The sequence below is a fragment of the Hyphomonas sp. BRH_c22 genome (assembly GCF_000961795.1).
Lineage (GTDB): Bacteria > Pseudomonadota > Alphaproteobacteria > Caulobacterales > Hyphomonadaceae > Hyphomonas.
In genome coordinates this window covers 1-57,515 of the sequence record NZ_LADU01000069.1, presented here as the reverse complement: position 1 = coordinate 57,515, position 57,515 = coordinate 1, and the positions used below count along the sequence as shown (strand labels likewise).

The window sequence follows — 57,515 nt, the reverse complement described above, 5'->3', positions numbered from 1 at the left end:
CCAACGGGCTCTACAATCTCTCGAAACTCTCTGTCTGGTGGCTCAGACTCGGCATCGCCATCGAACGCATCAAGCCAGGCCATCCGCAGCAGAATGGCCGGCATGAGCGCATGCACCTGACCCTGAAGCAGGAAACCACCCGGCCGGCCTGCGAAAATCACCTGCAACAGCAGGTGCGGTTCGATGACTTCGTCAGGGAATATAACACAGAACGTCCGCATGAAGGCCTCGCCATGGCGACCCCTGCAGAGATCTACACGCCGTCATCGCGCATCTATGACGGCCTGCCAGACATCGATTATCCCTTCCATGATCGCGAGGTCCTGATAACCGCCTGCGGCCGGATCTGCATGCATCGGAAAAAAATCAACATCTCCACCGTGCTCGCGGGTCAGCGTGTCGGCGTAAAGGAGGTCGACGACGGCATATGGCTCGTCTCCTTCATGCACTATGACCTCGGATACGTTGACCTCGAGCAGAGAACCCTGCAGACAATCGACAACCCGTTCGGAGCAAAAGTGTAACCCATCTCTCCGGTACATACTGTTACCTATGTGTCCGGGCCGGACAACCGGAAAGGTGGCTGGGGTGCCAGGATTCGAACCTGGGAATGCCGGTACCAAAAACCGGTGCCTTACCGCTTGGCGACACCCCAACGCGAAGCAGGCGAGATAGCCACTCTTGCTGACGCTGGCAACACCCGATCACATTGTTTCACGCGGTCGAGCACATCTATTGCCCGACAAGTCCCAAGTTTGCCCGCCGTGTGTAGCTCGCCCTTTACATTTTTATCGATAATCGGCAAAGTCAACATTCGGCGTTTTTAGCTGCACTGCACGGAGTTTGCGCAAATATGAAAACCTTCTTCTTGTCCATGGCAGGCGCATTCGCCGCGATGTTCGTTTTTATCCTGCTGGTCGTCTCGTTTTTCGTGATCCTGATCGTTGGTGCGACAAACTCTGCTCCACCCGCGCCGGACCGTATTGTCCTTAGTCTCGACCTGAACATGGAACTTCCCGATCAGAGCCCTGTTGGTGGTCTGGCGGCGTTTTCGCAGACCCCTGGCTTTATTGACCTCCTGACCAAATTAAAGGCAGCGGAAGCAGACGATGCCGTAAAAGGTCTCTACTTGCGGGGCGCAATGATTGGTGTTGGGAGCGCACGCGCGGAAGAACTGCGCCAGGCCTTTCACAGTTTTCGCGATTCCGGGAAGTTCATCATTGCCCACACGCAGGGCACGTATGGAATGAGTGGTCCTTCCGCGCTTCGGTCGCTGACGGCCGCCGATGAAATCTGGATTCAGCCAGGTACAGACCTTTTCGCCACCGGAGTCACGTTTGAAACCGAATTCCTTGCTGGCCTATTCGAGAAAATCGACGTCCGGTCCGAGATCTACCCATTCTATGAATACAAGAACGCTCCCAATTCCTACAATGAAACGGCGTACACTGAGCCGCACCGGGAAGCGATGACCGCACTGGCTGATTCAATCTGGGATGTCTCTCTCAGCGATATTGCCGATGACCGTGGCCTTTCCGTCGAATCGGTAAGAAGCGCACTGGAAAGCGGCCCCAAGTCCGCCCAGGAAGTCATTGACCTGAAGATAATGGACAAGCTGGGCTGGCCAGAGGAAGCTGAGGACGCAGCCAAGGAGCGCGCGGGAGAAGACGCAGAACTCGTCGAACTCGCAACCTACATGCCACCAACCATAAGTCTCAAAGCACCTCTCATCGCCGTTGTGGGAGGCGAAGGCCCAATTGTAACGGGTGGCGCCGAAGGCGGTTCGCCATTCTCCAGCCCCCCGGCATTCGCTTCTGACGCAATCGCGCGCGCCATCCTCGATGCCGGCGACAATGACAAGGTCAAAGCGATTGTCTTCCGCGTTGACAGTCCCGGTGGCTCGCCAACGGCTTCGGATCAAATCTGGCGCGCCATCAAGCGGGTCCAGGAAAAGGGCAAGCCTGTTGTCGTGTCGATGGGTTCGGTCGCAGCATCCGGCGGCTACTATGTATCGGCAGGGGCTGACTACATTATGGCTGACCGTTCGACGATCACCGGATCAATCGGTATCTTCGGCGGCAAATTCGCTCTGGAAGGCGCCTTCAACAAGATTGGGGTTACGTTCGACACCGTCAGCGTCGGCGGCGAATTTGCCGACGCCTACGGAACCGGAACCTTCACACAGGCCCAGGAAGCAGAAGTGAAGGCATGGCTGAAACGAGGCTATGATCGCTTCCTCGGTATCGTGGGCGAGGGTCGCGGCATGACGTATGACGAGGTGCACGAAGTTGCGCGCGGACGGGTCTGGAGCGGCGAAGACGCGATTGAGAAGGGTCTTGTCGACGAGATCGGTGGCTTCATGGACGCCATCGACAAGGCCAAGGAGCTCGGCGGAATCGACGCCGACGTTACGCCACGTCTCACATTCTACCCTCGCCGGAAATCCGGATTTGAAGCCCTTGAAAGTCTGTTCGGAGTTTCGGAAGAAACGGCCCGCGTCGCCTACATGCTTGGCACCGTGGCGAACGATGATCGCATGCAGGTCCTGATCGAAGACCTGGCAAGAGCTGACGCCGTCAATTCGGGACAGATGCTGGCCGTTGGGCCTCGCTTGCGCGAGCACTAAGGCTCTTTCGGATATCATACCAGAGCCCGCCAAGAAACTGGCGGGCTCTGATTATCCGGAAGCTGGCACGATTGATTGGATCAATCGCCGCATGGAAATTATTGAGATACCACCTCGCTCAGACAGGCTTCAAACCCAAGCCCATTGGCAATTTCGGCAAAGTCGGTCGGGATATCTGCGATCAACTCAAGCACGTCTCCGGAGGGCTTCATGATCTTCAGCGACAAGGCGTGCAGCATCAGGCGCGAGGCATCTTCCTTGCCGTTGCCATAGATGGGATCGCCAATAATGGGACAGCCGGCATTCGCCAAATGGATGCGGATTTGGTGCATCCGTCCTGTTTCGGGATAAAGCCGCAACATCCCGTATCCCTCATGTTTTTCCAGCAGCTCCCATCCCGTGCGCGACGCCAGGGCTCCCTTGCGATCCGCGCGAGCCGCGATCATGCGAACTCTTCCCGCTTCCTGAACCTTTATCAAAGGCACATCCATCATACCCGAATTTTCAGAGGGGATCCTGCCGCCAACAATCGCGATATAGGTTTTGCGTGTTCGCCGTTCAGCAAACTCCGCTGACAGGAATGCCGCGGCCGGCTGGGTCTTTGCAACGATAACCATTCCGGATGTGCCCGCATCCAGCCTGTGAACGAGTCGTGGGCGTTTGCCGTTCGATCGCGCGAACGCGCCTAAAAGCGAGTCCAGCGAGCGATCAATCCCCCGGCCATCCTGCACCGGCAATCCAGATGGCTTGTTAAAGGCGATAAGGTCTTCGTCTTCATAGACGATCAGTGACTGGATGAACTGCCTGTCTTCGAGTGAAACCTCTGGCACGGGTCTGTTGCGAGTCATGACTTACCCTGCCGATTGGCTCTGATCTCCGCAATTTCCTTCAGCCGTTCAGCGATCTGGCGCTCGCGACCCTGCCCTTTCGGCGTGTAGTAGGTCTGGCCAACCATGCCATCAGGAAAGTAATTTTGTCCTGACACACCACCTTCGAGATCGTGATCGTATTCGTATCCCTCACCATACCCCTCTTCTTTCATCATGGCCGTAGGTGAATTGAGGATGTGTTTTGGTGGCATTCGGCTGCCGGTCTCCGCAGCGGCGCGTCGCGCAGCCTTGTACGCCAGGTAGGCAGCGTTCGACTTGGGCGCAGTTGCCAAGTGGATCACCGCATGAGCAAGCGCCAGTTCTCCTTCCGGGCTGCCTAGTCGCTCATAGGTTCTTGCTGCCTCGCCACAGATCATCAGGGCCGTCGGGTCAGCGAGGCCAATATCCTCACTGGCCATCCGAACCAGTCGGCGCGCCAGGAAAAGTGGGTCTTCGCCTCCCTCGATCATCCGGGAGAACCAGTAGAGGGCCGCATCCGGATCTGATCCCCTGATCGATTTATGCAATGCTGAAATCAGATTATAGTGTTCTTCGCGGTCCTTGTCATACGCAGGCGCGCGTCTTTGTACTGCAGCGCTCAACTCCTCCAGAGACAGCGAAACCGAGTCATCCGCCAGTGTGAAGACTTGCTCGGCGAGATTGAGCAAATAGCGGCCGTCACCATCGGCCATATCGATCATGGCCTGACGCGCGCGGCTCTCGACCGGCAGCCGCCGCTCTTCGTGAGCTTCGGCGCGCGCCAACAGAGTTTCCATATCATGCGGCTCAAGTCGCTTCAGCGTCAGAACCGCGCAGCGTGACAGCAAGGCACCATTGAGTTCGAAGCTCGGATTTTCCGTCGTAGCCCCTACCAAAGTAACTGCGCCGCTTTCAACATAGGGAAGAAATCCGTCTTGTTGAGCTCTGTTGAACCGATGGATCTCGTCCACAAATAGCAGGGTTCCATTGCCGATAGCCCGTCGCGCTTCCGCCTTTTCGAACACGGCCCGCAGGTCCTTCACGCCCGCGAAAATGGCGCTGATCGCTTCAAACTCCAGTTTGGACTCGGCGGCGAGTAAGCGCGCGATTGTCGTCTTGCCCACACCAGGCGCGCCCCACAGTATGATGGAGGAAAGGCGACCCGTTTCGAGCATCCGGCTGAGCGGCGCACCTTTTCCAATCAAATGGTCCTGCCCGACCACGTCAGCCAGCTTCGCAGGACGAAGACGGTCCGCAAGGGGACGCGGCGCAGAATCGGCGAGACCGGAGGCGGCAAACAGGTCAGACATAAAGCACTCCTATGCGGGAACGGTCTTCGTGATAAGATCAACCGGGAGGAAAAAAACATGTCGCTTGAGATTAGCCCATCAGGGCAGCCATTCGGCGCATCTGTCACGGGTGTGGACTTGTCCAGGCCGGTTTCAGCTGATGTCGCGTCTGAAATACGCAGTGCCTGGCTGCAGCACCATGTGCTCGCGTTTCCGGATCAACGAATGAACGATGACGATCTGGAACGTTTCACACTATTGTTCGGTCCCTTCGGAGACGATCCCTTTATCGCCCCGATTCCGGGCCGCAAACATATTATCGCTGTGAAGCGAGCTGCTGACGAGACCGCTCCCATATTTGCGGAAAGCTGGCATACGGACTGGAGTTTTCAGGAAAAGCCGCCAGCCGGAACGTGCCTGTATGGCATTACAATTCCGCCCCAGGGTGGCGACACCTTGTTCGCGAACCAGCATCTCGCGCTCGAGCAAATGCCCGGCAGTCTCCGCCAGCGGATCGAAGGCAAGTACGCCGTTCATTCAGCCCGCAACGCTTATGCTCCAGCAGGCTTTTATGGTGAGCAGGATCGCGCGTCGGGACGCTCGATGGATATTCGCCCGTCCGACGATGCTGAGGCGACCCAGCTGCACCCAATCATATCATACCACCCCGAAACAGGGCGTGAAGCCCTGTTCGGCTGCGCCGGATACATCATTGGAATTGATGGTATGGAACAGACGGAAGCATGGGAGTTGATAACGGAAATCTTTCGCTGGCAGACCCAACCGCAATTCCAGTACCGCCAAGAATGGCAGCCCAACATGCTGGTCATGTGGGACAATAGAAGCCTGCTCCATATGGCGACCGGAGGCTACAAAGGCTTCGATCGCCTGCTGCACCGCACAACAATCGGTTCTGCCTGACATCTTCCCGTGTGAAACAATCAAGCGTAGCGTGTTCCCCATAAAAACAAACTGGGGAGGATACCTTGGCGGACACGATTCAAAGCCTGGAACCGGACATTCCGGATCCATGGGATCTTCCCCTGGAAACACTGGATGTTTCGCGTGCGGAGCTGTTTCTGCATAATCGCCATGGCGAATACTTTCGACGGCTAAGACAAGAGAGCCCGGTCCATTATTGCGAGAAAAGCCAATTTGGCCCCTTCTGGTCGATAACCAGGTATGACGACATTATCGCCGTCGATTCCAATCACCACATATTCTCGTCGAAACGGGACATCGTCATTGGTGACGCGCCTGATGATTTCGACACGCCTATGTTCATTGCAGCGGACCCGCCCGTCCACGATGTGCAGCGCAAGGCTGTCCAGCCGGCTGTCGCCCCCTCGCAGTTGAGCGACATTGAGTCTTTGATCCGACAACGAGTGAATAACATTCTCGATGACGTACCCGTAGGCGAAGAGATCAACTGGGTTGATCACGTGTCCAAGGAACTGACGACCCAGATGCTGGCGACCTTGTTCGACTTCCCGTTCGAAGACCGCCATCTGCTGCCCTATTGGTCTGATGTTACAACGACATCGGAAACGGTTGGTATCGCCGTGGACATGAAGCATCGTGAGGCCGAGCTCCACAAATGTCTCGCTTACTTCACCGAACTTTGGAAAGAGCGAGCAGCACAGCCTCGAAAGTTCGACTTCATCTCCCTGTTTGCCCATGACCCCGAAACGAAGGACATGATCAACAATCCAATGGAGTTGCTCGGCAATCTCATGCTGCTCATCGTCGGCGGAAATGATACGACACGGAACTCGATTTCAGGCGGTGTCGTCGCGTTAAACGAATTTCCGGAGCAGTACGCGAAACTTAAGGCAAACCCTTCACTGGTTCCCAACATGGTGTCAGAAGTCATTCGCTGGCAGACGCCCCTTGGGCACATGCGGCGTACTGTGAAAGAAGACTTCGAGTTCCGCGGTAAGCAGATGCGCAAAGGCGACAAGGTCGTGATGTGGTATGCATCCGGTAATCGCGACGAAACAGCCATCGAAAACCCTGACCAGTTCCTGATCGACAGGAAAAATGCCCGGCGCCACCTTTCCTTTGGATTCGGCATTCACCGTTGCATGGGAAACCGTGTCGCTGAAATGCAGCTGCGTATCCTGTGGGAAGAAATTCTGTCACGTTTTGAACGCATAGAAGTTGTTGGACAACCGCAGAGGGTCCTGTCCAATTTTGTACTCGGATTTGAAAATGTGCCGGTGGTTGTTCACGCGAAATAGCGATATCTAAAGCGTCACTGTGCCTTTGATCATGCGGCCGTTACGTTCGAGTTCGATATTCCAGCTGCGCGTGTCCCGCTTCAATACCGACTTCAAATCCGTAACGGATTTGGTGGATATGCCGTTCACGGACCGAATGATGTCGCCAGGCCGGAAAAAACTGCGTGCTACCGATCTGCTAAGTACCGAATGCACATAAATGCCTGACCCTTTCTGGAATGGGTCCAGGCCGTTCTCCTCTGCAAGCCGAGGAGACAATTCGACCACGCGCGCACCCGAGAAGACACTCTGCCCGTCAAGCAAGACGATATCGGCCTCGGTCGCGCCCGGCGGCGGTGCAAGCTTCACGCTTTTGGTTTCAATTTTGCCGCCCCGGATCAACTTCAGCTCGGCTGTTTCACCTGGACTTTTGATCGCAGCAAGGAACTTCAGCCCTTTCTCATCGAAGACTTCACGACCGTCTATGTCGGTCACAAGGTCCCCCCGCCGCAAACCCGCACGATCTGCTGGCCCGTCTTCGTAAACTTCAGTCACCATCACACCGATCGGCCGGTCGAGCCCTTGCGCTTTGGCGATATCGTAGCTGACTGCCTGCCCGGCCAGCCCGAGCCAGGGCCGGACGAATGTGCCCTCATTGATGGCGGCATTGACAACGCGTTTGACCATCTCCGCCGGAATGGCGAAGCCAATTCCGTTGGAGCCACCGGAACGTGAGAAGATGGCAGTATTGACGCCCACGAGCTCGCCCTTTGTGTTGACGAGTGCCCCGCCAGAGTTGCCGGGGTTCACGGCCGCATCCGTCTGCAAGAAGAAAGCATAGTCAGAAATGCCGACATCGGTGCGCGCCGTGGCCGACAGGATGCCACTCGTCACCGTCTGACCGATACCGAACGGGTTTCCGATAGCCAGAACGAGGTCACCAACCTGCGCCGCGCGCGTATCCGCAAATGGAAGTGTGGGCAGTATTGCGCCGTCCGGGTCAATTTTGAGCACCGCAAGATCGGTTCGCTCATCAGCGAGAACAAGTTCTGCGGCATACTCCCGGCGGTCGCTCAAAACGACCCGGAAGGATTCTGCACCTTCCACAACGTGATTATTGGTGACGATCACACCGTCAGCGCCCACAATAACACCAGATCCGAGGGAGTTTTGAACGCGCTCTCGCGGCGCTACCCCACCGGAGAAAAACTGCTCCATCGGCGAGACCCGAGACGTGACCCGCTTCTGTGTATAGACGTTTACGACAGAAGGAGAGGTGAGTTTCACCAGCGGTGCGAACGACAACTCCATCTCGGTCCGATTTTGCGGCACTTCCTGCGCATCTGCGAATAGCGGCGTCACGGCCACGATCAGGAGCGTCAACACTGCAAAACCGATAGCGGCCAGCAGCTTCGAGATGTGTTTTGTCATGGGCAATGTATTCATCATGACTATGGCTCTATTGCGGCATCGCGGCGGAGGCAATTCGTCCGTTTATGACATTTCAGTCAGAATTTAATCGCCGGCCAACCGCTGCTCGCGCTCTGAAAGCGCCCGCAGGTTCGCCTCATGCCCTTCGCGGCTGATCCGATAAAAGGACACGCAAAAAATCATGAGCATCCAGATCGTCAGCAGCGATGCAGCGTACCCGAGACCAAGCACCTTCAATTGAGCTTCCGGCACCATTCCGGGCCGCATTCCAGGCGCGATGGACGCAACCGAAAGCACAATGGCGGCCAGCATGACTCCAGACCCCTGAGCCAGCTTGCGAATGAAGCTGATGCCGGCAAAGAAAATGCCCTCGGACCTGCGCCCGGTCTCCAACTCGCTATCCTCAACAATGTCGGCAATCATCGAGCCCATCAGCATCTGCGTCGCGATGATCAGCGCGAGGTCAAAAATCGTGACAGAAATAACGATGTTGAAAAGGGCATCCGTTCCGTTGGGAGGCATCAATCCGAGGACTCTCGCCAGCACCGGAGCCGGCGCAATCGTAAAGGCCAGGACTCCAATAATGATAGCTCCCCGCTTCTTGCCCAGTGTCTTTCCGACAATCGGTGCGACGATCAGGGCAATGACCGCCGATATATAAACGGCAACTGTCAGCAGGGCTGTCTGGTCCGTCGTGAATTCCCAGAACAGCCCATTGATGTACTGGTTAAGTGAGGCGGAAATGCCGGTCGCGAGCAGACCAAAGAGCGTAGCCAGAAAGAGCGCCCTGAACGAGGGATTGGATACCGTCTCAAGAATCTCGCGGAAAATGGTGCCAAGGGTCAGCTTGCGCTGAGGCGGAGGCGGTTTCAGGTGCGGAATATGGCTATGGGTGCCCGCAGTCGTTGCGAACACTGCAAGAAAGATCACAATGGAGGCCCACAGGCCGTAAGTTTGCCAGCCGTCCTTGTTGAAGAACCCTGAAGGGTCGGCCTCAGTCGGACGCAAAAGCAGTGCGAGAAGCGCGATCTGGATACTCAAGCCACCCACCCACGCGAAGAAATAGCGAAAGGACATCAAGGATGTTCGCGCGTCATAATCGCTGGTCAGTTCCGCCGCGAGCGCATTTTGCGGCACCTCATACATCGTAAACAGGATGCGCACACAGATTGTAAGGACAACCAGCCACAGGAACAGATCATTGCCGGTGAGCCCGGCTGGCGGGTTCCAGGCGAAATAGTAGGCGATCGCCACCGGAACCATGGACGCATACATGAAGGGGTGTCTTCGTCCGAGGCGGGTCCGGAAATTATCTGACCAATACCCCACAACGGGATCCGAAACGGCATCGACAACGAGCGCAATGAAGAGTGCTGCGGCCACCAGCGAGGCAGACACGCCGAGCACCTGACTGTAATAGAACAGGAGAAAATAGTCGAAACCGTTGTTCTTGACGCCATCGGCCACGCCGCCCACGCCGAACGCAATACGCGTCAGGTAGCTGGGTTTGCCGTGTGAGCCGATGGCCATCCGCTGCGCTCTCTTCAGGCGTTCAACTACAGGCCAAGCACCATCTTCGCCATGATATTCCGCTGAATCTCGTTTGATCCGGCGTAAATCGAGGTTTTTCGATAGTTGAAGTAGCTTGGAGCGACAGGCACCGCATATTCCGGCATGGGCAAGTCCGCGTTTGCCCCTTGCCGGGCGATCGCCAGGCTGTCCTGCACGAACGGCGCTCCGTAGCCTCCTACAGCCTCAACAAGCAGTTCCGTGATTTCCTGCTGCGTTTCTGATCCTTGGCATTTCAGCATCGAACTTTCGGGCCCAACAGCCTGTCCGGCTGAAAGCGATGAAAATATCCTCTGCTCTGTCGCATCAAGGCTGTCGATCTTCATCTCCAGTCCGGCCACCTTGCGGGCAAAATCGGCGTCCCGGATCAGTGCATCGCCATTCGCCTGTTCCACACTCGCAATCTTCTTTGCCTTCTTCAGCATGTTGCGCAGTCCAGGGGCGTAGGAGTTACCCCTTTCAAATTGCAGCAGGTATTTGGCGTAGGTCCAGCCCTCGTTCTCCTGGCCCACCAGAGAGCCTTCGATGGGCACGCGCACGTTTTCGAAGAAGACCTGATTGACTTCCTGCTGGCCCTCCACCGGCATGTCGAGCGTCGGCAACGCCGAAACCGAAATGCCCGGCAGTGTCATCGGGAAGATAATGAAGCTGATGCCTTCCTGCGGCTTGACGCCCTTCTTTGTCCTAACAAGGCAAAAAATCCAGTCGGCCCATTGGGCGTGCGTCGTCCAGATCTTCGACCCGTTCAGGACGTAATCGTCACCGTCACGTTCAGCGCTCATTTGTAGCGATGCGAGATCAGAGCCGGAACCTGGCTCGGAATACCCCTGACACCACCAGACTTCCGAAGCGAGAATGGGCGGCAGGTGGCGTTTCTTCTGCTCTTCTGAGCCGAATGCCATGATAACGGGTGCAACCATGGAAAGCCCCATGGGACTGACCGTCGGCGTGCCGGCAGCCGACAGCTCCATGTTCAGGATATATCGCTGAGAGGGAGACAGTCCCGGGCCGCCATGCTCTTCCGGCCAGTTAGGCGCGACCCATCCCCTTTCATTCAGCTTTCTCTGCCAGGCGACCTGCCCTTCCTTGTCGAGGTATCCGTTCTTCGACATGGCCATTTTCGCCCGAAGGTCTGGTGTATAGGCGCCGGCTATCCAGCTGCGCACCTCTTGCTGGAAAGCGGTGTCTTCCGGCGTAAATGACAGGTCCATGGACGCGCTCCGATTATTCTACGATATCGAAATACTGAACGACCGGCGCACCCGCCAGGCAACCACCGAGTTTGGGGCCGGCCGCCTTGAAGTACTCGGTCTGGCCATGGGCCTTGAGATCGTCCGATGACGCATACTGCTCCATGAATATGTAGTCCGTTTCGGATCCCTTTTCCTTGTACAACTGGTACGTCAGGCAACCCGGCTCGTTTGCTTTCACCTTGGCCATCAGGTCTTTGCCGACCTGCTCGAATTCAGCCTGTTTCCCGTCCTGGATTTTCAGTTTGGCGATGACACCGATCATGAATGCTCTCCCTTATTCACTTGCATGTTTTCAGTCACACTATGACCTTCCGGATTCCGGGCAAGGTTGACCCAAGGGAGAGTCGCAAAAAAATCGATAGGCGCACCCTCGTAGCGACGTGGCATAGCACTTTGACACTCACTGGCTGACCATTTCGCGTACTTGGCGTAAAACGGAACAGGAATTGCTGTACCAGAGCCACTTGGACACGCGACGCGGAAAATCATGGTGAATACGGCCCCTCTAACCATTAAAAAGTCGATTGAAACCCTCGATTCGACGTGGGTTATCGCCGTGATACCTGCCTTGAACGAGGCGCAGCATATCGAACAATGTGTTCGCTCGTTAATGGCCGGCGACCCGTGGCTCCGGGAGGTTCCCTTGATTGTGGCCGACGGAGGCAGCACAGACGACACAATAGCAATCGTCAAGCGCCTGATGTCGGAGTTTGCGAACTTGCGCCTGATACACAACAGCAAACGTTTCCAGTCCGCAGCGATGAACTTGGCCGTTGCCCAATGCACCGGCAATGACACGCGGTATGTTGTACGCTGCGACGCCCACTCGATTTTTCCCGCAGGATTCATCCGCTCGGTCGCCACCTCGCTCGCCAGAACACGGGCAGCATCGGTTGTTATTCCCATGGATGCGCGCGGTGAAACATGCTTCCAGAAAGCGAATGCCTGGATCGTTGATACGCCGCTGGGCTCAGGCGGGTCGGCCCATCGCGGCGGCAAGCAGTCGGGTTATGTCGACCATGGGCACCATGCCGGCTTCGATCTCTCCGTTTTCAGGGCAATCGGCGGCTACGACGAGTCCTTCTCCCATAACGAGGATGCCGAATATGATGAGCGCGTCGTTCGGGCGGGCGAGCGGATTTTCCTCGATGCAACTATTCGCAAGGTCTATTTCCCGCGCCAATCCGTCACCGCACTGGCGCGGCAATATTACAGCTATGGCAGAGGGCGCGCGCGAACGATACGAAAGCACGGCAAACGGCCAAAGATACGTCAGATGCTGCCGGTTCTTGCCCTGCTTGGCTCGCTCGGAGGCCTGCTCGTCGCCCCCCTCGCCCCAATCGGCCTGCTGCTCCCGACTGGCTATCTTCTCATTCTAGCCATTGCCTCTGTGTTTATGTGCCTGACCAAAAGGTCGCTGTGCGGGCTTCTGTCTGGTGTGGCCTCTGGCATCATGCACATGAGTTGGGCTGCAGGATTCATAAGACAATCCCTTATGGGACCAAGATAAATTCAGTATACCGGAAATTGGTTTTTATCCTGAAACGACTATAAGGAGTCTCCTTAGAAAGCCGCCATGTCTCGATTGCCTCAACTCTTGCAAAGGTCTTTTCTCGACCAGTTCGGGCGCCTGACCCGGTCGGCGACCTCCCTGCGCGCGAGAATTCGAGACAGGGTCGGACAGTCGCTTGATACAGCGCCGGAAGCTGAATCTACCGCGGCTGCGAACATCACGAGGGTGACAGCAGCGCCGGAAGGCGAATGCATCTATGCTATCGGCGATATTCACGGCCGCTGCGATCTGCTGGAACGCCTGATTGTCGAGATCGAGCAGGATGCAGCCAAATTGCCCAACGGTACGCGCGCGACAATCGTGTTCCTGGGAGACTATATTGACCGCGGATTGCAGTCTCGCGATGTGATCGAACTGTTATTGAGCGACCGCCTTGGCAAGTTCGAGACAGTGTTCCTGATGGGTAACCATGAAGAGGCCCTCCTCAAATTCCTCGATGATGAGTCATTCGGAAGCCAATGGGTTCGCTATGGCGGCGGCGAAACACTCTATTCCTACGGCTTCCAGCCACCGAACACGCGCGGCAGCCTGGGATCACATGAGGCGATGGCTGACGCTCGGGCGGCCTGGAGCAAGCTATGGGCAGCCTTCCGCGAGCGCTTGCCACCGGACCACTTGGCGTTTTACCAGGCGCTCCAGCCTTACCATTCCGCTGGCGACTATTTTTTCGTTCATGCGGGCCTCAGACCGGACAGACCCATGCACGAGCAAAGCACACGCGATATGCTTTGGATCCGCGACGAATTTCTTGACGACCCTCGGCAATTTTCGCATCTGATTGTCCATGGACACACGCCCGCCGAGGGAATCTACCGGGACAATCGCCGAATTGGTCTGGACACTGGTGCGTTCCTGAGCGGAAAATTATCTGCCGTAAAACTCATGGGTGAGGAGGTAACTTTCCTGACCACGTGAGTGTGTCAGACTGAAACACTTTGGCCTAAAATCGTCGCCACAGATTGGAGATTACAAATATGTTGCTGCTTCGTTCTATTTCGCTCATGGTAACCGCCGCCATGTTCATGTTTGCCACGGCTTGCCAATCTACGGGGTCCGTGAGTCGCCAAGTCGCCGATCCTGCGATATCGGCGGCCGCTCAGACGAATACTGCCTATACTTTAGGCACGGGCGACAAGTTGCGTATCAATGTGTTCGGCCAACCTGAATTGTCGGGCGAGTTCGTCGTGGATGGTACGGGTGCCATTTCATTGCCACTCATCGGGCAGGTGGAAGCTGTCGGCATCAGTACGCAGGAACTGGAAACCAAGATTGCGACCAATCTGTCGAGCGGCTTTCTGCTCGATCCAAAGGTCAGCGCCGAAGTGATCAATTATCGTCCGTTTTACATTCTTGGCGAGGTAGGTCGCCCCGGGGAATATCCATTCAATTCCGGGCTAACCGTGCTGAATGCTGTAGCAGCAGCAGGAGGTTTCACCTATCGCGCCAATAAAAAGGTCGTATTTATCAAAAGCGCTGACGGAAATGAGGAAGCGGCTCTCAAGCTTGACACAAACACGGTCGTGAGGCCTGGCGACACACTTCGGATTGGCGAGCGCATTTTCTAGGGCTCGACTGAACAAACCTGAAAGATAATCGAGAAGTCTGCGCTCGCAATGATCAATCGATCATTGCGGGCGTGTTTCATTTCAGGTCAGCGATTTGAGCCTTGCGTATCACAACGATACGCAAAAATCCGTTAAAAGCCTAATGTGAATGAATATTTATCCAATACTTCGCCTGAGAGGAGAAAGTGCAAACGGAGAGTTAATAAATCGCAAAAATAGAGCTATAAAGATTGCATTGGTTGGGGCGAACGCAATAAGCGTGGATCTCAAAAGCGGTAAGATAATTGCAAACATGTCGAGTGGACGCGGCATCGTGAGCAAACCGCTAGTTGATTGCAGGGGACCAGAATGGGCTTGAGACTAAGTAAATCGTCGAGGCAGGCAGAAGCCACCGCTTACAAAGCGACCCGCCTGCGAACCTCCGTCGCCGACGACCATGCCCTCTTTTTCAAACGCCTTTTTGATATCCTTGTCGCGGGATCGGCCCTCCTCATGGTTGCGCCGCTTATACTCACCATCGCCGTCGCCATTCGCGTGCAGGATGGTGGCAAGGCTTTTTATTCCCAGCGGCGTTTCGGATTGAACGGCGAAACATTCAACTGTTTCAAACTCCGTTCAATGGTTCCTGATGCGCAAGAACGGCTCGAATACATTCTTGAGAATGATCCGACTGCTCGGCGCGAATGGGAAGAGTCGCAAAAGCTGACCCATGATCCTCGCATAACGTCACTCGGTCATTTCATACGAAAGACGTCGATTGACGAATTGCCACAACTTTACAACGTCCTGCGCGGTGACATGTCGCTGGTTGGTCCCCGCCCAATCGTCGAAAGTGAAATACCGAAATACGGCGAGAACTTCCGGCAGTACTGCGCTGTGCGCCCCGGAATCACGGGTCTGTGGCAGGTGACGGGTCGCAGCGACACGTCTTATCCACAGCGAGTCGCGACCGACATGGAATATGTTCGTAGCCGGTCTTTTTGGGGCGACGTCAAGATCGTTCTCCTGACGGTGCCAGCCGTGTTCAAATCCCAAGGCGCGCGATAGAATCGCGCTTCAGCTTCAAAACCCCCGTTGCTTGCAGGATTGAACGAATGGCCGAGACTCGCTTCAGGAACATCTTCACAAAGAGCATTGCGATTGTGCTTGCGCTCCTGGTTGCGATGATCATTGTGGCCCACTTCTGGTTTCGCGCATCCAGCACAATGGTCGTTGACCGCGGTGACGGCAAATCTTTCAACCTTTCCTTTGCCGACAGCTTTGACGAAGAAGACTGGTTTATTTCGGATTTCACCTTTCCGTCCACTTTCTACAGGGCCGGCTGGGTGAAGGACAATGTTCAATACCATGCGTCAAGTATTTCACTGGAAATCAATCGCAAACCCATTGCTCACCAACCTTTCTCAGGTGCTGAAGTCCAGAAAACCGGCTTCTATGGTTATGGGCGCTTTGAAGTCATCATGCAGGCTGCGCCAGGGTCTGGTGTCGTCTCTTCCTTTTTTACCCATACCGACGCGAATTTTGACGATCCGCACGACGAAATCGATATCGAGTTTCTTGGCAATGATACGCGCCGGTTTCAAGCGAACCTGTTCGTCAACGGAAAGACAAAAGGGCCGATTCTTATCGATTTACCTTTCGACGCCGCAGACGAACCTCATGTCTATGCGTTCGACTGGCGACCCGACTCCGTCACGTGGTTTGTAGATGGCAAGCTGGTCAAGATGATCTCTGCCGCCGACCGGCCCATTCCCCAATCGCCTGGCCGGCTCATGATGAATATCTGGACGGGCAGCGAAGATCAGTACGCATGGCATGGCCCACCGGAATTCGCCGATGGGGCTCGGGCAATCTACTACTGCGTCAGTTTTCAGGCGCTGGGAGACACTTCTTCCCAATGTTCCGATTCTGAAGCGGGCATGGCCATCAGGAAAGCTCCCAGGACCTGAACCCGGTCAAGATGGTTTTCTCCCAGATCAAGGCTCATCTGCGAGCTGTCAGTGCCGGAACGATCGAGGAATTCTCCACAGCTATCGGCGACATGTGCGCCCTCTTCAAACCCAAAGAACGCCTGGACGCCGTCAAGGCCGCATACATGTTTCACACCGAGCGCACGGCGCTCGATTCTGAACCTGGAGTATCCGTCTTGATCAAGCCCGATACGCTAGCCAAACAGCGCCATTACTCCGGAAATAATAACGCTCCAGAGAAGCGCGCTCAGTCCAACGATAATAAGCAGTCTGGCCCATATGGGCCACAGCCGTGTCGTCGCACCTGACAAATGCCCTGTTTCAGGACGTCTCTGCGTCTCGAGTGAATACTCGACGGAAGTCCTGGGGAACCGGAGAAGTCGGGAGGGTGTCATCGACATGAGTTTTGACCATCCAACTTTAACGACAGCTTAAAGCGTCATCATTTGTTTCGCGAGCACACGACAATGCTTGAGGGTGGAATCGGGCAAGAATGGGACTGAAACGCGTCATACTCCGACCTTTCCAAGCGTTAACAGTACCCCGAAAGCGAACAGTCGGGCATCAGGCCGCTTTCTGGCGGATAACGGGAGCACACTTTCGAACTTTCGCTCGCTGGCTCCCAAGGTCCTGACTGACGCAAAGCAGAACAGGTTCACCAGCGTATTGAACCTGCCCGAGAGACAAGATTCGGCGAAAGACGTCGTCAGAATAATCGCGCCGGTAATCAACAATGAGGTGGTCCTGTTTTCCTGCACTGTTTTCCGGCCTTGCGAAGGTATAACGGGGTTGTTGATCAGGGCGCTTTCTTGAGTTCGTTTCGAGTTCCATATGCTTCGTCGGGCGTGGCTTCACCAGGACCGAAAGCTTGGACAGGACAGTAACGAGACCAGCGGTCAGGCCCTTCTTGGGTCACAGGCATCGGCTCACCGCAGGGTGTTCCCGGGCAGCTGACAGGTCCTGGGAAAGACACGTGAACCGGTCGATCAGAGTGTGGGTCAAACCACACCGGAGCGCCCTGGCGGCACCAGACTACCAGACGGTCGATCGGTGTTAGAGTCACGCTGCGCGGGAACAGGTCCTATCTATTTACCGTCCCATGTTGGATATCCCTTGCGCGTTCGGGATATACCTTGGCTCACTGTCCAGGTTTCTGGGATCAGCTCAAACCTGAAAATGTCAAATCCTTGCCCAGAATTCCCAGGAAATCCTGCATCGCGGCATTTTCAGGCATGTTGAGTACGAAGATCGTTCTGGTCAGAGCCCTGACCGTTACAGCCATCAACATCGACAAGCGAAAACAGAGCCAGTCTGTCTTCGGCCACTGTGTTAGGTTCCTCGTGATTGGTGTCAGCAACAACAGCTTCCGACGGATCCGCGTAAGATGACCTCCCTCAGGTCAAATTTACACCCCGTCTCAGGACGCGATCCCGACGAAGAACATCACGCGCAGATAGCGGACGGGCGCGAGAGGCCATCGAGCGGCAGACACGTGACAACAGGCCATATCGTAACGAGCGCCTTGCGACCCCGTGCTATAAGGGTCGACGACCTCCAACAATTTTTCATGGTTGACCGGTATGGTCTGCACCATTTTCATTGTGAACGCGCCTTTATAAGTACGCGCTCCAACACCTCCGCGAAAAACCCGTTGGGTTCGACAAACACCTCGTTTGGCATCTCAAGCAACCGTTGCCGACAAGCGGCTAATCTGCTCCGATCGCTCAGTAGGGAAGCAAACAGTTCAGGCAAGGTTTCATCCAGAGGTTCTTCGACGGATATTCCGCAATCATTTCGGTTGATCCATGCGGCCGTCTCCGTGCCAGCCGGCGCGATCGCCGGGGTGGCATAGTAGCCGCCTTCGTAAATGCGGTTGGGCAGCAGCCAGCTGGAGTTGAAGCCCGCTTCCATGAAGTCCCCTGCCCACACGACGTCCAACCCGCCATATATGGCGGCAAGGTCTTCCGGCGACCGGTAACGTCCGCCGAACGCCATGTTCGCGCGCGCATAGATTTCAGACTCAAAGACTGGGATTTCTGTTCGGGCCGGTTGGCCATGCAGCCTGACTTCGAGCTGGTCAGGATAGCGATCAGCCAACGCGCACAACAAGTCAAATGACCTTTGGCATCGCAAATTGCCGACCCAGCCCAACCTGAGTGGCGCATCTGGCTTTGACGCTTGCCGGTCAATGTCGATCGGATCCGGACGCGGCCCGAAATCGCTCGCTGCCGTCAGGCGGTTCTCGACGAGGTAAGGCTCATATAGACCCCGATAGTGCTTCTCGAAATGATTGCGGAGGAAGCCCGGTGAACTCACAACCAGGCCGATCGTGCGACACAGCAAACGCCGCTCAATTCCCCGAAAAATCATGCCTATCCAATCCTTGCGCGTCAGCAGACGGTGGACATCAAGGCTTTCATAGATCACCGGCGTATCCAGCTTCGCGTATCGCTTGGCCAGGAATGCGCAAGCAAGCATGTCCAGATTGCGCGCATAAATCACGTCAGCGGCCGCAAGACCGCTTCTCGAATCAACGGCGATACGCGCTCCCGAAAACACCCGCATTATCCGCTGCAGGAACGCGCCGTCGCGGGTTTGGCCAAGATCGACATTATCCCATTCTGGCGCAACGTCACCTTGTCGGCGCATCATGAAGCCGACGACCGACACACCGCCGTCCTGCATTGCACGCACGCGCCGCAACACTGCTGCATCACCCGCATCATGACCAAAAAATGCCACCTTGATCATTGCATTTCCCTACGCATGACCGGGCACGATTTTGACATCCCCTGGCTATGAGGCTTCGCCCCGCCCACAGGAGTCTGCTTCAGGATCTTGACGTTTCTTTTTGTGATTTCGCACGAGACGTCACTTTTTCGCTGTTCACCGACGGCGAAATGGAGTTCGCAGTTGACTTCATGAAGTTATCCTTTGGCGTCTTGTTCCATCCAAAAATGGACTTCTTTGGCTCCATCGAATAATACTTGCTGTAGGCCTTGTACGCCGCTCCCGGATCATTGTGATGACGACGGCGGTTGAGATCCACCATATTGAGCGTCGTGCCAAGAAGATCAGCATTGAATGACTTCAGCAGGTGTAGCGACTGCTTCACCGCAGATCGAAGCGAACGACGCCACCGAATGACAAGGATCGTCTTGTCGGCCTTGCCCGCAACCACACGGGCTTCTGCCATCAACAGGAGAGGTCCGGTATCGATCAGGATGAGATCATACATAGAACGCAGGCGTGCCAGCAGGTCATCGAATGCCCGCGTACCGAAGACGTCATGTGGAACATGACCTGATTTCGAGAGTGGAAGTATGTCCAGCATGCTCCTGTGATCCTTGCAGATCGCATCCGACAGCTGTCCGGCACCGAACAGATGTTCGATAAAGCCGATTTCCGGAGACAACGCAGCTGCCTCGGTCAACTGGCGACGACGGAAGTCGCCGTCGATCACAAGCGTCCGGGAACCAGACATTGCAGACATGCGTCCGAGGCTCAAGGTCAGGCTGGTCTTGCCTTCGTCCGGCAGAGACGATGTGACAGCCACTGTTTTCGTCTCGCTGTCGATATCAGAGAATGCAATCGCTGCACGAAGATAGCGAATACTTTCTGCGAACGCGGAGAGCGGATTGTCCACGAGGAAGTCTGCGGGGTTCACCTGGGAGAAAGGCAACAAGCTTGTGCTGCGGATCAGTGGCACCGAACCGATCGAATTCACACCAAGCTTGCGCTCAACTTCTTCGGCCGAACTGATCTTCATGTCGAATAATTCGGCGAGCAAAGCCAGCCCACCACCGATGATGCCGCCAAGCAGGCAACCGATAATCAGGTTCAAGAATATCCGTGGCGAACTGGGAGCGCTGGGCACGGACGCTGTCGAAAGGATGTTCGCATCGGCCTGAACCAAGTCGTCCTGCTCGCGTGTCTCCTTCGATCGGCTGATGAACTCCTCGTAGAGCACGCGGCTGGTCTCTGCATCCCGCTCGAGTTCACGCAGGCGCACAAGATTGATATTGTTACCCCGCAGCTGCGCGGTCGACTGGCTGATATTGGAATTGATGCTGCTGATCTGGTCCTGAGCAACCTTGAGTTCGCTCTCAAGATTTGACGCTATCCGGTTTACTTCCGCCGTTATCTGACGTTCGATGTCAGCTGCCTCATTACGTGCGCCGACGAGCTCAGGGTGCGCGGGCCCCAACGTCGTTTCAAGTTCAGCTACGCGCCGCAATATTTGTGCGCGCTGGGTCTTGAGACTCGAGATAACGGGAGAATCCAACACTTCAGCGATGGCATCAATACCTGCGCCGCTGTCGATCTGCCGTTTCATGCTCTGATAACGGGCACGGGCACGGTTCAGCTGGGCTTCCAGCACGCTTTTCTGGTTGGTATTATAGGCAATCTGTTGCTCGGTGAGTGTCGCGCCCTGGGCAGACAACAGCCCGGTCGCTGCCCGGAATTCCTCCACGCGTTGCTCTTTCGCTTCCACTTCATCGCGCAAACCAGCCACGCGATCGGATAGCCAGGCTGTCGCGCGCCGGGTCGCTTCGAGTTTGGAATCGAGCTGCTGCACACGGTACTGGTCCGCGACGGCATTCGCAATCCGCGCAGCCGTTTCGGGGGAGCTGCTCGTCACTTCGACATCGATCAGATAGGTCGTCCCGACGCGGCTGATATTTACCTTGCCCATCAGGGTTCGGACAACTGTCTCAAGAATGGCCGACTCGCGTTCCTCAGGGCTGAGGTTTGCATAGGGCGTCACGTCCTTCTTGGCTTGACCCGTCCAAGACCTGACCTGATCAAACATGCTCGGCTTGCGCTCGACGAGGGTCCAGTTGAATTCCGGATCTTCCACGAGCTTGAGCTTGGTCGCGACCTTGGTAAGAATCGACTTCGAGCCCATCACCCGAACTTCCGTGTCGATCACGGCCGTGCTGGCAGCCAGTCCACCGAGTACACTGCCCAGATCAATGACGTTTTCCTTGTTCGTATCGAGCTGCAAGATCGCATTTGCTTTGTACATCGGTGTCTGCGTGAAGGTCACGTACGCAACGAGCAGAACCGTCACGAGAAAGCCGGTCGCGATGATCCAGAAGCGGCGGTAGACGGTGCCTACCAGCGCCTTGAAGTCAATCGGCATGTTATCGCGCGCATCACCAACGTGTGATACAGCCTGCGAGGGAATTTCCAGACTATAAGTCTTGGTCAAGGTACTACACCATCTCATTTCGGCCGCAGCCCGAAGAACGGGTTACGGATATATTGGGGCTATCAGGGATAAAGTTTCAGGCCGACGCCAATCTGGTTGACGTCATATGAGGGGTCGCCAAAAACGCCAGCGCCGCTCGAATCGCGAGCTATGTGCCGGGCGAAAGCTTCGACATGAACCCGCTTGCTCAGCTTGTACGCCGCCGTCAGCGACAGGTCGTTGATATCGTCCGTCCGGTCAATTTCCTGATAGTCATAGCTCGAAACACTGGCCTCTGCACTCAGGATGACGTTGCGGCGCAGCTCGTGGTCAACGCGCGCGCCGAAATTGGTTTGAAGTGCGCTCGGTGAATCGATCACGCCGATATCGACGACCCGGCGCCCTGCAGTAAAGCCAACCGTTGTCAGCCGGCTCGGGAACCATTGCATACGCCCATCCACGGACACGCCATCGACGTCATTGAAGTAGTCGTCATCCTTGTCTTCGTTCAGGTAGCCGATCGCGATATCACCTCGGACAAGCGAGTTGAGTTCAAAATCGGCACCGGCGGCCACTGTGTAACCGCTTGAATCGCGCGAGCGGAACGCACCGCCCAGGAATTGGGGTTCATCATACGAACGATCGATGATCGAGCCCTGGGTATACACGGCCAGATTTGGTGACACTGCGTAGGACAGTCGGGTTTGAGCGACCGTGGTACTGCTGTCGCGATAGTCCTGGTCGACCAGTATTCCGGTACCGGCCTCGCGGCCGTCTTCGTAGTTTTCCTGCGACGCTTCAACGAAATTGGTCCAGCGGAAACGGTCACTTTGGTAATTCGCATTCACCGACGCACCGACGCGTGTGATTCCGATCGGGCGATCGAGGCCGGAAGCATTCGCCAGGTCCGTTCGAGCTTCGACCCGATCTTCAACGAATACAGCGCCGCCGACCGACACATCACGACTAACGTTCAGCCGGCCACGCAACCGTCCGCGCAGATCATTCGAAGACTCTTCGTCGCCTTCAATGTATTCGTTGCGAAACGCTGACACATCCAGGCCTATTTCATGCACATTCCAGTTTGTGCGAGCGGCCACTTCCATGCCTAGCCGGGCGACAGTACCGGATTCCTCATTCGAGTTTGTCGCACGAATGTTGTCGACATAGGTCAGAGAGGCACTGGCATTGGAATTAACCAGGAATGCACCAAGGCGAATGGGCTCGGGATCGTAGGCGGGTTGACGGCGGTCCAGGACCGACTCGTACTTGTCGCGGCTATAGTAATTCTCGCCCTGAGCGGCTGCGCTCGCAGCCATCACACTGCTGGCAGCAACGCTCAGCAGGCAAAAACGCTTGAATTTCGACATGAATGCAATCCCCTTGGTAAATTATGGTTTGTGTCAGTTCATAACAGCCTGCCGCGCGCTGCAAGCTTTAGACCATGTTTGCCGTTAACGTGCGGTTGTTGCGCCCCGGCTGCCAGCCTACTCACCGCACGCACCAGATTGTCGCAAACGCGGTGAATTCGAACAGTCTCTTTGCACGACACGGATGAAAATGCGCTGAATACGATAGCTGAAATTTCGAGTATTGGCGCACGGCTCCCTGTCAATCGCATCAGCCCCCCAGACGGCAAGCAGATCGTCGCTGCGCCGTCCCGAAATCAGGAAACGATTACCTGGAGTTGAAAGTTTCTCTATCATCCCCACCCATATTCTATGTGTGTCGCCAAATCGCCTGCACTTATCCCGACCAGTTCATATGCGCGGAGCATTCCAGCCTTCGCACATTACGGCTTAAGGTCCAGTCCAACGAGAAACGTCCGAAATTGCAACATGCTCACCAGAAGTTAATGCTACACGTTTGATAATTTATTGTCACCCTGCGTCCCCTGCTGATACAGGGATAATGTGACATGAACGCGCGTTCTTTTCATATTATCAAGGTAGCGCCCCATCAGATGGTGTAATTCGTGAACGCCGTCCTTGCTGCGGTGATGGGTTCAGTTGTCCACGCAGGGCAGGCTGAGAACAGGGTTATAGAGAGGTGGCTCGGTTCATCTGAACAGGCCATGCGTACAGATTCGTACTTCAAATATCCCTTTTAACGCGAAAGGCGCCTGCGAAGCGCAGCCTTGTCATACACAGAAACAACGCCAATGCTTTCAACATATGCCCGCCGCGCAATTCACTCCAAACACGCCATCTCAATCCCAAGGCCAGAGACGAAGCTATTTGCGAACCAGGACGCGAACCATCGGCCAACCTCTCAAGCGCAAGCATGAGAGAGCGATCCGTGATGATCTCATCACAGCCGTACTTTCCAGCGAGTGAGCGCCATATAATGCTTGATTCCGCCTCGCTCAGTGGATCCTTCGTAAGGTCTCTGGCAGCACTAAAGTCTTCAATTGCAAGATCCCACAGCTTCTTGCGGGCCATTATCGCGCCGCGGCTCAGAAGCGCGTACCGAAGCGCCGCTGGACCGACCAGTTCCTTGTGAGGTGGGATGTACTCTTCAAGATCAAAACTCGCATATATATTTCTGAATATGGATTGGTCGTTCTCGACCCATTTGGAATCACGCTGATCACTGGAGATCGCCCTGGCGCCCGCCCCCCGTTCGCCGTCATGAACGCGCTGAAGAAACACAACGTCTTCGGTCGAGGCTACCTTTGCGGCCCGCGCCAAACGAATAAGCATTTCGTAATCCTGCGAACGCGCCCGGTTAATATCGAACGGACCCACACGATCATACAGAGACTTGCGGACAAGCATTCCGGGCTGGTGGACAAACATATCTTCCATCGTCGCGATCAGGAACTCGTCCGGCAAGCATTCGCACCAGTAACCAGTATCGAACCGCCTGATCTCGCCTGATGGTTTAGCTGAAAATCGCTCATGCCTTCCGTATGCGAACTCCGCGTCGGGGTCGCGGTCGAACAAATCAATCAGGGTCTGCAGCGCATCTGGATTCATCAGATCGTCATCGTCGACGATCCAGATCAGCCCGTCTCGCGCATGGCGAAGACCCAGGTTAAGCGCAGCGGATTTACCCTGGTTCTCCTGGGTCAGGATGCGGACCCTGTCGCCCAGTGTTGAAAGCCTCTTCAACGTATCATCAGTGGATCCGTCGTTTATGACAACGATCTCATCCGGCAAACGGGATTGCGCAAAAACTGAGGCTAACGTGGCAAGCAGCAATTCAGAACGATTGTAAGTCGGGATCAGAACTGTAACGAATTGGCACGACATGTAGCTTGTTCCAAATCTTTGAAGACCTAAAGGCGTCCCGGCCTTCCTTGTGGGCGTCAACTCGGAACTTTGCGCTAATGTACCATGCAATGGGCAGGCCAACAGCTTGGATAAAATACGATGCCGAATCAAGCTTAGCCCGCAACGCCGGAGTATCCGTCTTGGTCAAGCCAGTCTTGGTTCCCATTTCCGGTCAGCCCTGATGAGGGCATTTGCGAGGATGATGAGTTTTCGCATGATTGCGGTGAGCGCGACTTTTGGTGGTTTACCGCGTGCCGTCATGGCCTGGCACATGGCAGCGAAGTCCGGATTGAACCGGGCAGCGACCAGAGCTGGCATGTAAAGGGCCTGACGGACATTTACCCTGCCTCCGGTAACGAAGGCCTTGCCCGTCCGCTTGCCGGACTGGCGGGTCATGAGCGCAGTTCCCGAGAGGGCGGCTATGGCCTGACTGTCGAGAGTTCCGAGCTCTGGCATGTCGGCGATCAGGGTAAAGGCTGAACGTGTGGCGAGGCCGGGGATAGACGTCAGGACGCCAAACCTTCTGGCAAGGTCCTGGTCGCTTTCAATAATGGCCAGCATCCTGTCTTCGATGGCCTCCAGATGGCGCGCTACCTGGGCGAGGCGTTCGCGTGACTGGCGTTTCAGCAACGGGCTTTGTAGCGATTTCTCCCGGTTCCTGGCTGCGGTAATGGGTTCAGTTGCCCACGTCGGACAGACTGGGAACAGGGTTATCGGGACTGTCCCGAATATTGTGCTAGTGGCCCGTTTCCATTATCAGACCACGAACCTGTCACGCAAGATGACAGCGAACTGGGTCTTTGCCTCGAACCATTCACGTGGGGGGCCGTGACCATTCCTGGGCAGCGTGGTTGAGGACTAAGTATCGCAGCTTCATAGCGGCCTCGTCACTCGGGAAGTGACCGCGCCGACTGTCCACTGGATGGTCGGGAAGCAGGATCACTTGCGCAGCTTCGGGATATCGAGATCGATCCGGCCAGCCCGGTTCCGCGGGAAATCGCCATGCGATTTCTATTCCGCTTCACCCCAAGCCCGTTCGCGGTATCCGTTCCTGCAAACGTTGCGATCCGCAGAGCGGTTAACGGAAGCCGTGCCCGTGCGCGCCTCCGTTTCCATCTCCATGATCGGTCCGGCCGCAAAGGCCAGCATGCCGTGCACCAGATCATCGTTGGTGCTCTGGTCAATCAGCTCGAATAGAGCCAGTCTGTCTTCGGTCATGGTGTGTGGTCCTTCTGCTTGTAATATCGAAACCACAATCTCGACGGATTTGCGCACGATGACCTTCGTCGGGTCGAATTTACACCCTGTTCCGGAATGCGACCATTATTAACAAGCTTTTGCATAATTCATGATTTCCTCTCTCACCCTCCTCACTGAAGCCCATCGTAGCGCGTGGGACAGTGTGTAGTGACAGACGTCGATATGATCGTCATCGGCGCTGGCGCCATCGGGCTTGCTTGCGCCGCCGAATTGGCTCGCCGCGGGCACGAAACGTATGTCCTTGAGTCTGCGCGGGCGATCGGCACAGGAACGTCCTCGCGCAACAGCGAAGTTATCCACGCAGGCCTCTATTATCGGACGGGCAGCTTGCGCCATCGCTTGTGCGTTTCTGGCCGGCGCAAGCTCTACGCCTACCTTGCCCAGCATACCATCCCACACAAACGCACGGGCAAGCTGATTGTCTCCACAGATCCCAGTCAGCAAGAAACGCTGGAATCCCTGTTCGCTCAAGGTCGGCATAATGACGTAGAAGGCTTGAGGATGCTCAGCGCATCCGAGGCAAGAAAACTTGAACCCCGTCTTCGTTGCGATACCGCGCTTCTGTCCGAAGAAACCGGTCTGATCGACAGCCACACCTTCATGGCCACCCTCCGAAACGAGCTCGAGGATCACGGCGGCAATGTGCTGTTTGACGCGACGGTTCTGGAAATGCGGATCCTGCCCGATGGCCGGTTCGAACTCAGTGTAGGTGGACGGGAGCCTTACACGATCACCACCCGGCACCTGATCAACAGTGCCGGCCTGCATGCGCATGGTCTGGCCGCTCGGATGGAGGGATATGACACGTCCCTGTTGCCCGGCTTTAAACTTGCCAAGGGCAATTACTTCAGCTGTCAGTCGCGGCCCTCGTTTTCGAGGCTGATCTATCCTGTACCCGTTGTCGGCGGATTGGGCATTCACGTTACGCTGGATCTGGCCGGACAAATGCGCTTCGGGCCCGACGTCGAATGGCTCGATCACAATGACCCTGACCGGGTCGATTACCATGTGGACCCCGAGCGTTCTGAATCATTCTATGAAGCCGTTCGGGCCTATTGGCCGGGCCTTCCGGACGGCGCGATCGTGCCGGACTATTCGGGATGTCGTCCTAAGCTGGCAGGACCCAACGAACCCGCTGCTGATTTCAGGATCGACGGCCCAGCGCTGCACGGCTATGAAGGTCTGGTTCACCTGTTTGGCATCGAATCCCCCGGGCTTACGAGTTCGCTTGCGATTGCAGACCACGTCGCAGATGCGTTGAGAACTTACCCCGTTTGAATAGCTTTTATGGGCCCAATCGTCGCTGGAACAAGACTTGCACCGAGTGGAGCAGCCCGATGCAGAGCCATTTCCAACCCGACCGAGCAGACTCTGAGGAAAAAATACCTTGTTGATCGAGATCTGTGTCTGCACGTTCCGCCGCGCGTCCCTGGCAGACACGCTTCGCTCGCTCGGACGTCAGGTCCTGCCTGAAGGCTCTGACCTTCGCATCATCGTCGCCGACAATGACGAAGTGCCGTCGGCGCAGGAACAGGTCACCCGTATTGCGCAGGATTTGCCGGTTCCGGTCCACTATGTCCATGCACCCAGCCGGAACATCTCAATAGCCCGAAACGCCTGTCTGGACGCGGCGACCGGCGATTTCCTGGCTTTCATAGATGATGACGAGGTGGCTCCGCCGACCTGGATCGCTGACATACATGCCCTGCTTGTGTCGGGCCCCTATGATGCTGTTTTCGGACCGGCCATTGCCGAGTATCCCGATACAGCTCCAGCCTGGATAAAGCAGGGAGAGTATCACTCCAATCTGCCGACAGCCCGCAACGGAATCGTGCAGACAGGCCATACATGCAACGCCCTTATCCGGACACATGCCCCCTGCTTCCACAACCAGCGCTTCCTGCTGGAAAAAGGCCGAACCGGGGGTGAAGATACCGAGTTCTTCTTCCGGGCTTGGCGGGCTGGCGCCAAGTTTGCCCGTTCCGACACAGCCAAAGTCTTCGAACCCGTTGATCCGTCACGCCTTGGTTTTGCTTGGATCGCAAAGCGGCGGTTCAGGTCCGGGATCACGTACGGCCGCCTCGAAAGAGGAAGATTATCCCTCGCCATGGCAGGCGTTTCACTGTGTTTGACAATCCTGAAAATTGCCTATTGCATGGTTCGGGCCTTGCTGGCGGTCTTCTCCAGCACCCGGCGCAATTTCTGGCTCCTGAGGGCCGTGTTCCATTCAGGCGTTATCACGTCAATCTCGTCCGTGAAGGAACAGGAACTGTACGGATAACGCCCGATCTGGCTTAGCGTATCGCGGCTATTCGGCCGCGATGGGAAGGTCCACGGCTGAGAGTTCGGTGTAGCGTTTCAGGTGATGATCGACATTGCCGAATTCGGCATCGATCATTGTCAGGCGCTTGAAATAGTGGCCGACGGCCATCTCGTCCGTCATGCCCATGCCGCCGTGGATCTGGATCGCCTGCTGGCCGACAAAGCGTCCGCCCTGGCCGATCCGGACCTTTGCGGCGGAGGCGGCCTTCTTCCGCGTGACGTCATCTTCATCAAGCTTCAGCGTGGCCATGTACGTCATGGACACAGACTGCTCATGCTCCATGAACATATCCACCATGCGGTGTTGAAGGACCTGGAACTTGCCGATGGCAACGCCGAACTGCTTGCGATTGCGCGAATACTCGACCGTCATTTCATGCGCGATTTTCATCGCACCACAGGCTTCGGCGCACAGGGCGGCAATTGCCTCGTCCGTCACGAGTTCCACCAATGGCAGACCATTATCGACTTCGCCGATAACGGCATCCGCGCCGACCGACACGTCCTCGAAATAGACTTCCGACGCCCGGCGGCCGTCGACCGTTGGATAGTCGCGCGTCGAGACGCCGCTGGCATCCTTCGCGACGACAAACACCGTGACACCCTTGGCATCGCGGCGTGCGCCGGATGTGCGGGCGGTGACTACAAAATGAGTTGCCCAGGGCGCGCCGATGACAACCGCCTTGTGGCCATTGATCTTGAAGCCGGCACCATCTTTCGTGGCGGTCGTCTCAAGATCGGCAAGATTGTAGCGGCCTCGTGGCTCGGCATAGGCGAACGCAAAGATCTGCTCGCCAGACATGATACCGGCCAGATGCTCGGCCTTCTGGGCATCGCTGCCCCGCTTCAGAAAACCACCGCCGCAAACGACGCTTGGAAGGTAAGGCTCAACAACAAGTCCCTTGCCGAACTCTTCCATCACGACCATTGCGTCGATCGGGCCGCCGCCCAGGCCGCCATCTTCTTCGCTGAACGGCGCCATCAGCAGTCCAAGCTCGGCAAACTGCGCCCACATTTCAGGACGCCAGCCATCCTTCGACGCCACGACCTTGCGGCGTGTATCGAAATCATACTGCTCCCGGATCAGCCTCGAAAGGCTGTCGCGAATCATGGTCTGCTCTTCGGTGAAATTGAAATCCATGTACTTTTCTCCCTGCCCCGTGTGCCCTAGAGGCCCAGGATCATCTTGCTGATAATGCCGCGCTGAATTTCGTTCGATCCGCCATAGATCGACGTCTTGCGCATGTTGAAATAGGTCTCCGCCGCGAAGTTGGAGTGGTCTGGACCAACGCCCCGTTCGTTGGAGCCGTCGGGCTCCATGCCCGCGGTATACGGCTCGGCATAATTACCCACCGCCTCAAGCGTGAGCTCGGTCAAACGCTGCTGGATCTCGGTTCCCTTGATCTTGAGGATCGAGCTTTCCGGTCCCGGGCCTTTACCTGCCGATTCAGAGGCAAGTGTACGCAGTTCCGTGAATTCCAGCGCCGTCAGGTCAATTTCGAGCTGGCTGATCTTGCGGGCAAAATCGCCGGATTTGATCAGCGGCTCGCCATCCACGAGTTCCTCGCTGGCAATCGCCCGGAGTTTTTCGACGCCGCGCTTGGAGCGCGCGACGCCTGCAATTCCGGAACGCTCATGAGCAAGCAGGAACTTGGCGCAGGTCCAGCCTTCGTTTTCCTTGCCGACAAGGTTTTCGATCGGCACGCGCACGTCTGTCAACCAGGTTTCGTTCACCTCATGGCCACCGTCGATCAGCTTGATCGGGCGCACTTCAACGCCAGGCGTTTTCATGTTGACGAGAATGAAGCTGATGCCTTCCTGCGGCTTTTTCGCGTTCGGGTCAGTGCGGCAGAGGAAGAAGCCCCAGTCAGCGAACTGGGCGAGTGTCGTCCAGGTTTTCTGGCCATTGATGACCCAATGATCGCCGTCACGTACAGCTGTCGTCTTCACGCTCGCAAGGTCAGAACCGGCACCCGGCTCGGAATACCCCTGGCACCACCACACATCACCGGAAAGAATACCCGGCAGGTGTTCTTTCTTCTGCTCCTCGGTGCCGAAGGTGTAGATAACTGGCGCAACCATCGCCACGCCGAACGGCAAAGGCATGATCGCATCAACGCGGGCATTCTCTTCAGACCAGATGTAGCGCTGGGTCGATGTCCACCCGGTGCCGCCATACTTTTCCGGCCAGGCTGGAGCGGACCAGCCCTTTTTTCCGAGAATCTTGTGCCAGGCGAGAAACTGCTCGCGAGTCAGATCCTCGCGTGTTCCAAATCCCATTAGCTCTTTAGGATAATTTTCGGAAATGAAGCTGCGAACTTCATCGCGGAAAGCAATTTCCTCTGGGGAAAAATCAAGATTCATGAGCGTGGAACTCCTCCGGGCAGATTTTTAGCTTGGCTTGGACTCTTTATGTCAGTCAAAACGGCTCCATGGCAAGGTTACGCGCACGTAAACGTAAACTTTGACGCAGGTAATCCATGCTATTACGCAAGGTTAGTATGCGTATTCAGGTGCTCGCTGGCTCGGCGATGAAGGGCGCGCAGGCCGTTTTCAGAACGCCGATTGCCGTCGCCGAACCCAATCCGCCTCCAGTCTGGAACTCAAGCTGCATGAGCGGCTTCATGCCGAGTCGCTCCAGGGCTGCCTCATGGGCGGGTCGCTGGGTGGTGTGAGAGGCGATGCAGTGACTGATGGCGGTGGGGTCGATGGCGTGAACAACACCCGCAGCGATCGTGGTGGCGAAACCGTCCAGCACCACGGGGACACCTTCATGGCGCGCAGCAATGATGGCGCCGACACAGGCCGCAAGTTCCCGCCCGCCAAGACAGCGCAGCGCCTCCAGCGGGTCAGACAAGTGGCCGCGGTGAAGCGTCAACGCCCGGCTGACCAGTTCAACGCGCCGCTTGGACAGGGCCGGTGGCGTATGGTTGCTGGGCCGCACCCAGTAATCCGGCGAACCACCGTAAAGTGCGCAGGCGACAGCCGCCGCCGCAGTCCCGACGCCGGCACCAGACACGGCCAGGGCGAGCAGGTCCGGCTTGTCCTCGACAGCCTCGAACCCGAAGGCAATCGTCGCAGCGCATTCGCGTTCGCTCATGGCGGCTGTATCGGCAATGCTCGGCGTTGGAGTGTCCAGCGCGAGTTCGAACACGCGGATATTCGCGCCAGCCTGCGTCGCAATCGCGGACAGAGGGGCGCGCCCCTCCTGCAAGGCTTCGACATGCGCCCGCGTATCCATGTTCGACGAGAGCGACACGCCTTCTTCGACCAGGCCGTGCGATCCGGCAAAAATCACGAGGGCCGGCTTCTCGATCCGGGGCGGATAGCGGTGCTGCCAGTTAGCCAGCCAGATGGCGGCTTCGCCCAGGCGGCCGAAGTCACCCTCGCGCCCCATCGTAAGCAAGGCCGCGCTGACCTGATCCCCCGGTCCGGTATCGAGCGGAATTCGCTTCAGGATCAACGCACGAACGTCTTCGAGAGGAGCCGTATTGTTGGCAGGTTCAGTCACGTCGGTCAGTCTCCAGATCCCGCGCAATTGGGGACAGTGCGTATTTATCAGAGAAAACGGCAAGTGCACGACAAGGATTTGTTACCTGGCACCGTGCCATACTTGCCCATCCTGCTCCATGAACTACGCTGTATATTGATGACTGACCAACCGATAAAGACTCCCTGCATAAAAGTCTGCGCCATAGACGCCACAACAGGTTGGTGCCTTGGGTGCGGTCGCACGCTGCCCGAAATCGGGCGCTGGATGGCCATGGGCGGTGACGCGCGCGATGATGTCATGGCTGCGCTTCCCGGGCGGGTTTCGCAGCTCAAAGCCATGGGCAGGAGGTAGGCATGGGCGGATTGGCCGGAAAAGCAGTATCGATGATCGTGGCGGCCAGCCTCGTTGCCGCAACGACAATCCTTTTTGTCGTTCCCAAACTGAACGAACGTAATGCCCCGGCTCCGGCCTCCGTGGAAGCCCCGGCGACGCCACAGGTCACATTCGCAAACGCCGCCATCATTGATCGCGAACCGGATGGCCACTACTGGACCCGGGCCGATGTCGATGGAACCGCCGTCAAGTTCATGGTCGATACCGGTGCAAGCACGGTGGCGATCACATTCCGGGATGCGCAGCGCATCGGCCTCAAGCCGGAAGAACTGGATTTCAAATGGGAAATCAGAACGGCTGGCGGGATCGTCTACGGCGCAGCCGTCACCCTCGACCGGATCCGGATTGGCCAGGTCGAAGTGGAGAACGTCGAGGGAATGGTCCTGCGCGAGGGCCTTGATCAGTCCCTTCTCGGCATGACGTTTCTGGGCGAACTCTACTCCTACGAATTCCGCAAGAGCCAGCTCCTCATACGCCAGTGACCGTCCTGCCATCCTGCCCTTTGCCGATACCGATCTCCCAGGCAAACCGGGTCTCGTCCCCTGCCCATCGCGCATAGGCAACCCGGCCTTGAAGGCCTGCCGCATTCATCAGGTCTCGATACCAGGTTTGCTCACCGGCATTCAGGCGCTGGGGATGCACGCCCCAGAGCAAGCATGCCTGACGTAAACGCTGATCATCAAGTGATCCATATAATATCGGCACGCCGCCGCGGACGCGCGAAAAGCGCGCAAGGCGCTCGAAAGCCCCCGTGCGCAAGGCCAGCGCCACAGCGCCTTCCGACTCTGCCATCTCCAGCGACGTTCGCGCGACGACATCGATGGCGTTTGAACACGTGCCCTCGCCGTCGAACTCTGCAATCGAGCGATGATAATCATCTGCCTTCTCTGTGGCCCTGATGATTCTGGACATGATGGCCACCGCAGTCGCAGGGTGGCGGCCAACGGCTGTTTCTGCTGACAGCATGACCGCGTCGGCGCCCTGATAGATCGCTGTTGCAACATCGCTGGCTTCGGCACGCGTTGGCGCCGAATTCTCGATCATCGATTCCAGCATCTGTGTCGCAACAATGACCGGCCTGCCCGCCGCCCGCGCTGCGCGAACGATCCGGCGCTGGATCACGGGCACATCCTCCGGCGCGAACTCCACGCCAAGGTCACCACGGGCGACCATGACCGCGTCGGCCGCTTCAACTATTGCGATGAGGTTGGCAATCGCCGCCGGCTTTTCCAGCTTGGCAACGAGCGGCGCCCGGCCGGCAATGATCGCCTTGGTCTCCAGAATATCCTCCACCGTCTGCACAAAGGACAGCGCGACAATGTCGACACCGATCTCGAGCGCGAAGGCGAGATCCTTGCGGTCCTTGTCTGTCAGCGCCTGCACGGGAAGGGCCTTGCCGCGAACGGTGAAGCCCTTTTTGTCACCCAACTTGCCGGGTACTTCCGATCTCACACGCGGCTGGTTTCCAGCCTGCGTGACTGTCAGGATCAGTTTGCCATCATCCACCAGGATCGTGTCGCCAACTTCCAGCATGGCGACGATCTCGGTGTGAGGCACAGGTATAACGTCATCCCGGTCCGTTTCATCGCCTGCAATCAGGTCGTATTCCGCCCGGAAGCCGAGCCGCATGCTACCGCCTGGAAACTTGCCCACCCGGACCTTTGGCCCTTGCAGGTCAGCAAGCGTTGCCAGCGGCTGGCCCAGTGCAGCCTCGGCGGCGCGAACCGCCTCAAGCGCCTCGCGATGCGCCTCATGCTCGCCATGGCTGAAATTCAGCCGGAACACGTCCACGCCCGCTTCGGCCAGCGCGCGGATTTCCTTGCGCGAACGGCTGCCAGGGCCAAGCGTCGCCACGATCTTGGCATTCTCTCCGCGAATCTTGTTCGTGGGCATTGCGTCTCTCCCCATGGCCCCCGCGGCACATCAGTTGCTGCGCAGCCTTTATGCGACTCGCGCAGTCTAGGCCAGCAGCATATCACGCAACGGAAAGCAGCGATTAGCCATCGGCTTTTACTGCGAGCGGATCATAGTTCAGGATCGGAGCCAGCCACCGCTCCGCCGTTCGCATGTCCCATCCCTTGCGAGCGGCATAGTCTTCCACCTGGTCCCGCTCGATCCGTCCTACTGCGAAATAGACGCTCTCAGGGTGCGCGAAATACATGCCCGACACGCTGGAGGCTGGCGTCATGGCAAAGCTTGAGGTCAGCGAGACGCCGATATTCTTTTCGGCATCGAGCAATTTGAACAGCGTGGCCTTTTCCGTATGTTCGGGCTGGCTGGGATAGCCCGGCGCTGGGCGGATGCCGCGATACTTTTCCTCGATGAGGTCCTCGGGCTTGAGGCCTTCGTCCGGCGCATAGGCCCAGAGTTCCCGGCGCACGCGCTCGTGCATGTATTCGGCGGCCGCTTCTGCAAACCGGTCCGCCAGCGCCTTCACGATGATGGATGAGTAATCGTCACCCCTGGCAACGAAGTCGGCAGCGATGGCCTCGACTTCCGGACCCGAGGTCACGCAAAATCCGCCGACCCAATCCTCGCCTTCGGGCGCAACAAAATCAGCCAGCGCGAAATTGGCGCGCGTATTGTCCTTCACCATCTGCTGGCGCAGCGTATGGAACACGTCGCCTGTCTCCAGCCTGATATCATCGCCGATGCTGTTTGCTCGCCAGAAGCCCACAACGGCCTTCGGCTTGAACCAGGCCTCACCGACAAGCTGCTGCATCATGGCCTCTGTATCGCGCCAGAGGCCACTCGCCGCCTCGCCGATGATCTTGTCCGTCAGGATCGCCGGATACTTCCCGGCGAGATCCCACGCCGAGAAATACGGTGTCCAGTCGATATAGCGGGCCAGCGTTGCCAGATCGAGATCATCGAAAGTCCGCACGCCGGAAAAGGCTGGCCTCGGCCGCTCATAAGAGTCCCAGTCGATTTTCAGTGCCGCAGCGCGCGCCTGTTCAATCGGCAGGCGCGGCTTGGGCGGCCCATCCTTGCGTGAATCCCTCATCTGCTGGTAGCGGGCCTTGGTCTGGGCGACGAGCGCAGGCTTCTCCTCGGCGTTCAGCAGTGTGCTGACGACACCAACGGCCCGGCTCGCGTCCGACACATGAATGACCGGCGCACACTGGATAACGGGATCAACCTTGACCGCTGTGTGCGCGGGGCTGGTCGTCGCGCCCCCGATCATCAGGGGCTGCGTCATGCCGCGGCGCTGCATCTCCGAGGCGACATAGACCATTTCGTCGAGGCTGGGCGTGATGAGGCCCGACAAGCCAATCACGTCGACATTCTGCTCGATCGCCGTGTCGAGGATTTTCTCTGCCGCAACCATCACGCCGAGATCGATGATTTCATAGCCATTACAGGCAAGCACCACGCCGACAATGTTCTTGCCGATATCGTGCACATCGCCCTTCACGGTGGCCATCAGCACCTTGCCATTCGAGACATCGACCGTGCCAAGCCGGATCTTCTCTTCCTCGAGATAGGGCTCAAGGTAGGCAACGGCGGCCTTCATGACGCGGGCCGATTTCACGACTTGCGGCAGGAACATCTTGCCGGAGCCGAACAGGTCTCCGACCACGTTCATGCCGTCCATCAACGGACCTTCGATCACGTGCAGCGGGCGCTCAACCGATTGGCGCGCCTCCTCGGTGTCCGCTTCAATAAACTCCGTAATGCCGTGAACCAGGCTGTGCTCAAGGCGTTTGGCAACGGGTGCTTCGCGCCAGCGCGTATCCTTCTCCTGCACTTTGCCCTTCTGGCCACGGAATGTTTCCGCGATTTCGACCAGCCGCTCGGTCGCGTCGTCGCGCCGGTTGAGGATGACGTCCTCGACGCGTGAGCGCAGTTCGGGTTCGATATCATCATAGATATCGAGCTGGCCCGCGTTGACGATACCCATGTCCATGCCTGCGGGGATCGCATAGTAGAGGAAAACAGAGTGCATTGCCCGGCGCACGGGCTCATTGCCCCGGAAGCTGAACGACACATTGGAAAGCCCGCCGGAGATATGGCAGCCCGGGCACGTCTCGCGGATCACTTTCGCCGCTTCGATGAAGTCCACAGCGTAATTATTGTGCTCTTCAATCCCCGTCGCGACGGCAAAAATGTTCGGATCGAAAATGATGTCCTCGGCCGGAAAGCCGACATCCTCTGTCAATATCTTGTAGGCGCGCTGGCATATTTCGATCTTGCGCTCGGCGGTATCCGCCTGCCCGATCTCGTCAAATGCCATAACCACGACCGCCGCCCCGTAGGACAGGCACATCCGTGCCTGCTTGCGGAACGTCTCTTCGCCTTCCTTCATGGAGATCGAGTTCACGACCGCCTTGCCCTGAACGCATTTCAGGCCGGCCTCGATGACATCCCATTTGGAACTGTCGATCATGACGGGCACGCGGGCAATATCCGGTTCGGCCGCGATCAGGTTCAGGAACGTGCGCATGGCTTCGGCGCCGTCGAGCATGCCTTCATCCATGTTCACATCAATGATCTGCGCGCCGTTCTCCACCTGGTTGCGGGCAACCTCGACCGCTGCCGGATAGTCACCCGCTGTAATCATTTTTCTGAACACGGCCGAGCCGGTTACGTTCGTGCGCTCGCCGATATTGACGAATCTTGTTGAAGCAGAAGCAGTCATTTGCGTGTTCGTCCCTTGCCGAGCGGCCAGTTGCCGTCAGCGATATGTTCAAAGCCCTCTGTGGGCTGATTGTACCAGTAGATCCAGGCCTGCTCGCCGGTCGCCGCGCCATCGTCGCCGAGCAACGGGATCTGCTTGCGCAGGTATAGCGACGTTGCCGGGTCGTCCGTGACATCCTCGAATTCATCCATCGCGCCGATGATCGACACGTCTGCCAGTTCATACCGCACGCCATGGCACAGGTCTTCGCCATCGACCACGCCCGGAAAGCCGCCAAGATCCAGCAGCCGCCCCCGGAACCGGCACGGCCCGAGGAAACGGCCCGAAGTTTCCAGCGGCAGGTCAGCCGGCATGCCTGTGGCCCCCTGCTTCAGCAGGCCGTAGAACACGAACAGATCACCCGTTTTGACCACTGGTCCGGTCATGATGCCAGCACGAAGGGTTCCAGCCCGGCAAGGCGCATGTCGTGCGAGGTCGGCGCCGGGTCGCGCGGCTTGACGCCCGCCACCGCCTTGGCAATCGCCGCGATATGCTCCGGCGTCGTGCCGCAGCACCCGCCCAGGATATTGACAATGCCATCCTTCGCCCAGCCGCCGACAGCGCAGGACGTCTGGCCCGGCGTCTCGTCATACTGGCCCATTTCGTTTGGCAGGCCGGCATTCGGATAGGCGGCGACCAGCGTATCTGCGATGCGCGACAGCGACGCGATGTGAGGCCGCATCAGGTCGGCACCGAGGGCGCAGTTGAAACCAATTGCAAAGGGCTTCGCATGACGCACCGAATTCCAGAATGCCTCGACCGTCTGGCCTGACAGCGTGCGGCCCGACCGGTCGGTGATCGTGCCGGAAATCCAGATCGGCAGTTTTTCCATGCCCTCTTCCTCAATGTCCATGATCGCCTTGATGCACGCCTTGCAGTTCAGCGTGTCGGTGATCGTCTCGATCAGGTAGAGGTCCACGCCGCCCTCGTTCAGCGCCTTCACCTGCATCCGGTAGGCCTCATAGACCTCATCGAACATCACCGCCCGGTGGCCGGGATCGTTCACGTTGGACGACATGGACAGCATCTTGTTGAGCGGCCCGATCGACCCGGCGGCAAAGCGCGGCTTGTCCGGCGTCTTCGCGGTCCATGCATCGGCTGCCGCCCGCGCCAGTTTCGCGCCTTCCAGATTGATGTCGCGAACTGAATCCGCATCCAGCTTGTAATCATCCTGCGCAATCATCGTGGCCGAGAATGTATTGGTCTCCGAAATGTCTGCGCCAGCAGCGAAATAGGCATCATGCAGCTCGGTCACGCGTTCTGGCCGCGTCAGGCACAGAATGTCGTTATTGCCCTTCATCTGGCCCGGATAGGCGGCTTCGCTGAACCGGTCGCCGCGAAAGTCGGCCTCTTCCAGCCCCATGCGCTGGAACATTACGCCCCATGATCCGTCGAGGATCAGGATGCGTTCTCTAGCAGCAGCGTGCAGGGCGGCAATGCGTTCAGATCGGGTCATGGAGGGCCTCATGCAGCCTTGGCTGGTTTGGGTTTCACGCCGAGCAGGCGGCAGGTGGATAAAGCCAGTCCTGCCCTGTTCAACGTATAGAAATGGAACGTGTCGACATCATGATCCGCCAGCTTGTGGCAAAGCTCGGCGGCAACCGTTGCCGTCACCAGGTCGCGCGTCTCTGGGTCATCATCAAGGCCTTCATACAGCCGGTGCAGCCAGTTCGGCAGGCTTGCGCCACACAGGGCCGAAATGCGTTTTAGGCCATTGAAGTTGGGCTGCAGCATGATGCCGGGAATGATCGGCATGGTCACGCCGCCGTCGCGCGCCCGGTCCAGAAAGCGCAGGAACGTATCCGGTTCGAAGAAGAATTGTGAAATCGCACGATCTGCCCCGGCATCCTGCTTGGCCTTGAGGAACGCAATGTCCTTGTCCCAGCCGAGACTGTCCGGGTGGGGCTCCGGATAGCACGATACCGAAATCTCGAACTGCTTTCCAAGTTCCGGGCGACGGGCGCGCAGGCCCTCGATCAGCTCAACGGAGTCGCGAAAGCCGCCGGGATGCTGCTGGAACGCCGCCCCCATGCCCTCTGTCGCATCGCCGCGCAGGGCCACGATATGCCGGATACCCGCTTCCCAGTACGCGTCAGCAACGGCCAGGACGTCTTCCTTCGTCGCTGACACGCATGTCAGATGCGCCGCAGGGCGCAGCGACGTGCTGCCGGCAATGCGCTTGACGGTGTCATGCGTGCGCTCGCGTGTAGAGCCACCGGCGCCATAGGTCACGGACACGAAGTCCGGCGCCATCGGTTCGAGCCGCTCGACAGTCTCCCACAGGCGCTCTGCCATGGCGTCGCTTTTCGGCGGAAAGAACTCAAACGAGATCGACGGAGCGGATGTCGTTTGGCGGTCTGCAATCGACAGGGTGTTCATGCTTTCGCCTCCTCGGGCGCGGCCTGCTTTTCAGCGACCCAGATATTGACAACAAGCCCCGGGCTCGACGCATCGGGCGGGGCAAAGGAACGGGGTTCGGCCAGGTCGAGATCGGCTTCTGAGGCCCATGCCGCCATGTTGTCGTCCCGCATGCCGAGACGATGGTGGCCATGCTCGGTCCGAAGGAACTCCAGATCATGCGCGGCAAAGTCCACGACCAGAAGGTGTCCGCCCGGCTTCAGGACGCGGCTGGCTTCGGCGATCACCTTGCCCGGCGCATCCATGAAATGCAGCACCTGGTGAATAATCACCAGGTCAGCGCTATTGGATTCAAACGGCACGGATGTCACATCGCCCTGGCGCACCCGGGCGCCTGATATACCCGCCTGCTCCAGATTTGCGCGCGCCACGGTCAGCATGTGATGGCTGAGGTCGATCCCTTCCGCTTCGCGGGCCAAGGGCGCAAACAGGACAAGCATTCTGCCCGTGCCCGTGCCGAAATCGATAACCCGCTCGAAAGGGCCCTGCCCGGCCAGCTCAAGAAGGGCCCGCTCAATCGCTTCATTGGGGTAGTGCAAGGATCGAATCGTATCCCAGTTTCCGGCAATGCCGGAAAAAAATGTCTCCGCCGATGCCGCCCGCAATGCTGACACTTCCTCGAGTTGATCTGCATCGCGCTTCAGAGTCGCCACGACTTGCGGAATCTGTGCAAACAGCGAATCAAGAAAGGCTCGCCCGTCACCCCGAGTCGCAGCCCTGTAGAAGACGAACGATCCCTCTGGCATCCTCTCGACAAGACCGGCGCCCGTCAGAACCTTCAAATGATGTGACAGACGGGGCTGGGACTGCGACAATACCTGAACGAGTTCGCCGACCGACAGGTCCCGCTCGCGCAAAAGCGCCAGGATCCGCAATCGCGTCGGCTCGCCAGCGGCGCGGAGCCGGTCAATCATCGGAGCGAGATCTGGTTTCATATCAGTATATAAACATGAGTTTATATGTTTTGCAAGATTGCAGATGTGCCACAGTGAACCGAATTTACCAATCCGTCAGTTGATGCAGCGTATGAGAGACTCCATCTACCGCTTTGAACCAACCCCGGGGGATCCCTCCTCATGCAACACAGACTCATTGGCGCAGCCCTCGCGCTCGGCCTTGGCGCTTGCGCCTCGACCCCCCCCGCAGAACCGGGCGTGATTGCCGACCCTTATGAAGGCTTCAACCGCCAGATGTTCGCCTTCAATCAGGGCGTAGACCAGTATGCCGTAGGCCCGGCGGCCACTGTCTATGAGACCGTGACCCCGGAATTTGCGCGCGACCGGCTTGGCGACTTCCTTGGCAACCTGAAATCGCCAGTGATTTTCGTGAATGACGTGCTCCAGGCCCAGCCCGAACGTGCCAGCGACACTTTCTTCCGCTTCACGATCAACACGACGGTGGGGCTTGTGGGGCTTTGGGATGCGGCGGCCTATTTCGGGCTGGATGGCCACAGGGAAGATTTCGGCCAGACACTCGCCGTCTGGGGCCTCGATGGCGGCCCGTACCTGGTCATGCCCTTCCTCGGCCCGACCAATCCGCGCGATCTCATTGGCAAAGGCGTCGATCATGCCTTTGACCCGCTGACCTGGACCGAATTCGAAGGGCAACCCGATCTTGACGACCAGATCTCCATGGGGCGCGGCATTCTTGGCGGTTTGAACGCACGCGTCGAATTCGACGACCAGATCACCGCCCTCAACGAACAGCCGGAACCTTATGTGGCCCTCCGCCGTATTTATTCATCTCAGCGTCAGGCAGCCATTCATAATGGTAAGCCGGTTAATGACACGCAAGCGTATGACGATCTCCCTGATTTTGACGAATTCGAGGAATAGACAGACGCGAATGACCCAGACAGGAGCAGATTCTTGAGCCGCACGTCCCCTACCCTTCTCGCTATTGCCGCACTGGCATTGAGCGCCCTCCCGGCCTTTGCGGACACCAGGACGGAATCCTTTGTCCAGACCAATGCCAGCGAAGTGCTGGCAACGCTCAACGACCCGGCGCTGAATGCACGGCAGCGTACGGAGACGTTTAGCCAGTATATGGACCAGTTCACGGATCTGGACGCGGTGTCGAACTTCGTCATCGGCAAGTATAGCCGCCGCTTCACGGAGCAGGAACTGACCGCCTATCGCAAGGTATTCCGGGAATACGCACTGGCCGTTTACGAAAACGAACTCGACAATTATCGCGGCAAGGAAGTCGTGGTGAAGGATTCCGTCGATCGCTCGGATACTGACTCGATTGTCAACACGGTGATCAAACGCCAGGATGGCAAGGACATGGATGTGCGCTGGCGCGTCCTCACCCGCGACGGCGAGTATCAGGTTGTCGATGTCGCGCTCAATCTGGATGGCAACCTGATCTGGCTGGGCATCGAGCAGCGCGCCCAGTTCATCGCGCTGCTCGACCGCGCAAATGGCTCGGCGGAGGCCTTGATCGCGAAGATCGAGAGCATGACGGCAGACATGAAAGCGTCAAAGCGGAGCTGACCAGCCTCCGATCCAGTAAGGCGGTAGCCTCCTCCCGCACCTCGGCACCTGCGCTCGATCAATTGGAACCCCTGTCCAGCTCACGCTTTCCCAAGTAGAAGGCTGCGGGGGAGACGGCGCAATGCCCATGATCAAACGACGGATATTCACCTGGCTGACCGGGCTTTGCCTGCTCGTGCTTCTGCCTGCGTTTCAGGCCAGCGCGCAGGTGCCCGCCGAGCTCCCTCCCACGCAGGTCGTCCAGACCGAAAGCGATTCGCCGGATGATCAGGCGATTGAAAGCCGGATAAAGGCGATCTTCTCGGAAATCGATTCGCTCAAGAACGTCGATGTGGACGTGCGTGAAGGCGTCGTGACCCTGTCCGGCGGCGTGTCGAATTCGGCCGCTGCCCTCCGCGCGACCGAGATTGCAGGACGCCTCGTCGGCGTCGTGACGGTCGAAGACAAGATCGACCGGACGCTCGATATCGAGGGCAATGTCACGCCGCTCGTCGACACTTTCAACGCCCGGCTCAAAAGTTACTATCGGGCGCTCCCCCTGCTTGGCCTCGGTCTCGCCCTGTTCCTGGTCATCAGCCTTGCCGGCCACATGCTCGCCAGCTGGATGTGGCTCTGGCGACGTGTGCTGCGCAATCCCTTCCTCGCCGAACTTGTGTCGCAAGCGGTGCGTGTCGCCTCGATTGCAGTTGCCCTCGTGCTGGCCCTCAGCCTGGTCGGCGCCACGGCGCTGATGGGCACCATTATCGGCGGCGTTGGCGTTCTTGGCATAGCCATCGGCTTTGCCGTACGCGACAGCCTCGAAAACTATATCTCGTCCATCATGCTCAGCCTGCGCCAGCCCTTCCGCGCCAACGAACACGTTGTGATCGACGAACATGAGGGCAAGGTCGTCCGCCTGACGTCACGCGCCACAGTCCTGATGACACTGGACGGCAACCACCTGCGCATCCCGAACGCCGTCGTCTTCAAGGCCGTGATCCTGAACTATAGCCGCAACCCGGAGCGCCGATTCGAATTCGACCTCGGCGTCGATGCCGAGGATGACCCGATTGCGGCCATGACGCTCGGGCTCGACACGCTGCACACCCTGCCTTTTGTGCTGAAACAGCCGGACGCGAGCGCCTTTATCCAGACGGTCGGTGATTCCAATATCGTGCTGCGCTTCCAGGGCTGGGTGGATCAGACCCGTAGCGACTACTTCAAGGCCCGCGGCCTGGCGATCAGCGCGACAAAGGATGCCCTGGAAGCCGGCGGCTTCACGCTGCCCGAACCGATCTACCGCCTGCGCTTCGACGGCCCGGCCGATGCCGGGCGCATCGCGAAAGGCCTTGGCGGGAACTTGCCCCCGCGACGCAAGACGATCACCCCACAACCGCCCGCAGACATCGAGACGCAGGACGTGGCGCCAGACCTTAATATCGACAAAAAGGTCGACGAAGAACGCGCCGAAGCAAAGGAAACCGATCTCCTCGATTCCGGCAGACCGGTGGAATAGGCCCTAACGCGCGAACTTCTTGAATTTCAGGCGTTTCGGGTTCACCGAATCCTCGCCGAGGCGGCGTTTCTTGTCTTCGAGGTAAGACGAGAAATCGCCCTCGAACCATTCGACATGGCTGTTGCCCTCGAAGGCGAGGATGTGCGTGGCCATACGGTCAAGGAACCAGCGGTCGTGCGAGATGATGACTGCGCAACCCGGGAAATTGTCGAGGCCTTCTTCGAGGGCCTGCAGCGTTTCCACGTCGAGGTCATTGGTCGGTTCATCGAGCAGCAGGAGGTTGTGGCTCCCCTTCAGCATCTTGGCGAGGTGGACGCGGTTGCGCTCACCGCCTGACAGGAGGCCGACTTTTTTCTGCTGGTCCGTGCCCTTGAAATTGAAGGCGCCGACATAGGCGCGCGACATGACCTGCACGCCGCCAAGATCGATCACGTCCGTGCCGCCGGAGATTTCCTCCCAGACATTCTTGTTCGGATCGAGCTTGTCGCGGCTCTGGTCAACATAACCGATCTTGACGGTGTCACCGACACGCAGACTACCCTTGTCGGGCTTTTCCTGGCCGAGGATCATCTTGAACAGGGTCGATTTACCCGCGCCGTTCGGGCCGATCACGCCGACAATGCCGCCGGGCGGCAGTTTGAAGTCGAGGTCTTCGATCAGCACGTTCTCGCCAAAGGCCTTGCTGAGGTGTTCCGCTTCGAGCACCACGCCGCCAAGACGCGGGCCGGGGGGGATGCGGATCTGCGCGGTCATCACCTGCTCGCGCTCGGCCTTCGAGGCCATTTCCTCATAGGCATTGATACGGGCCTTGGATTTCGCCTGCCGCGCCTTCTGGCCGGAGCGGACCCATTCGAGTTCCTTGGCCAGCGTGCGCTTGCGGCCGGTGTCCTCGCGCGCTTCCTGCTCCATCCGCTTGGCCTTCTGCTCGACCCAGCCGGAATAGTTGCCCTGGAAGGGCACGCCGCGGCCACGGTCGAGTTCGAGGATCCAGCTGGTGATGTCATCCAGGAAGTAGCGGTCGTGAGTCACCAGGATGACGCAGCCGGGGAAATTGATCAGGTAGTTCTGCAGCCAGGCTACCGTCTCGGCGTCGAGATGGTTGGTCGGTTCATCCATCAGGATCATGTCGGGCTTCGACAGCAGCAGCTGGCAGATCGCCACGCGGCGCGCCTCGCCGCCGGACAGGGCGGCAACGTCGGCATCGTTTTCCGGGCAGCCGAGCGCGTTCAGCGCCATGTCGATCTTGGAATCGATGTCCCAGGCGTCGGCGGCGTCGATCTGCTCCTGCAGCTTCGTCATCTCTTCCATCAGCTCGTCGGAATAGTCCTCGCCAAGCTTTTCCGAGATGGCGTTGAATTGCTCGAGCATCTGCTTTTCAGGACATTTGGAGGCGACGTTCTCGAACACGCTGAGCGTGGGATCGAGCTTCGGCTCCTGCGGCAGGTAGCCGACCTTGATGCCTTCAGCGGCCCAGGCCTCGCCCTGGAAGTCCTTGTCCTCGCCGGCCATGATGCGCAGCAGGGTCGACTTACCCGAACCGTTGACGCCGACGACACCGATCTTGGCATCGGGCAGGAAGTTCAGGTGGATGTTCTCGAACACCTTCTTGCCGCCCGGATAGGCCTTGGTCAGGCCTTGCATGTGAAAAACGATTTGGGGACCGGCCATGGCGGGGTGTTCCTGTGCAAACGGGTATGGGACGCGCTGTACTTGCGCGCGCGCCGCGGAAAATCAAGCCGTCATAGGCAATGCTAGTCCGCAAAGCCCCAGCTGATCAGGCCGTCTGCCGAGAGCTTTCCGAGCCAGATGCGGTCGTGGCTGGGAAATACGGTCAGCTGCGGATTGGCCTGCATCAGGTCGTGAACGGCCCGTATCTGGGTGCGGATGGCGTCCCGGTCCTCGTTCGGATCGAACACGATGAACTGCGTGAAGACCGGCCGCATGGTCAGGTCTTCGATGGAAGACATCGACCAGACCGTATCCCCGATCATCAGGTATTCGTGGCCGTTCTGGAGCGTAATGAACAACAGCTGGGCGCCGGGTGTATGACCGGCCATCGGGATCGCCACCACGCCGGGCGCGACCAGCTGGACCGTGCCATTGAGGCGCGGGGGTAGGTCGCGCAGGGCAGCCGGCAGCTCTCCTGTCGCGAATTGCGGCAAGGCGGCCGCCTGCGGCGCGTTGAGCCACAAGCGCGGCGCGAGCGCATCCGCGTCCGGATGCCGGGCAATCGCCATCACATGGTCGAGGTGCTCGTGCGTCATCAGGACCTTGTCGGCCCGCAGCATGGAATCGACGAGCGTGCGATAGGCCGCATCGTCAAATGACCAGTCATCCGGTGCCTGCACCATGCCTTCGGATGTCGGCCGGTCGAGCGCCCCGCCGATCACAAGCGTGCTGCCGGGAAAGACGATCTGAACGGAATTATAGCTGGTCAGCCACTGGCCGGTGAAAGCGCCCGCGCGGGCCGCGAGCATGGGCGCCGAGTCGTGACCGACTTCCAGGACGCGAACCTCTGTCGGCAGGTCGCCGTCTGCCTCGCGGATCATGTTGCGCCACTGGTCAATATCCAGAAGGCCCGGCGGCGCCTTGGCAGGCGCCTTGCTGAATCCGGCAAAAAGCCACCACCCGCCCGCGATGACGAACACGGCCAATGCGGCAGCGATTCTGATGATCCATTTCAGCATGGCGTCTCTCCCCTTTTGTCTCACCCTAGCAGCGCCGTGAACAAATCGCAATTTGTTCATTATTCACGGCGATTAGCGGGGACGCTTGATTTTCAAATCGAACGCCGCCCAATAAGATGAGGAGATCTGAGATGACGACACCGCCCGAGCCGGCGAGGCCCGCTGATGATGACATGAGCCGCGCCTCGGGCTGGGACGCGCTCCTGGATGACCTGTTCGGGCTGAACGTGAGGGCGCTCAATTCGATGCGGGCGATCATCGTGTCGCCGCGCGCCGTGTTCGAGGCGGCGCGGGACCCGGACTGGATGGGCCGCTATACGCCCTCGATCCGGCTGGCCTTCACGCTGATCGCGGCGATGGTGTTCCTGCGGTTCCTGTGGGGCGGCGAAGGCGGTGCGCTGCATGAGATGACGCGGCTGGGATTTGCCAGCCAGGCCGACATGCTCGGCGGCATGGATCTCGATCAGTTCACGCAGGATTACCTGTCGACCTGGCTGGTCCTGTTTCCGTTCGGCTATTTCATCGTGCATGCGCCGATAGCCTTCCTGCTGAGGATCTGGGGACAGGGCACACCGGCGACAGTGCGGTTCCGGCTGTACTTTGCGGCGCTCCTGCCCGGCCTGTTGCTGGGCGTCGCGTCGACAATCGCAATACCGTTCTTCAGTGCGTCCGTGTTCGAGTCCGCGCTGGTGCCTGCGCTGGGTCTGACGGTGCTGATCTATGGGGTGACGGTGTTCCGGGGGTTGCCGGAGGGCATGCCGGAGGGGAAGCGCGGGTGGCGGGGCGTGCTGTTCGGGGCCATCGCCATTTGCGCGGACCTGCTGATCACGTTTTCGACCTTTGTTGTCGGCTTTGCCTGGCTCTACGGGAGCGGCCCGGCCTAGCGGGAAGTGCAGGCGACTGCAGCGGCGTGCTCGTCTTCCGACATCACGCGCTCCAGACGTTCAAGCTCTACGGCTGCACCGGCATTGCCGAGCTGTTCAGCTCTTTTGAACCAGTACCAGGCCGCCACGAAATTGACCTCGCCTGCATGTCCGCCGGCATGGGCGATGCCGAGATTCAGGGCACACCGGCTGTCGCCAAGGTCAGTGCCCCGGGCCCACCAGCCAAGCGCAGAGTCACGATCCTGCACACCGCCAGCGCCTGTCATCATCATGGCGCCGAGATGCGTGATGGCGTCGAGATGGCCGTCTTCTGCCGCGAGCAGGAAGAGGGTGCGGGCGCGTTCGTCATCGCGGTCGCCGCCAAGGCCGCGCACGAGCATGAAGCCGAGATTGAAACGGGCTGCCGGCAGGCCGGCCTCGGCCGCCTGATGATAATAAGCACGGGCGGCCACAAGATCCTGATGGACCCCGCGTCCATGATGCAGCAGGGTCCCGAAATTGTTGGCGGCTATGGTGTGACCGGAATTGGCGGCCAGGCGCATCGCCTCGGCTGCCTTGACCAGCGACTCGCCGCTATCGCTGCCGTTCAGCAACGTCTGGGCCTGTGTATAACTTGCGTTCCCCTCGTCCATGCGAGGCACATTAATTCATGGATTCAACCTGACTAGCCAAAAAACACAGTTTCGCCACAAATTTTCAACCCATAAGAGATTAATTGGCGTCGGGATGACAGAAACACAATCGGCGCTAGTGTGCGCGCGTCAATGCGCGGAGACCCGACTTGCCCCAACCCCCTGCCGACCTGACGCCGGAACGCCTCTACACCTCGCCTTCCCTGTCGGGACCGGCCCCGCGCGGCGTGAAGTTTTCACCCGATGGCCAGCGCGTGACCTTCCTGAAAGGCCGGACCGGCGAGCAGGACCGGCTGGATCTCTGGCAGTTTGACGTCGCGAGTGGAGAACAGAGCCTGCTGGTCGATTCGCAGTTGCTGCAACCTGTCGAAGCAGAATTGTCCGAAACGGAGAAGGCGCTGCGTGAACGCAAGCGGATCGCCGGGGCGAAAGGCATTGTCGATTACAGCTGGGGCACGGCCGAGACGATCCTGGTGCCGCTGGGGGGCGACCTGTTCCTCGTGACACTTGGCGCTGGCGAACCGGCCGTGCGCCAGCTGACCGCCAATGATTCCTTCGAGACAAACGCGAAAATCTCGCCGGACGGGCGCTATGTGAGCTTCCTGCGCGACGGGGCGCTGCACGCGATTGACCTGACCTGCGGCGAAGAGATGCGCCTGTCGCCCGCCGCCGAACCGGACAAGGCCGTCTCGTATGGCGTCGCCGAATTCGTGGCGCAGGAAGAGATGCATCGTTTCACCGGTTACTGGTGGAGCCCGGACGACCGCTATGTCGCCTATACGCGCGTGGATGAGTCCACGGTCGATATCATACCCCGGTTCGACATAGAGGCGGACAAGGTGACCGTCATCGACCAGCGCTACCCGCGCGCCGGGCGGCCAAATGCCGTGGTGGACCTGTTCGTGCGGGACATGGAGACGGGTGAGACGGCCGGGATCAAGTGGCGGAAAGACGGTTGGGGCCCGGCAACGGACCAATACCTGGCGCGGGTGAACTGGCTGCCGGACGGCGACCTTGTCGTGCAGGCGGTGAACCGGAACCAGACACAGCTGTCGCGCACCCTGTTCCATGCACCCGTCTGGAAGGCGGCCGCGATGGGCGAGGAGACGCAAGCCTGCTGGATCAACCTCAATGCCGACTTCCTCGGATTCGCCCCGGAGGCCCACGGCACTGACAGCGTCCAGCCCGTGCATGTCCTGACGACGACAGAGGCCTCGGGCTGCCGCCATGTTGCCTGCCTGAACCGGCACGGACTGGTCCATCCGGTCACGCGAGGGGATTGGGCCGTGGATACGGTACTGGCCTATCGGGGCACCGACAGCCTTGTCCTTTTCACGGGTTTTCTGGACACGCCGCTGGAGCGGCACCTTTATGCCGTGCCCATTGACGGCGGTGATCCCACCCGCATTACCGCGCCCGGCAGGACATGGGCGATCGTGATGGCGCCGGACGGGCTGTCCTTCGTCGGGACGAGTTGCTCACCCGGCCAGCCGCCGCAGGTCGGGCTCTACAGCGCTGACGGATCGCTGATTGCATGGATCGAGGAGAACGCACTGGATGAGGGCCACCCCTATGCGCCGTTCCTTGCCGAGCATGCTGTGCCGGAATTCGGGACGCTGAAGGCGGAAGACGGACAGGACCTCTACTATTCCATCCTCAAGCCGCCAGGCTTTGATGCGGAAAAACAATACCCGGTGATCATCGAAGTGTATGGCGGGCCGCATGTGCAGACTGTGGTGAACGAATGGGGCCGCGTGTCGGACCAGTTCTATGCGCGCGAGGGATACATCCTGTTCCGGCTGGACAATCGCGGCAGCGCCAACCGGGGCAAGGCGTTCGAGGATGTCATCTATCGCCGCACCGGCGGGCCGGAAGTGCGCGACCAGCTGGCCGGCGTCGGCTGGCTGAAGGCGCAGCCCTTCGTGGATGCGAAACGCATCGCCATCCAGGGCTGGTCCTATGGCGGCTACATGACGCTGATGACGATATTGCAGGCGCCGGAGGGCACGTTCGCGGCCGCCGCTGCCGGTGCGCCGGTGACGGACTGGCGCCTCTACGACACGTTCTATACCGAGCGCTACATGGACACGCCGGAGAACAATCCGAACGGCTACGAGGCCTCCAGTGTTTTCCCCTATATTGATAACCTCACCACGCCCCTGCTGCTGATGCACGGCATGGCGGATGACAATGTGACCTTCGACAATACGACGCGCCTGATGGCGGCCCTGCAGGAGAAGGGCAAGGCATTCGAGCTGATGACCTATCCCGGCCAGCGCCACGGCATTCGCGGCGAGAAACTGCAGGTACACCTTATGAAAACGCGGATGGCCTTTTTGAACCGCCACCTCAAACCCGAAACACCGGATCAAACATGATGGAATTTCTGGACCGTATCCCGCTCGGCATTGTGCTCCTCGCCTGCCTCACCCTCGGGCTGGCCCCGTTCATGCCCGAGCCGCATATATGGGAAAAACTGAAAATGCTGGCCGCAGGTACGCTGCACCGTCCGGTCGACATCTTTGACTTCTTTTTCCATGCTTGGCCCTGGCTGCTGCTGATGGTCAAGCTGGCACGCATGGCAATGACGAGATGACCATCAAGCCCTGGACGATCCTCTCCTCCAAACAGGTCATGCGCGACCAGTTCATGAGCCTGCGCACTGACAGGTGCCAGCGCGAGAATGGGCATGTCGTGCCCGCCTACCATGTTGTGGAACTGACAGACTGGGTGACGATCATCCCCCTGACGGCGGCGGGCAAAATCGTGCTGATCCGCGAGTACCGGCATGCGGGCGGCGTCGTGCTGACGGGCGTGCCGGGCGGGGTCTCCGATCCCGGAGAAAGCGACTGGGAGGCCGTCGGCAGGCGCGAATTGCGCGAGGAGACCGGCTATGACGCGCGCGAGATGATCCCGGTCGGCACCTGCTATCCCAACCCCGCGACCCAGAATAACCGCCTGCATTATTTCCTGGCGCTTGGATGCGAGAAGAAACACGCGCAATCGCTGGATGCGAACGAAGAGATCGAGGTGCTGGAAATGCCCTATGCGGATTTTCTCGCCTATGATGGGCTGGAGGTCCAACATGCGCTTCATGCGGCGGCATTGTTTTACACTGAACGCTTTTTCAGCAAGCATCCCGGCAAGCGCCCTTAGCGCAAGCCCATACGAGGAGACAGGACATGCCCGCTTTCCAGCCGACCGCCGACCAGTTCCGCGCCTTTCGTGACGACCCCTATGACGGGCCGGTCGCGCAGGTGAACCTGCTGAAATTCCGCGTGAAGGCAGAGTATGCCGAGGGCGACCCGGAGCATGGCGAGGCAATCAGCGGCGAGGCCGCCTATCAGCGATACTCGGAAGCCTTTTCCGTGGCGGCGGCGGAAGTCGGCGGATCGACCCTGCTGCTGGGTTCGACCGAACGCTATTTCATCGGCGGCGGCGACTGGGACGCAGTGCTGGTCAATCACTTCCCGACGCGGCAGGCCTTCATCGCCACGCTGAACCATAAGGACTACAAGTCCATGTCGCGCCACCGCGAGGCGGGCCTCCTGTGCCAGGACCTGATCGTGACGCGGCCAAGCTGGGCCAACGGGAAAAAGGTTTGATCCGCCATGACTGACAAGACATCTGCCATCAGCCGGTTGCTGCACCATCGCAGCCAGGGCCTGTCAAAGGGCGAGGCGGTGTCGCTGCCGATCCATGCCACCTCCGTGTTCCACTTGCCGGGCGAGCCGGATGGCAGCCATTTCTATGCCCGCAACGGCAACCCGACCGTCGAGGCGGTGGAGGCGGAGATCGGCATTCTTGAAGGCGCGGACGTGGTCTGCTTTCCGTCCGGCATGGCAGCGATTGCCTCGGTCTTCTATTCCGTGCTGCGGCCCGGCGACACGGTGCTGGTGCCGTCGGACGGCTATTACAATGTCCGCAACCTGCTGAACGCCCAGTTCGCGCCGATGGGCGTGACGATGCGCACCTGCCCGACCGCCGACATGGCCGAGGCCGACATGACCGGCTGCCGGCTGGTGCAGATCGAGACGCCCGCCAATCCGGGGCTGGCCGTGTGCGACATAGCCAGGGTGGCCGAACGCGCAAAGGCGGCGGGCGCGCTGGTGATGGCGGATAATACGACCGCGACCCCGCTGTGCCAGCGGCCGCTGGACCTTGGCGCCGATGTCTGCGTGCTGTCCGATACAAAGGCGATGGCAGGCCATTCGGATGTGATGTGCGGCCATGTCGCGACACGCAATGCCGACCTGTTCGACGCGGTGAAGACATGGCGGAGGCTGGCCGGCGCGATTGTCGGGCCGTTCGATGCCTACCTGCTGCACCGGGGACTTGAGACGCTGGAAGTGCGGCTGGGCCGGATGAACGCGAATGCGCTGGCCGTGGCCGAAGCCGTGCTGGGGCACAAGGCCGTGTCGGCCGTGCACTATCCGGGGCTGGGCAATGACCCGTTCCATCAGGTCGCGAAGCGGCAAATGAACGGTTTCGGGCCGATTGTCAGCTTCACACTCGCCAGCCAGGCGAATGCCGACCGATTCATTGCCGGCTGCCCCCTGCTCTCTCCGGCGACGAGCTTTGGCGGGGTGCATTCCAGCGCCGAACGCCGGGCCCGCTGGGGCGACGAGGTGCCCGACGGCTTTGTCCGGTTCGCCGCCGGGATCGAGCCGACAGGCGACCTTGTGGCCGCGGTGACACAGGCACTGGACGCACTGTCCTGAAACGGACCAGTTGCCGTGACATCGCCCTGTATCTGGTATAATTCTTGCGGATTACGGGCGGGAACCACGCCATGAAACGACTTAGTATAGTACTCTTTTTTGCCCTGGCCGGGGGTCTGGCCTGGGGCTGGTTCAAATTGAACCAGCCTGCAGAGCCAATGGAAATGGCCGAACCGCTGCGCATCGAGCAGGGCGTGGTGATTGGCGGCATCGATCCCGACAACCCGGACATCCAGGTATTCAACGGCCTGCCCTACGCGACCGCGCGGCGCTGGACTGCGCCGGATACTGCGCCGCAATGGGGCGCTATACCCCGCGATGCCCGCAAGTACGGCGCCGAATGCCTGCAGCCGCGCGCGGGCCTGGGCGGGTTCGTCAATGACATCGTGGAGGGCGTCGGCCTGCCCTGGTGGAAGCGCATGCTGGCCCAGAATTACATCGCGTCCCAACCCAGCCCGCCGGAATCCGAAACCTGTCTTTTCCTGAATGTGCGTACCGGCAACATGGATGGCGGCGCGCCGGTTCCCGTGATGGTGTGGATCCATGGCGGATCGCACCAGGCCGGTTCAGGCTCCTCCAGCCTCTACCAGTCGAACGGCCTGGTCGAGAAGGGCGTCGTGCTGGTGACGATCAATTACCGCCTTGGCCCGCTCGGTTACCTGGCCCATCCGGCCCTGACGGAAGCTGATGGCACATCCGGCAATTACGGTCTGATGGACCAGATGGCGGCCCTCAGATGGGTGCGCAGCAACATTGCAAGCTTTGGCGGCGACCCGCAAAACGTGACCGTGTTCGGCGAGAGCGCCGGTGCGCAATCGGTCACTGAACTGATGGCCTCGCCGCTGGCTGTCGGCCTGTTCGACAAGGTGATCCTCGAGAGCGGATCGAGCAGCTACAATGCAATCCACCTCAGGAAATCGCCCCTGTCGACCGTGCGCAGCGCCGAGGATGTCGGCATGGAATTCCTGTCGACCCTGGCACCGCCGGCGGCGACCGCCGACACGTTGAGGGCCATTCCCGCCGCCGCGATCATCTCGCGCGCTGAAGCCCGTAGCGACCTGACCGGCTATTTCCTGCCCAACGTGGATGGCAAAGTGCTGCCGCAAATGATCGGCAAGGCAATCCGCGACGGTGACGTGCCGCGCGTGCCCATGCTGGCGGGATACAATGCGGACGAAGGCTCGCTGTTCTACGAGCGCATGAACTCGCCTACCGTCCTGTCGAAACAGATGACCGGAACGCTGGACGATCGCGAAGCGGCGCTGGCCGATGTATTCGGTACCAATCCGGCCAAGGCCCTGCAGTCGCTGTATGGCATGGAAAGCCTGGAAACCTGGGATTCCGGGGCCACCGACATGCTGGGCGACGACATGTTTGGCGTCCACATGCGCTTCATCGGCAAGCACAATGCCGATGCCGGACAGCCGACATGGATGTACATGTTCTCACGCACATGGCCGTCAAAGCACCAGACCATCGGCGCTTATCATGCGGCCGAAATTCCGTTCGTGTTCGACAGCCATTCGCCGCTCATGCCGGTGTCGCATGCCGACGAAAAGCTGACCGGCGCGATGATGACATACTGGACCAATTTTGCCCGTACCGGAGACCCGAATGGCGAGGGCGTTCCCGAATGGCCGCTTTACACGTCCGAAACGGACAAGTGGATGGCACTGGACTATCCGCTTGAGATTGTCCGCGAGCTGCGCGCCCGCAAGCTGGATATCCTCGAAGAGAACCTGAACAACCGGATCGACGCGGTGACCCAGATTGTCGCGCCGCGCGACGTGGCGCTGCAGGATGAACCCCTACCGGGCGTTGTCGATGAGGAGGCTGTTGCAAATAGCAACTAGGCCTTCAAGATCCGTTTCGTCGAATGCATCGAACGCGGTTGAATCGACATCCAGCACGGCCGCCAACTGGCCCTTCGCGTCGAAGACCGGCACGACGATTTCGGAATTCGAGGCCGAATCGCAGGCGATGTGGCCCGGGAAGGCATGCACGTCCGGCACGATGATCGGCTCGCCGGTCGCCGCAACATGGCCGCAGACGCCCTTTCCGAAGGGAATCCGCAGGCAGCCCAGCGTGCCCTGATACGGGCCGACGACGAGTTCGCGCGGCTTCAGCGGATCGACGACGTAGAACCCGATCCAGAAAAAGCGCGGCGCCATGGCCTGGGCCAGTATGCACGCCGCCGTCGCATAGCGCGCCGTGACGGAGGTTTCACCGGCCACGACACTGTCGATTTCTGCCTTCAGGTCCCGATAATGCCCGGCCTTGTCCATTTCACGCCTCATCTCTGCCTTGGAGCGGCTATATCGGATGGACCGGGCCGCACGGCAATAGGCGTTGAAGCGGCACGCAACCTCTGGAATAGTCGCGCCATTCTGCGGGCTATGGGGCGCCTGCGGCAGGAGGGACAAGTTTTGCGCTTGCCGGTTCGGATGGGGGCTCTGCTCGCGCTCGCGCTTGCGCTTGCGTCGGCTGCACAGCCGGGCCTTGCCCAGATCCATTCCGATGAAGGCGTCCCGGTCACGGCGGCAAATGATTTCGGCGCCGATGTCCTTGATGACGCAGAACCCTACGACGAGTCGCTTGAGCACTATGGCCCGGAAACGGATCTGGACGCGGTGGACGCCGCCCATGCAGCCTACCTGAAAAAAGCGGGCCTGCAGCTGACGCGGCCTGAATATGACGCGCCGGAGGAAGACATCCAGCCGCCAAAGCCGCCGCCGGACTGGCTGACGGCGATCTTTGACTTCCTCGGCAGGCTTGGGCCATTGTTCCAGGTCATCTTCTGGGCGGCCATCGTGGTCGTTGCGGCGGGCGTACTCTACTTCCTGTTCGGCGAGGCGGTCCGCGTGCGTTTCGGCAAGTCCGGCAAGGGCAAGGTCGACAATGCGGACGACATGCTGGTGGACCTGCGGCCCGATGCGCACGCGGCGCGCTCCCTGCTGGAGGAGGCCGACGCGCTGGCGCGGGACGGCAAGTTTGCCGAGGCCGTCCACCTTTTGCTGTTCCGCTCGATCGCCGACATCCAGCAGCGGCTGGAAGGCGGCGTGCCGCGCTCGCTGACCGCGCGCGAGATTGGCGGGCTGCGCAACCTGCCCGAACGGGCCAAGCGCGCGCTGGGTCCGATCATTGCGATTGTCGAGCACAGTTTCTTCGGCGGGCGGACCGTGGACGCGGCCGGATGGAAAACGGCGCGCGACTCCTATGAGCAGTTCGCATTCGGGGAGGCCTGGGGATGAGCGACGCACAGACCAGCTCGCCCTTCGCAACCCGGACAATCGCCGTACTGCTGACCATTGCCATCGTCTCGTTCGGCGCGGTCATGGTACTGGCCGGCTGGGCGCCGGAACTGCGCGACCGCGATCATGCGGGCGACCATCCGTTCTCGACATCGGCGCTGGGATTTAATGGCATCGTGCAGCTGCTGGAGGACCAGGGTTACCCGGTCGAGGTATCCCGGCTGGAGCAACGCCTCGGCAACCGCGACTGGGGCGTGATGGTGGTCACGGTTTCGCCCTGGGGCATGAGCAGGAAGCTGGAAGAGACCCATCTGCTGCCAACGACCCTGATCGTGCTGCCGAAATGGGTTGGCCAGACGGACCCGTTCAATGCCCGGCGCCAGCGCGACACGCGGTTCATGGCGGCGAGCGGCCTGAATGACCTGCTCGGCCGGCTGGATATCGAGGGCGAGATCGGCCGTATCGACGTGCAGGGGCGAACCGAAACGCCGTTCGGCGGCATGGCACTCAAGCCGGACCTGAAGATGCAGGTGATCCGCTCCGAAACGCTGGTGCCGATTATCGGGGCGGGCGACGGCATGCTGCTGGGCAAGTTCGATGACCGGGAGGTCTATGTGCTGGCCGACCCGGACATGCTGAACACGTTCGGGCTGGCCGAGCGGGAGAATGCCCGGTTTGCCGTGCAGCTGATGGACTGGCTGCGCTATGACGAGAGCGAGCCGATCATTTTCGATGCGACGCTGCATGGCTTTGTCCGGTCGGCCAACCTGTTGCAGATGGTGTTCGACATTCCCTTCATCGGCGCGACGCTGGCGGCGCTGGCGTCTGCCTTCCTGCTGGGCTGGGCCGCGCTGGTGCGGTTCGGGCCGACAGCCCGCGAGGGGCGTGTGATCGCGCTGGGCAAGCAGGCGCTGGTGGACAATTCGGCGGGCCTGTTCACGATGGCCCGGCGCGAGACACGCATGGCGCCCGGTTATCTGGCCATGGTGCGGCGGCGCGTGGCGCGCGACATCGCGGCGCCGAAGACCATGACCGAGGCGCAATTATCGGCCCTGTTCGACCGGCTGGGGCCGGAGGAGCAGTCGGGCAAGACATTCTCACAAATCGAAAGCGGCCTTCGCGGGCCATCTGCGAGCCGCGAAGAGCTGATGACCAGGGCCCGCGATCTGTATCGCTGGCGACGCGACATTCTCAGGAGAAGCACGCATGAACGTAAATGACATCAAGGACCTGGCCAACAGGATCCGCGGCGAGGTGCGCAAGGCCGTGATCGGCCAGGACGCGACCGTGGACATCCTGCTGACCGCGCTGTTCTCATCCGGGCACGTGCTGCTTGAAGGCCCCCCGGGAACGGCGAAGACGCTGCTGGCGCAATGCTTTGCCAAGTCGATCTCGCTGGATTTCGGGCGCATCCAGTTCACGCCGGACCTGATGCCGGGGGACGTGCTGGGCACCAACCTGTTCAACTTCCAGACCAATGAATTCAGCCTGACCAAGGGGCCGATCTTCACTGACCTGCTGCTGGCCGACGAGATCAACCGGACGCCGCCGAAGACGCAGGCCGCGCTGCTGGAGGCGATGCAGGAGCGCAAGGTGACGATCGACGGCGACACCTACCGGCTGAACCCGCGCTTCACCGTGATCGCGACGCAGAACCCGATCGAGCAGCAGGGCACCTATCCCCTGCCCGAGGCGCAGCTGGACCGATTCCTGTTCAAGCATACGCTGGATTATCCGAGCCGGGAGGAAGAGTTTGCGATCGTGGCCCAGCACGGCACGCGCACCGGCATGAACACGCCGGACTCCTTCGGGATCGGGCCGGTCATCACGGCCGCCGAGCTGGACGAGGCGGTCGAGGCCGTGGCGCAGACGAAACTGAAGGATGACATCATTTCCTATATCGTGGACCTGATCCGCGCGACGCGGGAGACCCCGGCGCTGGAGACAGGCGCGAGCCCGCGGGCCGCCGCAGCG

The 57,515-nt window shown here is 59.1% G+C and carries 50 protein-coding genes, 1 tRNA gene and 3 pseudogenes; 27 read left to right on the top strand and 27 right to left on the bottom strand.

Translation table 11 applies throughout. From position 1 onward, the window contains the following. On the top strand, window positions 1-524 hold a 524-nt coding region (locus VR74_RS09270; RefSeq protein WP_045696099.1), incomplete at its 5' end, for an integrase core domain-containing protein. Window positions 525-580: 56 nt separating this feature from the next. On the opposite strand, the gene VR74_RS09265 is transcribed toward VR74_RS09270, so the two are convergent. Continuing rightward, window positions 581-655 (bottom strand) — tRNA-Gln (locus tag VR74_RS09265). Between the two features lie 198 nt (window positions 656-853). Between VR74_RS09265 and sppA the strand changes: the two genes are divergently transcribed. Then, entirely contained in the window at window positions 854-2,626 is a 1,773-nt protein-coding gene (sppA, locus tag VR74_RS09260; RefSeq protein ID WP_045696098.1) for a signal peptide peptidase SppA, read from the top strand. A 98-nt stretch (window positions 2,627-2,724) separates the two neighbouring features. On the opposite strand, the gene VR74_RS09255 is transcribed toward sppA, so the two are convergent. After that, entirely contained in the window at window positions 2,725-3,474 is a 750-nt protein-coding gene (locus VR74_RS09255; RefSeq protein WP_045696097.1) for an RluA family pseudouridine synthase, read from the bottom strand. Continuing rightward, window positions 3,471-4,784 (bottom strand): replication-associated recombination protein A, encoded by a 1,314-nt coding sequence (locus tag VR74_RS09250; RefSeq protein ID WP_045696095.1) that lies wholly within the window; start codon window positions 4,782-4,784, stop codon window positions 3,471-3,473. Before VR74_RS09250 ends, VR74_RS09255 begins: the two co-directional genes overlap by 4 nt. A gap of 57 nt (window positions 4,785-4,841) precedes the next feature. On the opposite strand from VR74_RS09250, the gene VR74_RS09245 reads away from it, so the two are divergent. Both VR74_RS09245 and VR74_RS09240 read left to right on the top strand, forming a co-directional pair. Beyond that, window positions 4,842-5,684 carry a TauD/TfdA family dioxygenase gene (locus VR74_RS09245; RefSeq protein WP_045696094.1) on the top strand — a complete coding sequence of 281 codons (843 nt, stop codon included), beginning with the start codon at window positions 4,842-4,844 and terminating at the stop codon, window positions 5,682-5,684. Between the two features lie 65 nt (window positions 5,685-5,749). Beyond that, entirely contained in the window at window positions 5,750-7,003 is a 1,254-nt protein-coding gene (locus VR74_RS09240; RefSeq protein WP_045696092.1) for a cytochrome P450, read from the top strand. A 6-nt stretch (window positions 7,004-7,009) separates the two neighbouring features. Here the strand turns inward: VR74_RS09240 and VR74_RS09235 are convergent, their stop codons facing one another. From VR74_RS09235 to VR74_RS09220, 4 genes are all read right to left on the bottom strand, one after another. Then, window positions 7,010-8,350 carry a Do family serine endopeptidase gene (locus tag VR74_RS09235; RefSeq protein WP_299950010.1) on the bottom strand — a complete coding sequence of 447 codons (1,341 nt, stop codon included), beginning with the start codon at window positions 8,348-8,350 and terminating at the stop codon, window positions 7,010-7,012. A gap of 147 nt (window positions 8,351-8,497) precedes the next feature. Beyond that, window positions 8,498-9,943 carry an MFS transporter gene (locus tag VR74_RS09230; RefSeq protein ID WP_045696091.1) on the bottom strand — a complete coding sequence of 482 codons (1,446 nt, stop codon included), beginning with the start codon at window positions 9,941-9,943 and terminating at the stop codon, window positions 8,498-8,500. Between the two features lie 26 nt (window positions 9,944-9,969). Next, the gene (locus VR74_RS09225) at window positions 9,970-11,193 is read right to left on the bottom strand and encodes an acyl-CoA dehydrogenase family protein (protein WP_045696089.1); all 1,224 of its coding nucleotides are present in this window, start codon (window positions 11,191-11,193) and stop codon (window positions 9,970-9,972) included. A 13-nt stretch (window positions 11,194-11,206) separates the two neighbouring features. Next, window positions 11,207-11,497 (bottom strand): putative quinol monooxygenase, encoded by a 291-nt coding sequence (locus VR74_RS09220; protein ID WP_045696087.1) that lies wholly within the window; start codon window positions 11,495-11,497, stop codon window positions 11,207-11,209. A 225-nt stretch (window positions 11,498-11,722) separates the two neighbouring features. On the opposite strand from VR74_RS09220, the gene VR74_RS09215 reads away from it, so the two are divergent. From VR74_RS09215 to VR74_RS09190, 6 genes are all read left to right on the top strand, one after another. Continuing rightward, window positions 11,723-12,745 (top strand): glycosyltransferase family 2 protein, encoded by a 1,023-nt coding sequence (locus VR74_RS09215; protein WP_045696085.1) that lies wholly within the window; start codon window positions 11,723-11,725, stop codon window positions 12,743-12,745. A gap of 66 nt (window positions 12,746-12,811) precedes the next feature. Continuing rightward, complete coding sequence (locus VR74_RS09210) at window positions 12,812-13,723, top strand: metallophosphoesterase family protein (protein ID WP_299950008.1); 912 nt, start codon at window positions 12,812-12,814, stop codon at window positions 13,721-13,723. A 59-nt stretch (window positions 13,724-13,782) separates the two neighbouring features. Next, window positions 13,783-14,373 (top strand): polysaccharide biosynthesis/export family protein, encoded by a 591-nt coding sequence (locus VR74_RS09205; protein ID WP_045696083.1) that lies wholly within the window; start codon window positions 13,783-13,785, stop codon window positions 14,371-14,373. A 348-nt stretch (window positions 14,374-14,721) separates the two neighbouring features. Next, the gene (locus tag VR74_RS09200; RefSeq protein ID WP_299950006.1) at window positions 14,722-15,420 is read left to right on the top strand and encodes a sugar transferase; all 699 of its coding nucleotides are present in this window, start codon (window positions 14,722-14,724) and stop codon (window positions 15,418-15,420) included. A 47-nt stretch (window positions 15,421-15,467) separates the two neighbouring features. Further along, entirely contained in the window at window positions 15,468-16,322 is an 855-nt protein-coding gene (locus VR74_RS09195; protein WP_299950004.1) for a family 16 glycosylhydrolase, read from the top strand. Window positions 16,323-16,333: 11 nt separating this feature from the next. Next, window positions 16,334-16,651, top strand: a complete 318-nt coding sequence (locus VR74_RS09190; protein WP_045696082.1) for a hypothetical protein — start codon at window positions 16,334-16,336, stop codon at window positions 16,649-16,651. Between the two features lie 1,288 nt (window positions 16,652-17,939). On the opposite strand, the gene VR74_RS09170 is transcribed toward VR74_RS09190, so the two are convergent. The 7 genes and pseudogenes from VR74_RS09170 to VR74_RS09145 all read right to left on the bottom strand — a co-directional run bounded on the left by VR74_RS09170 (window position 17,940) and on the right by VR74_RS09145 (window position 26,030). After that, complete coding sequence (locus VR74_RS09170; RefSeq protein ID WP_045696076.1) at window positions 17,940-19,094, bottom strand: hypothetical protein; 1,155 nt, start codon at window positions 19,092-19,094, stop codon at window positions 17,940-17,942. A 79-nt stretch (window positions 19,095-19,173) separates the two neighbouring features. After that, entirely contained in the window at window positions 19,174-21,558 is a 2,385-nt protein-coding gene (locus VR74_RS09165) for a polysaccharide biosynthesis tyrosine autokinase (protein ID WP_299950002.1), read from the bottom strand. Window positions 21,559-21,620: 62 nt separating this feature from the next. Continuing rightward, window positions 21,621-22,907, bottom strand: a complete 1,287-nt coding sequence (locus VR74_RS09160) for an outer membrane beta-barrel protein (protein WP_045696075.1) — start codon at window positions 22,905-22,907, stop codon at window positions 21,621-21,623. Between the two features lie 723 nt (window positions 22,908-23,630). Beyond that, entirely contained in the window at window positions 23,631-24,791 is a 1,161-nt protein-coding gene (locus tag VR74_RS09155; RefSeq protein WP_299950000.1) for a glycosyltransferase family 2 protein, read from the bottom strand. Between the two features lie 165 nt (window positions 24,792-24,956). Then, window positions 24,957-25,481, bottom strand: a pseudogene (locus VR74_RS09150) (transposase); the annotation flags it as partial. 87 nt (window positions 25,482-25,568) lie between these two features. Then, window positions 25,569-25,719, bottom strand: a pseudogene (locus VR74_RS20775) (IS256 family transposase); the annotation flags it as partial. Window positions 25,720-25,823: 104 nt separating this feature from the next. Further along, window positions 25,824-26,030 carry a transposase gene (locus tag VR74_RS09145; protein ID WP_045696073.1) on the bottom strand — a complete coding sequence of 69 codons (207 nt, stop codon included), beginning with the start codon at window positions 26,028-26,030 and terminating at the stop codon, window positions 25,824-25,826. A 189-nt stretch (window positions 26,031-26,219) separates the two neighbouring features. Between VR74_RS09145 and VR74_RS09140 the strand changes: the two genes are divergently transcribed. Both VR74_RS09140 and VR74_RS09135 read left to right on the top strand, forming a co-directional pair. After that, entirely contained in the window at window positions 26,220-27,350 is a 1,131-nt protein-coding gene (locus VR74_RS09140; RefSeq protein ID WP_299949998.1) for an NAD(P)/FAD-dependent oxidoreductase, read from the top strand. Between the two features lie 109 nt (window positions 27,351-27,459). Beyond that, complete coding sequence (locus VR74_RS09135; protein WP_045696071.1) at window positions 27,460-28,353, top strand: glycosyltransferase family 2 protein; 894 nt, start codon at window positions 27,460-27,462, stop codon at window positions 28,351-28,353. Window positions 28,354-28,380: 27 nt separating this feature from the next. Here the strand turns inward: VR74_RS09135 and VR74_RS09130 are convergent, their stop codons facing one another. The 3 genes from VR74_RS09130 to VR74_RS09120 all read right to left on the bottom strand — a co-directional run bounded on the left by VR74_RS09130 (window position 28,381) and on the right by VR74_RS09120 (window position 31,905). Beyond that, window positions 28,381-29,535, bottom strand: coding sequence for an acyl-CoA dehydrogenase family protein (locus tag VR74_RS09130; RefSeq protein WP_045696069.1), 1,155 nt, complete (start codon window positions 29,533-29,535; stop codon window positions 28,381-28,383). Between the two features lie 26 nt (window positions 29,536-29,561). Next, entirely contained in the window at window positions 29,562-30,758 is a 1,197-nt protein-coding gene (locus VR74_RS09125; protein ID WP_045696067.1) for an acyl-CoA dehydrogenase family protein, read from the bottom strand. Window positions 30,759-30,903: 145 nt separating this feature from the next. Further along, the gene (locus tag VR74_RS09120) at window positions 30,904-31,905 is read right to left on the bottom strand and encodes a nicotinate-nucleotide--dimethylbenzimidazole phosphoribosyltransferase (protein WP_045696066.1); all 1,002 of its coding nucleotides are present in this window, start codon (window positions 31,903-31,905) and stop codon (window positions 30,904-30,906) included. Between the two features lie 138 nt (window positions 31,906-32,043). Here VR74_RS09120 and VR74_RS09115 point away from each other — a divergent pair, with 138 nt between their 5' ends. After that, window positions 32,044-32,238, top strand: a complete 195-nt coding sequence (locus VR74_RS09115) for a DUF1289 domain-containing protein (protein ID WP_045696110.1) — start codon at window positions 32,044-32,046, stop codon at window positions 32,236-32,238. Between the two features lie 2 nt (window positions 32,239-32,240). After that, a complete protein-coding gene (locus VR74_RS09110; RefSeq protein ID WP_299949996.1) occupies window positions 32,241-32,762 on the top strand; it encodes a TIGR02281 family clan AA aspartic protease in 522 nt (173 codons plus the stop codon). Here the strand turns inward: VR74_RS09110 and pyk are convergent. From pyk to VR74_RS09080, 6 genes and pseudogenes are all read right to left on the bottom strand, one after another. Then, window positions 32,749-34,173 carry a pyruvate kinase gene (gene pyk / locus VR74_RS09105; RefSeq protein ID WP_045696065.1) on the bottom strand — a complete coding sequence of 475 codons (1,425 nt, stop codon included), beginning with the start codon at window positions 34,171-34,173 and terminating at the stop codon, window positions 32,749-32,751. The genes VR74_RS09110 and pyk overlap by 14 nt on opposite strands. Before the next feature lie 103 nt (window positions 34,174-34,276). Further along, window positions 34,277-36,895: pseudogene (gene metH, locus VR74_RS09100) on the bottom strand (methionine synthase); the annotation flags it as partial. 20 nt (window positions 36,896-36,915) lie between these two features. After that, on the bottom strand, window positions 36,916-37,344 hold the full coding sequence (locus VR74_RS20770; protein ID WP_299949992.1) for a gamma-glutamylcyclotransferase family protein: 429 nt from the start codon (window positions 37,342-37,344) through the stop codon (window positions 36,916-36,918). After that, on the bottom strand, window positions 37,341-38,414 hold the full coding sequence (locus VR74_RS09090; RefSeq protein ID WP_299949990.1) for a homocysteine S-methyltransferase family protein: 1,074 nt from the start codon (window positions 38,412-38,414) through the stop codon (window positions 37,341-37,343). The genes VR74_RS20770 and VR74_RS09090 overlap by 4 nt, the downstream gene beginning before the upstream one ends. A gap of 8 nt (window positions 38,415-38,422) precedes the next feature. Then, window positions 38,423-39,337 (bottom strand): methylenetetrahydrofolate reductase [NAD(P)H], encoded by a 915-nt coding sequence (gene metF, locus VR74_RS09085; protein WP_045696062.1) that lies wholly within the window; start codon window positions 39,335-39,337, stop codon window positions 38,423-38,425. Beyond that, window positions 39,334-40,311: a metalloregulator ArsR/SmtB family transcription factor gene (locus VR74_RS09080; protein ID WP_045696060.1), complete on the bottom strand. Its 978-nt coding sequence runs from the start codon at window positions 40,309-40,311 to the stop codon at window positions 39,334-39,336. The genes metF and VR74_RS09080 overlap by 4 nt, the downstream gene beginning before the upstream one ends. 141 nt (window positions 40,312-40,452) lie before the next feature. Between VR74_RS09080 and VR74_RS09075 the strand changes: the two genes are divergently transcribed. The 3 genes from VR74_RS09075 (at window position 40,453) to VR74_RS09065 (ending at window position 43,366) form a co-directional block, all read left to right on the top strand. Then, entirely contained in the window at window positions 40,453-41,211 is a 759-nt protein-coding gene (locus VR74_RS09075; RefSeq protein WP_045696059.1) for a VacJ family lipoprotein, read from the top strand. A gap of 33 nt (window positions 41,212-41,244) precedes the next feature. Beyond that, window positions 41,245-41,871, top strand: coding sequence for an ABC transporter substrate-binding protein (locus VR74_RS09070; RefSeq protein ID WP_045696057.1), 627 nt, complete (start codon window positions 41,245-41,247; stop codon window positions 41,869-41,871). Window positions 41,872-41,992: 121 nt separating this feature from the next. Continuing rightward, complete coding sequence (locus tag VR74_RS09065; protein ID WP_045696056.1) at window positions 41,993-43,366, top strand: mechanosensitive ion channel domain-containing protein; 1,374 nt, start codon at window positions 41,993-41,995, stop codon at window positions 43,364-43,366. 3 nt (window positions 43,367-43,369) lie between these two features. On the opposite strand, the gene ettA is transcribed toward VR74_RS09065, so the two are convergent. Next, window positions 43,370-45,034 (bottom strand): energy-dependent translational throttle protein EttA, encoded by a 1,665-nt coding sequence (gene ettA / locus VR74_RS09060; protein WP_045696054.1) that lies wholly within the window; start codon window positions 45,032-45,034, stop codon window positions 43,370-43,372. Window positions 45,035-45,117: 83 nt separating this feature from the next. Continuing rightward, on the bottom strand, window positions 45,118-46,053 hold the full coding sequence (locus tag VR74_RS09055) for a hypothetical protein (protein ID WP_045696053.1): 936 nt from the start codon (window positions 46,051-46,053) through the stop codon (window positions 45,118-45,120). 131 nt (window positions 46,054-46,184) lie between these two features. Between VR74_RS09055 and VR74_RS09050 the strand changes: the two genes are divergently transcribed. Then, a complete protein-coding gene (locus VR74_RS09050; protein WP_045696051.1) occupies window positions 46,185-46,937 on the top strand; it encodes a hypothetical protein in 753 nt (250 codons plus the stop codon). On the opposite strand, the gene VR74_RS09045 is transcribed toward VR74_RS09050, so the two are convergent. Then, the gene (locus VR74_RS09045; protein WP_299949988.1) at window positions 46,934-47,569 is read right to left on the bottom strand and encodes a tetratricopeptide repeat protein; all 636 of its coding nucleotides are present in this window, start codon (window positions 47,567-47,569) and stop codon (window positions 46,934-46,936) included. The genes VR74_RS09050 and VR74_RS09045 overlap by 4 nt on opposite strands. A 149-nt stretch (window positions 47,570-47,718) precedes the next feature. Here VR74_RS09045 and VR74_RS09040 point away from each other — a divergent pair, with 149 nt between their 5' ends. The 6 genes from VR74_RS09040 (at window position 47,719) to VR74_RS09015 (ending at window position 54,143) form a co-directional block, all read left to right on the top strand. Beyond that, window positions 47,719-49,947 (top strand): S9 family peptidase, encoded by a 2,229-nt coding sequence (locus VR74_RS09040; RefSeq protein ID WP_045696050.1) that lies wholly within the window; start codon window positions 47,719-47,721, stop codon window positions 49,945-49,947. Next, window positions 49,947-50,165, top strand: coding sequence for a hypothetical protein (locus tag VR74_RS09035; RefSeq protein WP_045696048.1), 219 nt, complete (start codon window positions 49,947-49,949; stop codon window positions 50,163-50,165). The genes VR74_RS09040 and VR74_RS09035 overlap by 1 nt, the downstream gene beginning before the upstream one ends. After that, a complete protein-coding gene (locus tag VR74_RS09030; RefSeq protein ID WP_045696047.1) occupies window positions 50,162-50,725 on the top strand; it encodes an NUDIX hydrolase in 564 nt (187 codons plus the stop codon). Before VR74_RS09035 ends, VR74_RS09030 begins: the two co-directional genes overlap by 4 nt. A 26-nt stretch (window positions 50,726-50,751) precedes the next feature. After that, the gene (locus VR74_RS09025) at window positions 50,752-51,174 is read left to right on the top strand and encodes a DUF1330 domain-containing protein (RefSeq protein WP_045696045.1); all 423 of its coding nucleotides are present in this window, start codon (window positions 50,752-50,754) and stop codon (window positions 51,172-51,174) included. A gap of 6 nt (window positions 51,175-51,180) precedes the next feature. Beyond that, window positions 51,181-52,290: a cystathionine gamma-lyase gene (locus tag VR74_RS09020; protein ID WP_045696044.1), complete on the top strand. Its 1,110-nt coding sequence runs from the start codon at window positions 51,181-51,183 to the stop codon at window positions 52,288-52,290. Between the two features lie 71 nt (window positions 52,291-52,361). Beyond that, the gene (locus VR74_RS09015) at window positions 52,362-54,143 is read left to right on the top strand and encodes a carboxylesterase family protein (protein WP_299949984.1); all 1,782 of its coding nucleotides are present in this window, start codon (window positions 52,362-52,364) and stop codon (window positions 54,141-54,143) included. On the opposite strand, the gene VR74_RS09010 is transcribed toward VR74_RS09015, so the two are convergent. Then, complete coding sequence (locus tag VR74_RS09010) at window positions 54,099-54,575, bottom strand: GAF domain-containing protein (protein ID WP_045696043.1); 477 nt, start codon at window positions 54,573-54,575, stop codon at window positions 54,099-54,101. The two genes, VR74_RS09015 and VR74_RS09010, sit on opposite strands and share 45 nt — an antisense overlap. 141 nt (window positions 54,576-54,716) lie before the next feature. Between VR74_RS09010 and VR74_RS09005 the strand changes: the two genes are divergently transcribed. From VR74_RS09005 to VR74_RS08995, 3 genes are all read left to right on the top strand, one after another. Continuing rightward, window positions 54,717-55,541: a hypothetical protein gene (locus VR74_RS09005; RefSeq protein ID WP_299949982.1), complete on the top strand. Its 825-nt coding sequence runs from the start codon at window positions 54,717-54,719 to the stop codon at window positions 55,539-55,541. Further along, window positions 55,538-56,761, top strand: coding sequence for a hypothetical protein (locus tag VR74_RS09000; protein ID WP_045696041.1), 1,224 nt, complete (start codon window positions 55,538-55,540; stop codon window positions 56,759-56,761). The genes VR74_RS09005 and VR74_RS09000 overlap by 4 nt, the downstream gene beginning before the upstream one ends. Further along, a partial coding sequence (locus VR74_RS08995) for an AAA family ATPase (protein ID WP_045696040.1) occupies window positions 56,748-57,515 on the top strand: 768 nt, incomplete at its 3' end. The genes VR74_RS09000 and VR74_RS08995, both read left to right, overlap by 14 nt.

Bases quoted from the DNA above. Each gene is read 5' to 3' on its own strand.
- sppA (WP_045696098.1), top strand. From the start codon at position 854: ATGAAAACCTTCTTCTTGTCCATGGCAGGCGCATTCGCCGCGATGTTC.
- VR74_RS09255 (WP_045696097.1), bottom strand. From the start codon at position 3,474: ATGACTCGCAACAGACCCGTGCCAGAGGTTTCACTCGAAGACAGGCAG.
- VR74_RS09250 (WP_045696095.1), bottom strand. From the start codon at position 4,784: ATGTCTGACCTGTTTGCCGCCTCCGGTCTCGCCGATTCTGCGCCGCGT.
- VR74_RS09245 (WP_045696094.1), top strand. From the start codon at position 4,842: ATGTCGCTTGAGATTAGCCCATCAGGGCAGCCATTCGGCGCATCTGTC.
- VR74_RS09230 (WP_045696091.1), bottom strand. From the start codon at position 9,943: ATGGCCATCGGCTCACACGGCAAACCCAGCTACCTGACGCGTATTGCG.
- VR74_RS09225 (WP_045696089.1), bottom strand. From the start codon at position 11,193: ATGGACCTGTCATTTACGCCGGAAGACACCGCTTTCCAGCAAGAGGTG.
- VR74_RS09220 (WP_045696087.1), bottom strand. From the start codon at position 11,497: ATGATCGGTGTCATCGCCAAACTGAAAATCCAGGACGGGAAACAGGCT.
- VR74_RS09215 (WP_045696085.1), top strand. From the start codon at position 11,723: ATGGTGAATACGGCCCCTCTAACCATTAAAAAGTCGATTGAAACCCTC.
- VR74_RS09210 (WP_299950008.1), top strand. From the start codon at position 12,812: ATGTCTCGATTGCCTCAACTCTTGCAAAGGTCTTTTCTCGACCAGTTC.
- VR74_RS09205 (WP_045696083.1), top strand. From the start codon at position 13,783: ATGTTGCTGCTTCGTTCTATTTCGCTCATGGTAACCGCCGCCATGTTC.
- VR74_RS09200 (WP_299950006.1), top strand. From the start codon at position 14,722: ATGGGCTTGAGACTAAGTAAATCGTCGAGGCAGGCAGAAGCCACCGCT.
- VR74_RS09195 (WP_299950004.1), top strand. From the start codon at position 15,468: ATGGCCGAGACTCGCTTCAGGAACATCTTCACAAAGAGCATTGCGATT.
- VR74_RS09190 (WP_045696082.1), top strand. From the start codon at position 16,334: ATGGTTTTCTCCCAGATCAAGGCTCATCTGCGAGCTGTCAGTGCCGGA.
- VR74_RS09170 (WP_045696076.1), bottom strand. From the start codon at position 19,094: ATGATCAAGGTGGCATTTTTTGGTCATGATGCGGGTGATGCAGCAGTG.
- VR74_RS09160 (WP_045696075.1), bottom strand. From the start codon at position 22,907: ATGTCGAAATTCAAGCGTTTTTGCCTGCTGAGCGTTGCTGCCAGCAGT.
- VR74_RS09155 (WP_299950000.1), bottom strand. From the start codon at position 24,791: ATGTCGTGCCAATTCGTTACAGTTCTGATCCCGACTTACAATCGTTCT.
- VR74_RS09145 (WP_045696073.1), bottom strand. From the start codon at position 26,030: ATGACCGAAGACAGACTGGCTCTATTCGAGCTGATTGACCAGAGCACC.
- VR74_RS09130 (WP_045696069.1), bottom strand. From the start codon at position 29,535: ATGGATTTCAATTTCACCGAAGAGCAGACCATGATTCGCGACAGCCTT.
- VR74_RS09125 (WP_045696067.1), bottom strand. From the start codon at position 30,758: ATGAATCTTGATTTTTCCCCAGAGGAAATTGCTTTCCGCGATGAAGTT.
- VR74_RS09115 (WP_045696110.1), top strand. From the start codon at position 32,044: ATGACTGACCAACCGATAAAGACTCCCTGCATAAAAGTCTGCGCCATA.
- VR74_RS09110 (WP_299949996.1), top strand. From the start codon at position 32,241: ATGGGCGGATTGGCCGGAAAAGCAGTATCGATGATCGTGGCGGCCAGC.
- pyk (WP_045696065.1), bottom strand. From the start codon at position 34,173: ATGCCCACGAACAAGATTCGCGGAGAGAATGCCAAGATCGTGGCGACG.
- VR74_RS20770 (WP_299949992.1), bottom strand. From the start codon at position 37,344: ATGACCGGACCAGTGGTCAAAACGGGTGATCTGTTCGTGTTCTACGGC.
- VR74_RS09090 (WP_299949990.1), bottom strand. From the start codon at position 38,414: ATGACCCGATCTGAACGCATTGCCGCCCTGCACGCTGCTGCTAGAGAA.
- metF (WP_045696062.1), bottom strand. From the start codon at position 39,337: ATGAACACCCTGTCGATTGCAGACCGCCAAACGACATCCGCTCCGTCG.
- VR74_RS09080 (WP_045696060.1), bottom strand. From the start codon at position 40,311: ATGAAACCAGATCTCGCTCCGATGATTGACCGGCTCCGCGCCGCTGGC.
- VR74_RS09075 (WP_045696059.1), top strand. From the start codon at position 40,453: ATGCAACACAGACTCATTGGCGCAGCCCTCGCGCTCGGCCTTGGCGCT.
- VR74_RS09065 (WP_045696056.1), top strand. From the start codon at position 41,993: ATGCCCATGATCAAACGACGGATATTCACCTGGCTGACCGGGCTTTGC.
- ettA (WP_045696054.1), bottom strand. From the start codon at position 45,034: ATGGCCGGTCCCCAAATCGTTTTTCACATGCAAGGCCTGACCAAGGCC.
- VR74_RS09055 (WP_045696053.1), bottom strand. From the start codon at position 46,053: ATGCTGAAATGGATCATCAGAATCGCTGCCGCATTGGCCGTGTTCGTC.
- VR74_RS09050 (WP_045696051.1), top strand. From the start codon at position 46,185: ATGACGACACCGCCCGAGCCGGCGAGGCCCGCTGATGATGACATGAGC.
- VR74_RS09045 (WP_299949988.1), bottom strand. From the start codon at position 47,569: ATGGACGAGGGGAACGCAAGTTATACACAGGCCCAGACGTTGCTGAAC.
- VR74_RS09035 (WP_045696048.1), top strand. From the start codon at position 49,947: ATGGAATTTCTGGACCGTATCCCGCTCGGCATTGTGCTCCTCGCCTGC.
- VR74_RS09030 (WP_045696047.1), top strand. From the start codon at position 50,162: ATGACCATCAAGCCCTGGACGATCCTCTCCTCCAAACAGGTCATGCGC.
- VR74_RS09025 (WP_045696045.1), top strand. From the start codon at position 50,752: ATGCCCGCTTTCCAGCCGACCGCCGACCAGTTCCGCGCCTTTCGTGAC.
- VR74_RS09020 (WP_045696044.1), top strand. From the start codon at position 51,181: ATGACTGACAAGACATCTGCCATCAGCCGGTTGCTGCACCATCGCAGC.
- VR74_RS09015 (WP_299949984.1), top strand. From the start codon at position 52,362: ATGAAACGACTTAGTATAGTACTCTTTTTTGCCCTGGCCGGGGGTCTG.
- VR74_RS09010 (WP_045696043.1), bottom strand. From the start codon at position 54,575: ATGGACAAGGCCGGGCATTATCGGGACCTGAAGGCAGAAATCGACAGT.
- VR74_RS09000 (WP_045696041.1), top strand. From the start codon at position 55,538: ATGAGCGACGCACAGACCAGCTCGCCCTTCGCAACCCGGACAATCGCC.